The sequence below is a fragment of the Jiella sonneratiae genome, from assembly GCF_017353515.1.
GTDB classification, from domain to species: Bacteria; Pseudomonadota; Alphaproteobacteria; order Rhizobiales; family Rhizobiaceae; genus Jiella; species Jiella sonneratiae.
In genome coordinates, this window is sequence record NZ_JAFMPY010000026.1 from 1 (window position 1) to 57,671 (window position 57,671).

The 57,671-nt window shown below is 68.5% G+C and carries 46 protein-coding genes and 1 tRNA gene (1 of these 47 running past the window's edge); 21 read left to right on the forward strand and 26 right to left on the reverse strand.

Annotated features, from left to right (window positions below):
* On the reverse strand, positions 1-245 hold a 245-nt coding region (locus tag J1C47_RS19245), incomplete at its 3' end, for a hypothetical protein (RefSeq protein WP_207352420.1).
* 427 nt (positions 246-672) lie between these two features.
* Here J1C47_RS19245 and cysQ point away from each other — a divergent pair.
* The 5 genes from cysQ (at position 673) to J1C47_RS19270 (ending at position 7,763) form a co-directional block, all read left to right on the forward strand.
* Positions 673-1,482, forward strand: a complete 810-nt coding sequence (cysQ, locus tag J1C47_RS19250) for a 3'(2'),5'-bisphosphate nucleotidase CysQ (protein WP_207352421.1) — start codon at positions 673-675, stop codon at positions 1,480-1,482.
* Positions 1,483-1,560: 78 nt separating this feature from the next.
* The gene (gene cysD, locus J1C47_RS19255; protein ID WP_207352422.1) at positions 1,561-2,487 is read left to right on the forward strand and encodes a sulfate adenylyltransferase subunit CysD; all 927 of its coding nucleotides are present in this window, start codon (positions 1,561-1,563) and stop codon (positions 2,485-2,487) included.
* Positions 2,487-4,376 (forward strand): sulfate adenylyltransferase subunit CysN, encoded by a 1,890-nt coding sequence (cysN, locus tag J1C47_RS19260; protein WP_207352423.1) that lies wholly within the window; start codon positions 2,487-2,489, stop codon positions 4,374-4,376. Before cysD ends, cysN begins: the two co-directional genes overlap by 1 nt.
* Before the next feature lie 227 nt (positions 4,377-4,603).
* Positions 4,604-5,629, forward strand: a complete 1,026-nt coding sequence (locus J1C47_RS19265) for a TAXI family TRAP transporter solute-binding subunit (RefSeq protein ID WP_207352424.1) — start codon at positions 4,604-4,606, stop codon at positions 5,627-5,629.
* A gap of 97 nt (positions 5,630-5,726) precedes the next feature.
* Positions 5,727-7,763: a TRAP transporter permease gene (locus J1C47_RS19270; RefSeq protein ID WP_207352425.1), complete on the forward strand. Its 2,037-nt coding sequence runs from the start codon at positions 5,727-5,729 to the stop codon at positions 7,761-7,763.
* Between the two features lie 275 nt (positions 7,764-8,038).
* Here J1C47_RS19270 and J1C47_RS19275 read toward each other — a convergent pair whose 3' ends face one another.
* The 3 genes from J1C47_RS19275 to J1C47_RS19285 are packed head-to-tail and all read right to left on the reverse strand — an operon-like array spanning position 8,039 to position 11,199.
* Positions 8,039-9,037, reverse strand: a complete 999-nt coding sequence (locus tag J1C47_RS19275) for an Hsp33 family molecular chaperone (protein WP_245396679.1) — start codon at positions 9,035-9,037, stop codon at positions 8,039-8,041.
* Positions 9,030-9,971 carry an ornithine carbamoyltransferase gene (gene argF / locus J1C47_RS19280; RefSeq protein WP_207352466.1) on the reverse strand — a complete coding sequence of 314 codons (942 nt, stop codon included), beginning with the start codon at positions 9,969-9,971 and terminating at the stop codon, positions 9,030-9,032. Before argF ends, J1C47_RS19275 begins: the two co-directional genes overlap by 8 nt.
* 13 nt (positions 9,972-9,984) lie before the next feature.
* Positions 9,985-11,199, reverse strand: a complete 1,215-nt coding sequence (locus J1C47_RS19285; RefSeq protein WP_207352427.1) for an aspartate aminotransferase family protein — start codon at positions 11,197-11,199, stop codon at positions 9,985-9,987.
* A gap of 424 nt (positions 11,200-11,623) precedes the next feature.
* Here J1C47_RS19285 and J1C47_RS19290 point away from each other — a divergent pair, with 424 nt between their 5' ends.
* Together J1C47_RS19290 and J1C47_RS19295 are read left to right on the forward strand one after the other, a co-directional pair.
* The gene (locus tag J1C47_RS19290; RefSeq protein WP_207352428.1) at positions 11,624-12,175 is read left to right on the forward strand and encodes a GcrA family cell cycle regulator; all 552 of its coding nucleotides are present in this window, start codon (positions 11,624-11,626) and stop codon (positions 12,173-12,175) included.
* Between the two features lie 195 nt (positions 12,176-12,370).
* Entirely contained in the window at positions 12,371-13,510 is a 1,140-nt protein-coding gene (locus J1C47_RS19295; protein ID WP_207352429.1) for an alpha-D-ribose 1-methylphosphonate 5-triphosphate diphosphatase, read from the forward strand.
* A 566-nt stretch (positions 13,511-14,076) separates the two neighbouring features.
* Here the strand turns inward: J1C47_RS19295 and J1C47_RS19300 are convergent.
* The 16 genes from J1C47_RS19300 to J1C47_RS19375 form a co-directional block, all read right to left on the reverse strand.
* Positions 14,077-14,817: an SDR family NAD(P)-dependent oxidoreductase gene (locus J1C47_RS19300; protein WP_207352430.1), complete on the reverse strand. Its 741-nt coding sequence runs from the start codon at positions 14,815-14,817 to the stop codon at positions 14,077-14,079.
* A gap of 69 nt (positions 14,818-14,886) precedes the next feature.
* Positions 14,887-16,338, reverse strand: coding sequence for an amidophosphoribosyltransferase (gene purF / locus J1C47_RS19305; RefSeq protein WP_207352431.1), 1,452 nt, complete (start codon positions 16,336-16,338; stop codon positions 14,887-14,889).
* A gap of 107 nt (positions 16,339-16,445) precedes the next feature.
* Positions 16,446-17,102, reverse strand: coding sequence for a CvpA family protein (locus J1C47_RS19310; protein WP_207352432.1), 657 nt, complete (start codon positions 17,100-17,102; stop codon positions 16,446-16,448).
* Between the two features lie 101 nt (positions 17,103-17,203).
* Positions 17,204-18,604 carry a DNA repair protein RadA gene (gene radA / locus J1C47_RS19315; protein WP_207352433.1) on the reverse strand — a complete coding sequence of 467 codons (1,401 nt, stop codon included), beginning with the start codon at positions 18,602-18,604 and terminating at the stop codon, positions 17,204-17,206.
* 465 nt (positions 18,605-19,069) lie between these two features.
* Entirely contained in the window at positions 19,070-19,453 is a 384-nt protein-coding gene (locus J1C47_RS19320; RefSeq protein WP_207352434.1) for a hypothetical protein, read from the reverse strand.
* Positions 19,454-19,537: 84 nt separating this feature from the next.
* A complete protein-coding gene (alr, locus tag J1C47_RS19325; protein ID WP_207352435.1) occupies positions 19,538-20,701 on the reverse strand; it encodes an alanine racemase in 1,164 nt (387 codons plus the stop codon).
* Positions 20,702-21,239: 538 nt separating this feature from the next.
* Entirely contained in the window at positions 21,240-21,617 is a 378-nt protein-coding gene (locus J1C47_RS19330; RefSeq protein ID WP_207352436.1) for a type II toxin-antitoxin system HicB family antitoxin, read from the reverse strand.
* Positions 21,618-22,244: 627 nt separating this feature from the next.
* Positions 22,245-22,320, reverse strand: a tRNA-Lys gene (locus J1C47_RS19335).
* Positions 22,321-22,511: 191 nt separating this feature from the next.
* Positions 22,512-22,970, reverse strand: coding sequence for a PilZ domain-containing protein (locus tag J1C47_RS19340; protein ID WP_207352437.1), 459 nt, complete (start codon positions 22,968-22,970; stop codon positions 22,512-22,514).
* 589 nt (positions 22,971-23,559) lie between these two features.
* Positions 23,560-24,579 (reverse strand): ketol-acid reductoisomerase, encoded by a 1,020-nt coding sequence (gene ilvC, locus J1C47_RS19345; protein WP_207352467.1) that lies wholly within the window; start codon positions 24,577-24,579, stop codon positions 23,560-23,562.
* Positions 24,580-24,581: 2 nt separating this feature from the next.
* Positions 24,582-25,301: a TetR/AcrR family transcriptional regulator gene (locus tag J1C47_RS19350; RefSeq protein ID WP_207352438.1), complete on the reverse strand. Its 720-nt coding sequence runs from the start codon at positions 25,299-25,301 to the stop codon at positions 24,582-24,584.
* A gap of 624 nt (positions 25,302-25,925) precedes the next feature.
* Positions 25,926-26,549: a hypothetical protein gene (locus J1C47_RS19355; RefSeq protein ID WP_207352439.1), complete on the reverse strand. Its 624-nt coding sequence runs from the start codon at positions 26,547-26,549 to the stop codon at positions 25,926-25,928.
* Between the two features lie 39 nt (positions 26,550-26,588).
* A complete protein-coding gene (locus J1C47_RS19360) occupies positions 26,589-27,218 on the reverse strand; it encodes a hypothetical protein (protein ID WP_207352440.1) in 630 nt (209 codons plus the stop codon).
* A gap of 10 nt (positions 27,219-27,228) precedes the next feature.
* Positions 27,229-28,761 carry a caspase family protein gene (locus J1C47_RS19365; RefSeq protein WP_207352441.1) on the reverse strand — a complete coding sequence of 511 codons (1,533 nt, stop codon included), beginning with the start codon at positions 28,759-28,761 and terminating at the stop codon, positions 27,229-27,231.
* A gap of 380 nt (positions 28,762-29,141) precedes the next feature.
* A complete protein-coding gene (locus J1C47_RS19370; protein WP_207352442.1) occupies positions 29,142-30,407 on the reverse strand; it encodes an FAD-dependent oxidoreductase in 1,266 nt (421 codons plus the stop codon).
* A gap of 31 nt (positions 30,408-30,438) precedes the next feature.
* Positions 30,439-31,185, reverse strand: coding sequence for a pyridoxine 5'-phosphate synthase (locus J1C47_RS19375; protein ID WP_207352443.1), 747 nt, complete (start codon positions 31,183-31,185; stop codon positions 30,439-30,441).
* 125 nt (positions 31,186-31,310) lie between these two features.
* Here J1C47_RS19375 and J1C47_RS19380 point away from each other — a divergent pair, with 125 nt between their 5' ends.
* Complete coding sequence (locus J1C47_RS19380) at positions 31,311-31,451, forward strand: hypothetical protein (protein ID WP_207352444.1); 141 nt, start codon at positions 31,311-31,313, stop codon at positions 31,449-31,451.
* A 61-nt stretch (positions 31,452-31,512) separates the two neighbouring features.
* Positions 31,513-33,630: a hypothetical protein gene (locus J1C47_RS19385; RefSeq protein ID WP_207352445.1), complete on the forward strand. Its 2,118-nt coding sequence runs from the start codon at positions 31,513-31,515 to the stop codon at positions 33,628-33,630.
* A gap of 300 nt (positions 33,631-33,930) precedes the next feature.
* On the opposite strand, the gene J1C47_RS19390 is transcribed toward J1C47_RS19385, so the two are convergent.
* The 6 genes from J1C47_RS19390 to J1C47_RS19415 form a co-directional block, all read right to left on the reverse strand.
* Complete coding sequence (locus tag J1C47_RS19390) at positions 33,931-34,188, reverse strand: hypothetical protein (RefSeq protein WP_207352446.1); 258 nt, start codon at positions 34,186-34,188, stop codon at positions 33,931-33,933.
* A gap of 256 nt (positions 34,189-34,444) precedes the next feature.
* On the reverse strand, positions 34,445-35,035 hold the full coding sequence (locus tag J1C47_RS19395) for a potassium channel family protein (protein WP_207352447.1): 591 nt from the start codon (positions 35,033-35,035) through the stop codon (positions 34,445-34,447).
* Positions 35,036-35,141: 106 nt separating this feature from the next.
* Positions 35,142-38,249, reverse strand: coding sequence for an efflux RND transporter permease subunit (locus tag J1C47_RS19400; RefSeq protein WP_207352448.1), 3,108 nt, complete (start codon positions 38,247-38,249; stop codon positions 35,142-35,144).
* Positions 38,246-39,391, reverse strand: coding sequence for an efflux RND transporter periplasmic adaptor subunit (locus J1C47_RS19405; RefSeq protein WP_342592021.1), 1,146 nt, complete (start codon positions 39,389-39,391; stop codon positions 38,246-38,248). Before J1C47_RS19405 ends, J1C47_RS19400 begins: the two co-directional genes overlap by 4 nt.
* A 401-nt stretch (positions 39,392-39,792) precedes the next feature.
* Positions 39,793-42,072 (reverse strand): NADP-dependent malic enzyme, encoded by a 2,280-nt coding sequence (locus J1C47_RS19410; protein ID WP_207352449.1) that lies wholly within the window; start codon positions 42,070-42,072, stop codon positions 39,793-39,795.
* Entirely contained in the window at positions 42,072-43,088 is a 1,017-nt protein-coding gene (locus tag J1C47_RS19415) for a type I glyceraldehyde-3-phosphate dehydrogenase (RefSeq protein WP_207352450.1), read from the reverse strand. The genes J1C47_RS19410 and J1C47_RS19415 overlap by 1 nt, the downstream gene beginning before the upstream one ends.
* Before the next feature lie 500 nt (positions 43,089-43,588).
* Here J1C47_RS19415 and J1C47_RS19420 point away from each other — a divergent pair, with 500 nt between their 5' ends.
* The 12 genes from J1C47_RS19420 to J1C47_RS19475 all read left to right on the forward strand — a co-directional run.
* Positions 43,589-43,876, forward strand: coding sequence for a BrnT family toxin (locus J1C47_RS19420; RefSeq protein WP_342592022.1), 288 nt, complete (start codon positions 43,589-43,591; stop codon positions 43,874-43,876).
* Positions 43,839-44,102, forward strand: a complete 264-nt coding sequence (locus tag J1C47_RS19425; protein WP_207352452.1) for a BrnA antitoxin family protein — start codon at positions 43,839-43,841, stop codon at positions 44,100-44,102. The genes J1C47_RS19420 and J1C47_RS19425 overlap by 38 nt, the downstream gene beginning before the upstream one ends.
* Before the next feature lie 248 nt (positions 44,103-44,350).
* Positions 44,351-45,604: a sarcosine oxidase subunit beta family protein gene (locus J1C47_RS19430; protein ID WP_207352453.1), complete on the forward strand. Its 1,254-nt coding sequence runs from the start codon at positions 44,351-44,353 to the stop codon at positions 45,602-45,604.
* Positions 45,605-45,930: 326 nt separating this feature from the next.
* On the forward strand, positions 45,931-46,233 hold the full coding sequence (locus tag J1C47_RS19435) for a sarcosine oxidase subunit delta (RefSeq protein WP_207352454.1): 303 nt from the start codon (positions 45,931-45,933) through the stop codon (positions 46,231-46,233).
* Between the two features lie 11 nt (positions 46,234-46,244).
* Positions 46,245-49,229 (forward strand): sarcosine oxidase subunit alpha family protein, encoded by a 2,985-nt coding sequence (locus J1C47_RS19440; RefSeq protein WP_207352455.1) that lies wholly within the window; start codon positions 46,245-46,247, stop codon positions 49,227-49,229.
* A complete protein-coding gene (locus J1C47_RS19445; protein ID WP_207352456.1) occupies positions 49,222-49,800 on the forward strand; it encodes a sarcosine oxidase subunit gamma in 579 nt (192 codons plus the stop codon). Before J1C47_RS19440 ends, J1C47_RS19445 begins: the two co-directional genes overlap by 8 nt.
* Before the next feature lie 95 nt (positions 49,801-49,895).
* Positions 49,896-51,155: an aromatic ring-hydroxylating oxygenase subunit alpha gene (locus tag J1C47_RS19450; protein WP_425354582.1), complete on the forward strand. Its 1,260-nt coding sequence runs from the start codon at positions 49,896-49,898 to the stop codon at positions 51,153-51,155.
* A gap of 13 nt (positions 51,156-51,168) precedes the next feature.
* The gene (locus J1C47_RS19455) at positions 51,169-52,284 is read left to right on the forward strand and encodes an FAD-binding oxidoreductase (RefSeq protein ID WP_245396681.1); all 1,116 of its coding nucleotides are present in this window, start codon (positions 51,169-51,171) and stop codon (positions 52,282-52,284) included.
* 272 nt (positions 52,285-52,556) lie between these two features.
* Entirely contained in the window at positions 52,557-52,940 is a 384-nt protein-coding gene (locus J1C47_RS19460) for a GIY-YIG nuclease family protein (RefSeq protein WP_207352458.1), read from the forward strand.
* A 247-nt stretch (positions 52,941-53,187) separates the two neighbouring features.
* Positions 53,188-55,242, forward strand: a complete 2,055-nt coding sequence (locus J1C47_RS19465) for an NADH:flavin oxidoreductase (protein ID WP_207352459.1) — start codon at positions 53,188-53,190, stop codon at positions 55,240-55,242.
* Positions 55,243-55,495: 253 nt separating this feature from the next.
* Positions 55,496-57,427: a DUF3483 domain-containing protein gene (locus J1C47_RS19470; RefSeq protein WP_207352460.1), complete on the forward strand. Its 1,932-nt coding sequence runs from the start codon at positions 55,496-55,498 to the stop codon at positions 57,425-57,427.
* Positions 57,424-57,671 carry the start of an electron transfer flavoprotein subunit alpha/FixB family protein gene (locus tag J1C47_RS19475; RefSeq protein WP_207352461.1) on the forward strand. Its footprint extends 1,039 nt past the window's final position, so the window shows 248 of its 1,287 coding nt (coding positions 1-248); the start codon lies at positions 57,424-57,426; its stop codon lies beyond the right edge, outside the window. Before J1C47_RS19470 ends, J1C47_RS19475 begins: the two co-directional genes overlap by 4 nt.

A 57,671-nucleotide genomic window follows, 5' to 3' on the forward strand; every position in this document is an offset into this window, starting at 1 on the left:
TCGACGGGAACCAGCAGATAGCCGTCGCGCCACTGCACCGCGCTCTCGTCGACATTGCCGACGAAGGCGCCGGCCGTCGGCCCCGCCGAGGGCAGCGCCGCGCAGCCGGACAACAGCCCCGCCGCCAACCCCGCCAGAACCAGCCGCGCGCAGCCGCCCCGCGCCCTCACGGCCTTCCTGCGCACGACCTCGCCCCCGGGCATCGTCTTCGACGTGTGCCCCCGCAAAGCGCCATTGGCCGCCATCCAGTTTCCCCCTGCCGTCACTGTCTTCTGCGCGGCTGACGATGATGCGCACCGCCGCGCTTCGTCCCGTCGTTCCGGCCGGACCCGTACCCCCACGGGCCCTGCCGGGCACTTCGAGTCATTTCCTGGCGCCACTTCTATCACAGCCTCCTCAAGGAGAGGTTCATCCGGACGGCCGGCAAACTGCGCAGTGACGTTTTGGCCCGGCTGTGTGCGCAATTCGACACAGGGCGCATCCGCCTCGCGCCGTTCCCGCCGCCGCCCCCGCCTCTTGCATGGCACCGACCATCTGCTATGCGTGCTGCAAAGCAGCAAGAAAGTTTCGTCCGCGCGGCTTTTCCGGCTGAGCTTCCGGCGAAGATTGCCGTCGCGGCCGGTTTTCCGTAAGGGAACCGTCGATCGGCATCGAGACAGGAATGGGTTCGCTTTGACGCTTTCAGAACTGGCCGCGATCGCCCTTGCGGGCGGAGAGGAAATACTCGCGGTCTATGCGACCTCCTTCGACACCGCGACCAAGGCGGACGCCTCGCCGGTGACGCAGGCCGACATCAATTGCGAGGCGGTGATGCGGCCGCGGCTCGCCGGCCTCGCCCCCGACGTCGTCGTCGTCGCCGAGGAAGCGGTCTCCGCCGGCGAGATACCGGCCGAGGCCGATCGCCTGTTCCTCGTCGACCCGCTCGACGGGACCAAGGAATTCATCAACCGCAACGGCGACTTCACCGTCAACATCGCGCTGGTCGAAGCCGGCGTGCCGGTGGCCGGCGTCGTCTATGCACCGGCGATCGGGCTCTTGTGGGCGGGTTCGGCCGGCGAAGGCGCCTTCAAGGCGCGCGTCGAGGACGGCGCCATCGTCTCGACGGAGCCGATCGCCGCCCGGCCGGCGCCGCCGCGGATCGTCGCGGTCGGCAGCCGCTCGCACGGCTCGGCCGAGACCGAAAGATGGCTGGAGCGCTACGACGTCGCATCCTTCGTCTCGCGCGGCTCGTCCCTGAAGTTCTGCCTCCTCGCCGAGGGTGCGGCGGACGTCTATCCGCGGCTCGGACGGACGATGGAATGGGACACGGCCGCGGGCGACGCCGTCCTGCGGGCCGCCGGCGGCATCGTCACCACCCTCGACGGCCGTCCCCTCGCCTATGGCAAGCGGCGCCAGAGCGGCGACGTCGATTTTGCCAATCCGCATTTCGTCGGCTTCGCCGATCCGCGCCTCGCCACGAAATTGGCACAGGAAGCAGGCTGAAAGCCGGTCGAGCGTCGCGAAGCCGCGACGGATGCGAATGATCGGCGCATGGCGCCGGAACCAGGGACTGATCGTAAGATGTCGGCATCGACGGCCATCAACGCAACGCAACTCACCCATCTCCAGCGCCTCGAGGCGGAATCGATCCACGTGATGCGGGAGGTCGCCTCCGAGTTCCGCAATCCGGTCATGCTCTATTCGATCGGCAAGGACTCCTCGGTGATGCTGCATCTCGCCAAGAAGGCCTTCTATCCCTCGCCGCCGCCCTTCCCGCTGCTGCACGTCGACACGACCTGGAAGTTCCGCGAGATGATCGCCTTCCGCGACCAGGCCGCCAAGGACGCACGCATGGACCTCATCGTCCATACCAACCAGGAAGGCGTCAGGCAGGGGGTCACCCCCTTCACCCACGGCTCGTCGGCCTACACCAACATCATGAAGACCGACGCGCTCAAGGAAGCCCTGACCAAATACGGCTTCGACGCCGCCTTCGGCGGGGCGCGCCGCGACGAGGAGAAGAGCCGCGCCAAGGAGCGCATCTTCTCCTTCCGGACGCAGAACCACGGCTGGGACCCGAAGAACCAGCGGCCGGAACTCTGGAACATCTACAACGCCCGGGTCCGCAAGGGCGAGTCGATCCGCGCCTTCCCGCTGTCGAACTGGACAGAGCTCGACATCTGGCAGTACATCCTGAAGGAGGACATCCCGATCGTGCCGCTGTATTTCGCGGCGAAGCGCCCGGTGGTGCATCGCGACGGCCAGCTGATCATGGTCGACGACGCGCGGATGCCGCTCGCCGAGGGCGAGACGCCGGAGATGCGGCTGATCCGCTTCCGCACCCTCGGCTGCTACCCGCTGACCGCGGCGATGGAATCGCCCGCCGCGACGCTGCCGGAGATCGTCCACGAGATGCTGATCGCCCGCACCTCCGAGCGCTCGGGCCGGCTGATCGACCACGACGAGGCCGGGTCGATGGAGAAGAAGAAGCGCGAGGGCTATTTCTGATGGACAATTTCGATCCCGCGGCCTTCGCCGAATATCTCTCCCGCCAGGAGCGCAAGGACCTTCTGCGCTTCCTCACCTGCGGCTCGGTCGACGACGGCAAGTCGACGCTGATCGGCCGGCTGCTCTACGACACCAAGCTGCTCTTCGAGGATCAGCTGGCGACGCTGCAGAAGGATTCGGCCAAGCACGGCACGGTCGGCGAGGACATCGACTTCGCGCTGCTCGTCGACGGTCTCGAGGCCGAGCGCGAGCAGGGCATCACCATCGACGTCGCCTATCGCTTCTTCGCCACCGAGAAGCGCAAGTTCATCGTCGCCGACACGCCCGGCCACGAGCAGTACACCCGCAACATGGCGACCGGCGCCTCCAACGCCGACCTCGCGGTGATCCTGATCGACGCACGCAAGGGCGTCCTCACCCAGACCCGCCGGCACTCCTACATCGCCTCGCTGCTCGGCATCAGGAACGTCGTCCTGGCGATCAACAAGATCGACCTCGTCGGCTATTCCGAGGAAGTCTTCAACGAGATCCTCGACGACTACGGTTCCTTCGCCCACGAGCTCGCCTTCGAAACCATCCAGCCGATCCCGATGTCGGCGCGCTTCGGCGACAACGTCACCCAGCGCGGCGACAATCTCGGCTGGTACAAGGGCCCGACCCTGCTCGAGCACATCGAGACGGTGGAGGTGCGCGGCACCGAGGCCGAGCGGCCGATGCGCTTCCCGGTGCAGTGGGTCAACCGCCCCAATCTCGACTTCCGCGGCTATTCCGGCACCCTCGCCTCGGGCACGGTGTCGGTGGGCGAGGAACTCGTCGTCGCCGCCTCGGGTCGCAAGAGCACGGTCAAGTCGATCGTCACCTACGACGGCGAGCGCGACAGCGCCGTCGCCGGCGAAGCGGTGACGATCACCCTTGCCGACGAGATCGACATCTCCCGCGGCGATCTTCTGTGCGACGCCGACCAGCGGCCGGAAGTCGCCGACCAGTTCTCCGCGCATCTGATCTGGATGCATGACGAGCCGCTGGTGCCGGGGCGACCCTATCTCTTCAAGATCGCCACCAAGACCGTCGCCGGCTCGGTCACCGAGATCAAGTACAACGTCGACGTCAACTCGTTCCAGCATCTGGCCGCCAAGAAGGTCGGGCTGAACGAGGTGTCGGTGGTCAACCTCTCGTTCCGCGAGCCGATCGCCTTCGACGCCTACGCGGCGGACCCGGCGACCGGCGGCTTCATCGTCATCGACCGGCTGTCGAACCTGACGGTCGGCGCCGGGATGATCGACTTCGCGCTGCGGCGCGCTTCGAACATCCACTGGCAGGCGGTCGACCTCGACAAGCAGCGCCGCGGCGAGGCGATGGGCCAGCGGCCGGCGGCGATCTGGTTCACCGGCCTTTCCGGCGCCGGCAAGTCGACGGTCGCCAACCTCGTCGAGAAGCGGCTGTTCGCCCTTGGCAAGCACACCTATCTCCTCGACGGCGACAACGTCCGCCACGGGCTGAACCGCGACCTCGGCTTCACCGAGGAGGACCGCGTCGAGAACATCCGCCGCGTCGCCGAGACGGCCCGGCTGTTCGTCGACGCCGGCGTCATCGTGCTGTGCTCCTTCATCTCGCCCTTCCGTTCCGAACGGCAGATGGCGCGCGACCTGCTCGAGCCGGGCGAATTCGTCGAGGTCTTCGTCGACACGCCGCTGCACGTCGCCGAGAAGCGCGATCCGAAGGGCCTCTACCGCAAGGCGCGGGAGGGCCGGATCAAGAACTTCACCGGCATCGACAGCCCCTACGAGACGCCCGAGCGGGCCGAGATCACGCTGGCCGGCGGCATGGCGTCGCCGGAAGAGCTCGCCGACAAGGTCGTCGACTACCTGCGCGAGCAGGGCTACATCTGATCCCGGCGGACATCGCCGGACGCCATCCATCGGCCCGCCTCTTTCACGAAGAGGCGGGCCGATCGCGTTCCGCGAGGCCGCCTCCCGCCCGCCCCGCGCGGCACGCGGGGCGCCGCCATCCTGTGGGCGAACCTTACCGGACTGTCATGAAGGGTTCCGGCCGGGCCGATTGCTGGTTATGGTCCGACCTCTTCGCAGTCCAGACCCCACAGAGGAGGAACCAGCCCATGCGGTTTTCGATGAAGCAGACACTGATCGCGGCCGGTGCCGCCGTCACCATCGGCGCCCTCGCCGTCGGCGGCTCCTTCGCCCAGGACATGAAGTTCTTCCGCATCGCCACCGGCGGCACCGCCGGCACCTACTTCCCGATCGGCGGACTTCTCGCCAACGCCATCTCCAACCCGCCGGGGTCGCGCGCCTGCGACGAGGGCGGAAGCTGCGGCGTGCCGGGCCTCGTCGCCACCGCCATCGCCTCGAACGGCTCGGTCGCCAACGTCAACGCCATCGGCTCGGGCACGCTCGAATCCGGCTTTTCGCAATCCGATGTCGCCTACTGGGCGCAGACCGGCACCGGCGTCTTCGAGGGCAAGGGCAAGGTCGAGAAGCTCAGGGCGATCGCCAATCTCTATCCCGAGAGCATCCATCTCGTCGCCAAGAAGGATTCCGGCATCACCTCGGTCGCCGACCTCAAGGGCAAGCGCGTCTCGCTCGACGAGCCGGGCTCCGGCACGCTGGTCGACGCCCGCCTCATCCTCGAGGCCTACGGCATCACCGAGAAGGACATCGAGCCGGAATATCTGAAGCCCAACCAGGCGGCCGACCGGATGCGCGACGGGGCGATGGACGCCTTCTTCTTCGTCGGCGGATTCCCGGCGGGCGCGATCGTCGAGCTCGCCTCGAACACGCCGATCACCATCGTGCCGATCGCCGGCGACGAGGCGAAGAAGGTGACCACCGACTACGAGTTCTTCGCCAAGAACACGATCCCGGCCGGCACCTATGACGGCCAGGACGGCGACGTCGAGACCCTGTCCGTCGGCGCCCAGTGGGTGACCAGCGCCGATCAGCCGGAAGAGCTGATCTACGAGGTCACCAAGGCGCTGTGGAACGACAACACCCGCAAGCTGCTCGACGCCGGCCACGCCAAGGGCAAGGAGATCACCAAGGAGACGGCGCTGAACGGCGTCGCCATCCCGCTGCATCCGGGCGCCAAGAAGTTCTACGACGAAGCCGGCATCACCGCCTCGAAGTAAGCTTTTCCGCATCGCCGGCCGCCCTCGCGCCCCGCGCCGGGCGGCCGGTCCGCCTTCCACCTCCCCGGACGGCCGGACCCGGCCACGTCGAGAGCCGATGACCAAGACCGCCGAGTTCGATCCGGACAAGACCAAGGAGCTGGAGGAGCGCTTCGACCCGGAAGTGCGTTTTCGCCCGCTCGGCAAGGCGGCGAGCTTCGTCGCCGCGCTGCTGCTCTTCTCGCTGTCGCTCTTCCACTACTACACCGCCGGCTTCGGCCTGCTGCGCGAGGCGACCCATCGCGGCGTCCATCTCGCCTTCGTCCTGTCGCTGATCTTCATCGTCTTCGCAGCGACGCCGAAGGGCCAGGAAAGGCTCTATCCGTCGTCGCTCCTGCGGCCCTTCGGCCTGCCGATCCTCGACTGGCTCTTCGCCGTCGCGGCCGTGGTCTCGGCGCTCTACGTGCCGTACATCTTCGACGACCTCGCGTTCCGGGTCGGCAACCCGCTGCCGATCGACGTCGTCATGGGGACGATCCTGATCGTCGTCCTGCTCGAGGCGACGCGCCGCTCGATGGGCTGGCCGCTGGCGGCGATCGCCGTCCTCGTCATGGCCTACGGCATCTTCGGGCGCTATGCGCCGGGCGTCCTCGTGCATCCCGGCGCCGACTGGAAGACCCTCGTCAACCATCTCTACCTCACCAGCCAGGGCATCTACGGCCTGCCGGTCGGCGTCGTGGCGACCTACGTCTTCCATTTCGTGCTGTTCGGCGTGCTGGCGACGCGCATCGGCCTCGGCCGGCTGTTCATCGACCTCGCCTCGGCGCTGGCCGGCCGCTTCTCCGGCGGGCCGGCGAAGGTCTCGGTGTTCTCCTCGGCGCTGCTCGGCTCGATCTCCGGCTCGTCGATCGCCAACACCGTCACCACCGGCTCGCTGACCATCCCGGCGATGATCCGCATCGGCTATCCGCGCCACTTCGCGGCGGCCGTGGAGGCAGCGGCCTCGACGGGCGGGCAGATCACTCCGCCGGTGATGGGCGCCGCCGCCTTCCTGATGATCGAGTTCCTCGGCGTCTCCTACACGACGATCATCACCGCGGCGATCGTGCCGGCCTTCATGCATTTCTTCGGCGTCCTGGTGCAGGTGCATCTGGAGGCCAAGCGCCTCGGCCTGCGCGGCCTGACGAAGGAGGAACTGCCGAAGGTCGGGGCGGTGCTGAAGCGCGACTGGCCGACGGTCGTGCCGCTGATCCTCCTGATCGCCATCCTGATGCAGGGCTACACGCCCTATCTCGCGGCCTTCTGGGGGATCACCGCCTGCATCGTCGTCGGCCTCGTCAACCCGCTCAACCGGATCGGCCCGCGCGACGTCTTCGACGCCTTCGTGCTCGGCGCGAAATACGCGCTTGCCGTCGGCGCCGCGGCGGCGACCGTCGGCATCATCATCGGCGTCGTGACTCTGACCGGCGTCTCCTTCAAGATCGCCTACATGGTGACGTCGACCGCCGGCGGCTGGGCGGCGGCGATCGCCCCCTTCGTCCCCTTCGACGTGATGGGGGTTCCGACGCTGACGCTGCTGATCACCCTCATCCTGACGGCGATCGTCTGCATCGTCATGGGCTGCGGCATCCCGACGACCGCGACCTATCTGATCATGGTGTCGGTGGCCGCGCCGGTCCTCGGCCTCCTCGGCATCGCGCCGCTGGTCGCGCATTTCTTCGTCTTCTACTACGGCGTCCTCGCCGACGTGACGCCGCCGGTGGCGCTCGCCGCCTATGCCGGCGCCGGCATCGCCAACGCCAACCCGTTCAAGGCCGGCAACACCGCCTTCCGGCTGTCGATGGGCAAGGCGCTGGTGCCCTTCGTCTTCGTCTTCGCACCGTCGCTGCTCCTGGTGACCGACGGCTTCACCTGGCAGGCCTTCGCGCTCGCCTTTTCCGGCACGATCATCGGCATCGTCGCCCTGTCGGCAGCGTTCGCCGGCTGGCTCGCCGGGCCGCTCTACGCCGTGGAGCGCTGGGTGCTGGCGGCAGCGGCGATGCTGCTCGTCGCGCCGGAGCTCGTCTCGACGCTGATCGGGCTCGCGATCGTCGGGCTGATCGTCCTGCGGCAGACGCTGATGCCGAAGGACGGCGAGCCAGCCGCTGCCGTGTGAGGAAGTGGAGAGTCGGGTCGGTCTGTGGACCTGAGGGTTTTTGTCGGCCTGCGCGTGATCGCCCCCCTCTGCCCTGCCGGGCATCTCCCCCGCAAGGGGGGAGATCGACCCTGCGCCAATGTCCCTGCTGCCCGCAAAAGTCGGCAGGTTGCAGAACGAATGACGGAAGAGAGCCGAACTTCGACGCTTCCGATCTCCCCCCTTGCGGGGGAGATGTCCGGCAGGACAGAGGGGGGTGGTCCCGCGCAATCGCCGAAACAGCGACCCCCTCCAGATCAATCCTCGCGGAAATCGTCCGGGTCGAATTCGTAGTGCGTGCCGCAGAATTCGCAGGTGACCTTGATCACCCCGTCCTCGACGCTCTCCTCGATCTCCTCGGCGGTGAAGCTCGACAGCACGCTGCCGATCCGCTCGCGCGAGCAGGAACAGTCGTCGATCACCCTGTCGGTCGGGAACACCCGCACGCCGCGCTCGTGGAACAGGCGGAAGAGCAGGCGCTCGACGCCGACCTCGGGGTCGGTGAGTTCCGAGGCGTCGACCGTGTCGACGAGGGCCCGCACCTCCAGCCAGGCGTCGTCGAACTCGTCGCCGTCGTCGTATTCCTCGACGCCTTCCGGCAGATCGCCGCCCGGAAGGTCCGGCATGCGCATGCGTTCGGGCGACTCCGGCAGGAACTGGGCGATCAGGCCGCCGGCCCGCCAGCTCTCGACGAAGCCCTTCTCGCCGCGCCGGGCGATCTTGGCGACGGCGAGCTTCACCGTGGTCGGGATCTGCTCGGACTGGCGGAAATAGGTCTCGGCGACGGCCTCGATGTCCTCGCCGTTCAATTCGACGATACCCTGATAGCGCTGGGTGTAGACGCCCTGGTCGACGGTCAGCGCCAGAGTACCCTTGCCGAGGAGGTCCTCCGAGCTGGTGGCGCCGCTCGCGACCGCCTCGGCGAGGGCTTCCTCGTCGTAGCGGGCATAGGCGCGCACGCTCGCCGGCGTCGAGAAGTCGACGACGAGGAGATCCACCGGCCCGTCGGTCTGGGTCTGGACGATGAACTTGCCCTCGAACTTCAGCGAGGTGCCGAGCAGCACCGTCAGGACGATCATCTCGGCGAGGAGCCGCGACACCGGCTCGGGATAGGCGTGCCGGTCGAGGATCTGGTTCAACATCGGGCCGAGCTGCACGCCGCGGCCGCGCGCGTCCAGCGCCTCGACGGCGAAGGGCACGACGGCATCGTCGCCGGCAAGATCGCCCGCCGTCAGGAAGCGCTCGTTCTCAGCCATGGGCCGCCATGCCGGGGGTCTCGCCGAAACACCAGGCGAGGATCGCCTTCTGCGCATGCAGGCGGTTTTCGGCCTCGTCGAACACCACCGACTGCGGGCCGTCGATGACGCCGTCGGTCACCTCCTCACCGCGATGGGCGGGCAGGCAGTGCATGAACAGGGCGTCGGGCCGTGCGTGGCGCATCAGGGCCTCGTTGACCTGATAGGGCATGAACACGTTGTGGCCGCGCGCCCGGTCCTCGCGCCCCATCGACACCCAGGTGTCGGTGACGACGCAGTCGGCCCCGGCGACCGCCTCGAGCGGATCGGTGGTGGTGAGGATCTTCGCCCCCGCGCCGCGGGCCCAGTCGACGAAGCGGCCGTCGAGGTCGGAGCCCTCCGGCGTCGCGATCCTGAGCTCGAAATCGAAGCGCGCCGACGCCTCGGCGAAGGAGGCGAGGACGTTGTTGCCGTCGCCGGACCAGGCGAAGACCTTGCCCTTCACCGCCCCGCGCTTTTCCTCGAAGGTCATCAGGTCGGCCATGATCTGGCAGGGATGGGTGTCGTCTGTCAGGCCGTTGATGACCGGCACCGTCGCATGCTCGGCCATCTCCAGCAGCCGGTCGTGGCTGGTGGTCCGGATCATGATGGCGTCGACGTAGCGCGACAGCACGCGGGCGGTGTCGGCGATGGTCTCCGAACGGCCGAGCTGCATCTCGGCGCCGGAGAGGAACAGCGTCTCGCCGCCGAGCTGGCGCATCGCCACGTCGAAGGAGACGCGGGTGCGGGTCGAGGGCTTGTCGAAGATCATCGCCAGCATCTTGCCGGCGAGCGGCTTGTCGCCGGCCGGCAGCTTCGCCTTGCGGCTGACGGCGTCGTCGATGATGCGGCGCAGCTCTTCGCGCGAGACCTTCGAGATGTCGAGGAAATGGCGGGGGTCGGAACTCGTCGTCATGGTCATCGGCATCTCATGCACTGGCGCGCTGGAGCGGCGCCGAAAGATCGGCGGCCGCGCTCTCGATCCGCTCCATCGCCAGGCGGATCTCCTCCACGGTGATGGTGAGGGGCGGCAACAGCCGCACGACGTTGTCGCCGGCCGGCGCCGCGACGACGCCCGCATCGCGGAGCGCGGCGATCATCCGGGTGTTCGGCACATGCATCTTCAGGCCGATCAGGAGGCCCTCGCCGCGGATCGACTCGATCACGTCGGGGAAGCGGTCGGCGAGCGAGGCGAGCGACTGCTTGAAGAGGAGCGCCTTGCGGCGGACCTCTTCGAGGAAGCCCTCGGCGAGCACGACGTCGAGCACGGCGTTGCCGACGGCCATGGCCAGCGGATTGCCGCCATAGGTCGTGCCGTGGGTGCCGGCCGTCATGCCCTTCGCCGCCTCGTTCGTCGCGAGGCACACGCCCATCGGAAAGCCGCCGCCGATCCCCTTGGCCGAGGCCATGATGTCGGGGGCCGCGCCCGAATGTTCGTAGGCGTAGAACCTGCCGGTGCGCCCGACGCCGGTCTGCACCTCGTCGTAGATCAGGAGGATGCCGTGCTCGTCGCAGAGCTGGCGCAGGCCGACGAGGCACTGCGGCGGCACGCCGCGGATGCCGCCCTCGCCCTGGATCGGCTCGATGAGGATCGCCGCCACCTCCGATCCCGTCGCCGCCAGACGCAGCGCCTCGTGATCGCCGAAACGAAGCTGGTCGAAGCCTTCGACCTTGGGGCCGAAGCCTTCGAGATACTTCGCCTGGCCGCCGGCCGCGATCGTCGCCAGCGTGCGGCCGTGGAAGGCGCCCTCGAAGGTGATGATCCGGTAGCGCTCGGGATGGCCGGAGACGTAGTGGTAGCGCCGCGCGGTCTTGATCGCGCATTCCAGCGCCTCGGCGCCGGAATTGGTGAAGAACGCCTTGTCGGCGAAGGTGTTTTCGATCAGCCGCTCGGCGAGCCGCGTCTGCCCGGGGATCTCGAAGAGGTTCGAGGTGTGCCAGAGCTTCTCGGCCTGCGCCTTCAGCGCCTCGACGAGGTGGGGATGGGCATGGCCGAGGAGATTGACGGCGATGCCGCCGGACAGATCGAGGAAACGTCGCCCGTCGCGCGACTCCAGCCAGACGCCCTCGCCGCGCTCGAAGGCGAGCGGTGCGCGTGCGTAGGTCTGAAAGAGCGGCGAATTGTCCTGCGACGACTGATCCATCTTGTTCAACTCTTGCAAAAGCGCCTCGACGAAGCGCCCGAAAACGTCAAAGCCTGCCGCGGGGCAGGCTTTCCGTACGTCTCCGATGTCTCGGATGACTTCCTATAACATGCCGGTCCGGGCTGTGCGAGGCAAGGGACTGCGGATTTTTGCGGCATTTTCCGCATCTGCCGGCATGGCCGCCCCTGAATATTCGCAGACGGGTCCCCATATTGCTTGGGGAAAAAGCATCGACACGCGCTTTTGCCGGCGGCACGACTCTTGCCAGCGAGTCCAGCGATACGGTAAATTCCGTGCCTAGATACTAGACTTCGAGCGGCGGACCTAGTTTCACCATACATGTTGTATCTCCCTCTGCGCATGGGGCCTTGCGCAGACGGGTGGTGGATTCCGATCGCCGCTTGCTTGACGAAGGAGCAAGCCAATGGGTTGGACAGACGAACGCGTCGACATGCTGCGTCAACTCTGGTCCGAGGGTCACAGCGCCAGCCAGATCGCCGAAAAGCTCGGCGGCGTCAGCCGGAATGCGGTGATCGGCAAGGTGCATCGCCTGAAACTCGAATCCCGCGCCAAGGCGCCCGCCGCCGAGGCGAAGCCGGTCGTCGCCGTGGTGGCGGAGCCGGTGGTCGCGGCCGCCGCGTCGCGGATCCTGACGCCGCAGGTGGTCGCCGCGCAGGCGATCCAGCCGAGCCGCACCGTGGCCCGGACCGTCGGCGCCACGGCGCTGAAGGTTGAACTCGACCATGAAGCCGAAGAGGCTGCCGAACCGATCGCCCGCAAGGGCGAGGTGGTGCCGATGATGCGCAAGCTGACGCTGGTGCAACTGACCGAACGGACCTGCAAGTGGCCGATCGGCGATCCGCTGTCGCCGGACTTCCACTTCTGCGGCGATCATTCCGGCGAGGGAACGCCCTATTGCAGCTTCCACGCCAAGCTCGCCTTCCAGGCGGTCACGGAGCGGCGCCGGGTCCGCTGACGCCGGTCCGACATCGCCGGCATGCCCCCGAAAGCCCGCGGCTTCGTGCCTCGGGCTTTTCGTTTGGGGTTTGCAGGGACGGCGGGGACGGCCGCCGGTCGCCGCGCAATCGGGCGGCATCTCCCTATAAGGTGGTCATCTTTTGAGGTCGTCATCTTGCCCGGTCGCCATCCTCGCACGCCATCGGACGGACCCATGGACAACGAAACCATCCTCGCCAATGCCCGCATCGTCCTTGCGGATGCGGTCGTCGAGGGTGCGGTCGGGATCGTCGGCGGGCGCATCGCCGAGATCCTGCCCGGCCGGCTCACCGGCGGCACGGACCTTGCCGGCGACCTTCTCCTGCCCGGTCTCGTCGAACTCCACACCGACCAGATCGAAGGCCACCACCATCCGCGCTCGAGCGTCGTCTGGAACGACATGGCGGCGATCCAGGCCCATGACGGACAGATCGCGACGTCGGGCATCACCACCGTCTTCGACGCGATGCGGGTGGGGACGGACGAGAACACCCGCTCCGACGCCGAAACGGTCGCCCGGCTCGCCACAGCGCTCGATCGCGCGGCGGCGGAAGGGCGGCTGCGCGCCGATCACTTCCTGCATCTGCGCTGCGAGGTCTCGGCCGACGACGTGATCGACGGATTCGACCTGTTGAAGGACAATCCGCGTCTCAGGCTCGTCTCGCTCATGGACCATGCGCCCGGCCAGCGGCAGTTCCACGATCTCGGCAAGCTGAAGGCCTATCTCGCCGACAAGTTCGGCATGGACGACGCGGCGTTCGAGGCCTTCGCCGCGGCCCGCATCGCCCAGTCGCAGAAGAACGCCGCGCCGCATCGCCGGGCGATCGCGGCGGAATGCCGGCGGCGCTCCATCGCCCTCGCCTCGCATGACGACGCGACGCTCGCCCATGTCGAGGAGTCGATCGCCCTCGAGACGCTGATCGCGGAGTTTCCGACCTCGGTCGCCGCGGCAAGTGCCTCCCGGGAGGCGGGCATGAAGGTGCTGATGGGCGCGCCCAACGTCGTGCGCGGCGGATCGCATTCCGGCAACGTTTCGGCGATCGAACTCCTGCGCGCCGGGCTGCTCGACATCCTCTCCTCCGACTACGTGCCGTTCAGCCTGATCCAGGCGGTGTTCGCACTGGCGGAGACCGGCGCCGTCTCGCTGCCGGCCGCAACGCGGCTCGCCGCGACGAACCCGGCCGCGGCCGTCGGGCTGACGGATCGCGGGATCATCGATGCGGGGATGCGGGCGGATCTGATCCGGGTCGCCCACACGCCCGGCGAGCCGCCGGTGGTGCGGTCGGTGTGGCGCGAGGGGCGACGGGTGGCGTGAGGCCGGCAGTGGGGTGAAGGCGAAGCATGCTCATCCCGCCGTGGACGCTTCCTCGTCTGCACCGCCGGGACGGTTTCGGCGCTGAGGCATGGATCCCGGGTCAAGCCCGGGATGACGACGCTTCGAGGATCGATCCCTTTCCTGACAAGGCGATGCACGCCTGACGCAGGACCGAGGTGGGACAGCGTGACGAAGCCGGCAGCGCCACAGACGCTTCGTCATCCCGGGCTTGACCCGGGATCCATTCCAGACCGTCGACCCTGCCGATACGGAAGACCGCCGCATGCCGAACTGCCGGGAGGGTCACGGCGGCGGGGGCAAGCCCGGGATGACGAGGCTTCGAGGATCGATCCCTTTCCTGACAAGGCGGTGCACGCCTGACGCAGGACCGAGGTGGGACAGTGTGACGAAGCCGGCAGCGCCACAGACGCTTCGTCATCCCGGGCTTGACCCGGGATCCATTCCAGAGCGTCGACCCTGCCGCCACGGAAGACAGCCATCTTCCGCGCTGCCGGGAGGGTCACGGCGGCGGGGGCAAGCCCGGGGATGACGACGCTCGGATGCCCTCACGCCGGGTTCTGGTAGGTCAGGAACCGGTTCTCGCGCACGTCGAAGATCTTCCCCGTCTCGGTGACGTCGGGAAACGCCAGCGGCACGATCTTCGCGGCGACCTCGCGGGCGGTCGGCAGCGTCTTCGGGTCCTCGCCCGGCATCGCCTCGGCCCGCATGCGGGTGCGGGTCGCGCCGGGATTGACGGCGTTGACCCGCAGCTGCGTGTTCATCGTCTCGTTCGCCCAGGAGCGCACCATCGCCTCGCAGGCCGCCTTGGTCGCGGCATAGAGCGACCAGTAGGCCTTGGCGGAATGGGCAGCGCCCGAGGACATGACGATGGCCCGGCCGGCATCGGACGCCCGCAGCAGCGGATCGAGCGAGCGGATGAGGCGCCAGGTGGCGGTGACGTTCACCGTCATCGTCTTCTCGAAGACCTTCGCCTCGATGTGGCCGATCGGCGAGAGAATGCCGAGGAGGCCGGCATTGGCGACCATCACGTCGAGCCTGCCCCAGCGCTCCTTGATGGCGCCGCCGAGCCGGTCGATGCCGCCCATGTCGGAAAGGTCGAGGGGCACGAGGGTGGCGCTGCCGCCGGCCGAGCGGATCTCGTCGTCGAGTTCTTCGAGGCCGCCGACGGTGCGGGCGAGCGCGACGACGTGAGCGCCCTCTCCCGCCAGCTGCCTGGCGATCTGGTAGCCGATGCCGCGCGATGCGCCGGTCACCAGCGCGATCCTGCCTTCGAGCCTCCCGCCCATGGTCAGACCCTTCCGTCCTTCGTTCCCGTCATCCGGCGCGCAAGCGGCCGGCCGCCGCTCAGCCGCCGCTCAGCCGGCGCCGCCGAGCAGCGACAGCTGCCGGACGTTGTCCGCTCCGTCCTGGTCGGTGAGCGACGTCGGGTAGTCGCCGGTGAAGCAGGCGTCGCAGAACTGCGGCGAGATCTTCGAGCGGCCGGCCTCGCCGCAGGCGCGGTAGAGCCCGTCGATCGAAAGAAACGCCAGCGAATCCACCTGGATGAAGTCGGCCATCTCCGCGATGCTCATGCGCGAGGCGAGGAGCTTGGCCTTTTCCGGCGTGTCGACGCCGTAGAAGCACGAGGCGGAGGTCGGCGGCGAGGCGATCCGCATGTGCACCTCGCTTGCGCCCGCCTCGCGGACCATCTGGACGATCTTCTGGCTGGTGGTGCCGCGGACGATCGAATCGTCGACGAGCACGACGCGCTTGCCCTCGATCATCGAGCGGTTGGCGTTGTGCTTCAGCTTGACGCCCATGTGGCGGATGGAATCCGTCGGCTGGATGAAGGTGCGGCCGACATAATGGTTGCGGATGATGCCGAGCTCGAAGGGAAGCGCCGCCTCCTGGCCGTAGCCGATGGCCGCCGGCACGCCGGAATCGGGCACCGGCACGACGACGTCGGCGTCGACATGGCTCTCGCGGGCGAGCTCGATGCCGATCTTCTTGCGGATGTCGTAGACGTTGCGGCCTTCGACGTTGGAATCCGGCCGGGCGAAATAGACGTATTCGAAGATGCAGAAGCGTCGCCGGCGGGCCTGGAACGGGAAGATGCTCTCGACGCCGCTCTCGGTGATGACGACCATCTCGCCCGGCTCGATGTCGCGGACGAACTCGGCGCCGATGATGTCGAGGGCGCAGGTCTCCGAGGCGAGGATCGGCGCGCCCTCGAACTCGCCGAGGACCAGCGGCCGGATGCCGAGCGGATCGCGCACGCCGATCATCGAGCTCGACGAGAGCCCGACCAGCGAGAAGGCGCCCTCGAGCCTGGACAGGGCGTCGATCAGCTTGTCGACGAACATCCGCGCGCCGCTGGTCGCGACGAGATGCAGGATCGTCTCGGTGTCGGAGGTCGAGGAGAAGATCGAGCCGCGCCGCTGCAGCTCGCGCTGCACCGTCAGGGCGTTGGTGATGTTGCCGTTGTGGGCGACGGCGAAGCCGCCGGCCGAGAGCTCGGCGAAGAACGGCTGGACGTTTCGAAGGCCGCCGCCTCCGGTGGTGGCGTAGCGGGTGTGGCCGATCGCCGCCGTGCCCGGCAGACGCTCCAGCACCGCGGCCTTGGTGAAGGTGTCGCCGATCAGGCCGGCATGGCGCTCGACGTGGAACTGCGCCCCGTCATGGGACACGATCCCCGCCGCCTCCTGGCCGCGATGCTGGAGCGCATGCAGCCCGAGCGTCACGACGGCGGCGGCGTCCGCCCTCTGGAAAATGCCGAACACGCCGCATTCCTCATGCAGCGTGTCGTCGCCGAATGGCGTTTCGTCCATGGCCTATCTGCGTTCCGCTCGCTGGGATTCGAATGGCTCTGATATAGTCCGTGCGGCGGGCAAGCGCGAGTCGCGCGCCGGAAAACGCCCGTCCGCCCTTTCGCCGGTCAATTGGCCGGGGCTCCGTCGGTGTCGGGCGCCGGGTTGGCGGCATCCGGCTGGGCGGGCTCGGCGCCCTGGATCGCGCCTTCGACGGAGGTCGGCTCGTCGCCGGCCGGCGCCTGACCCTCCCCGGTTCCCGGCTCGCCTTCCTTCAGCTTGTCGATCTGGTCCATGATCAGCCCTTCCGGATTGTCCGGCAGGGCGGCGACGAGCTGCTTGCCGAGATCGTCGAGATAGGGCTTCGAGGCGGCGTTGGTGATCCAGGACGGCTGGTTCTCCGGCGCCAGCCAGTTGAAGAACAGCATGGCGACGACGACGAGGAGCAGGCCCCGCACCGCGCCGAAGATGAAGCCGAGCACCCGGTCGAGGGCGCCGATGCGGCTGTCGATGATGAAATCGGCGATTCTCAGCGTGATGAAGGAGACGATGATCAGCGTGACGATGAAGATCACCGCCGCCGAGCCGGCCATCGCGACGGTCCGCGATGAGACGTATTGCTGGGCATAGGGGGTGAGCTCGCCGTAGAACAGGAAGGCGACGATCGCCGCGACCGCCCAGGCGACGATCGACAGCACCTCGCGGGAGAAGCCGCGCACCATGGCGAGCAGTGCCGAGACCAGCATGATCGCAACGAGGATCGCGTCGAGGAGGGTGACGGGCATCAGGAACCTTCGAGACCAGTGACGTCGGGCCCGGCTGCATCCGGGCACGACACCCATTAGCGTCTTGCGGCCGGATTTTCACTAAGAGATTCGCACAAAGCTCAAGCGCCCTCCTCCGGGCGGGGGATCGAGCCGCCCGCCACCTGCGCCACGAGATCGGGCAGCGCCTCGACCTCGCCGACCCGCATGGCGTGGGATTTCGGCAGGTCGGCGCTCGCCGCCGGCAGGACCGAGCGGGAAAAGCCGAGCTTTTCCGCCTCCTTCAGCCGCTGCGCCGCATGGGCGACGGGGCGCACCGCGCCTGACAGGCTGATCTCGCCGAAATAGACGCAGTCGGGCGGCAGCGGCGCCCCGGAGAGCGACGAGACGAGGGCGGCGGCGACCGCGAGATCGGCCGCCGGCTCGGATATGCGGAAGCCGCCGGCGACGTTCAGATAGACGTCGTGCTGGGAAAGCCGCACCCCGCAATGGGCGTCGAGCACGGCGAGCACCATGGCGAGCCGCGGCTGATCCCAGCCGACGACCGCCCGCCGCGGCGTCCCGAGCGCCGAGGGCGCGACGAGCGCCTGGATCTCGACCAGCACCGGCCGCGTGCCCTCCATACCGGCGAAGACGGCGGCGCCCGGCGCCTTGGCGTTGCGCTCGCCGAGAAAGAGCTCGGACGGGTTGGCGACTTCCCTCAGCCCCTCCCCGCCCATCTCGAAGACGCCGATCTCGTCGGTCGGGCCGAAGCGGTTCTTCACCGTCCTCAGGATGCGGAAATGGTGGCCGCCCTCGCCCTCGAAATAGAGGACGGCATCGACCATGTGCTCGACGACGCGCGGGCCGGCGATCTGGCCGTCCTTGGTGACGTGGCCGACGAGGATCACCGCCGCGCCGGAGGCCTTGGCGAAGCGGATCATCAGCTGGGCGGCGGTGCGCACCTGGGTGACCGTACCCGGGGCGGCCTCGGCGGCGTCGCTCCACAGCGTCTGGATCGAATCGACGATGACGAGATCCGGCCGCCTCGCCTCGGCGAGGGTCGCGAGGATGTCCTCCACATTGGTCTCGGCGAGGAGCTCGACGGCGGTGTCGGCGGCGGCAAGCCGCTGGGCCCTCAGCCGCACCTGTGCCACCGCCTCCTCGCCCGACACGTAGACGACCCGGTGGCCGCGCCGCGACAGGGCGGCGGCCGCCTGCATCAGGAGCGTCGACTTGCCGATGCCGGGATCGCCGCCGATGAGGATCGCCGAGCCGCGGACGATGCCGCCGCCGGTCGCCCGGTCGAACTCGGCGATGCCGGTGACGACCCGCGGCGCCTCCTCGATCTCGCCGGAAAGCGGCAGCAGCGCCGAGGGCCGGCCCTTGCGCCGGGCGCCGCGCTGCGGCCCGCCGCCGATGCCGCCCGAAGCGTTCTCCTCGACGATGGTGTTCCACTCGCCGCAGGCGTCGCACTTGCCTTGCCAGCGCGTATAGACCGCGCCGCAGGCCTGGCAGATGAAGGTGAGCTTGGGTTTCGCCATCAGCGGGGATTAGCGGATGGCGGGCGCGGGCGGAAGGGCGCCGACGCGGCCACTCCACGATCGCTGTCATTCCCATTCCCCTGTGCCGGAACGCGATCGGTATGGAACGTCGCCCGATCCTCGGGGCAAGCGAGCGTCACATCCAGAGCGTCACAACGGGAGTGCTGCACGGCCGACTCAGCGCTCGAGGGTTCCCGCCGTCGGTTCGATGACGCCGTCTCTTGGATATTCCGCCCATACAGACCGCTCGTCGGGCCATTCACGGGCATGGTCGAGATCGACCCGTTCAGATTTCCCAAACCGACAAAATCGTCAGGATGTTCGGCGGCGCATCAATTCAACGACTTGAGGAGCAACTCGGTCGCATACATCAGGCCCACCACGCCGACACCCACAATGACGGCTTCGAGCCCATGCCGGCGCATATAGACGAATACCCCGTGAAATGCCTCGCCCCAGGTCTCTTCACTTCGAGGATTTTCCAACCCACCCTCCTGAAAAAGCCAGGCTCACGGCCGTGATTATTCCGGGAATATAAACCTGGACCAAACGACTATCAATTTTCGCCTTTTCGCTGCCTGCAACCAATATGACGCAGACGATGAAGCAGGCCAAAGGAACGATGGCGTAGACGGTGATGTCCTTTTTGTCGACGACTGGCTGGGACAGCAGCGCGGTTGCGCCGAGAATGAAGGCCGTGACGATGAATTCGATCCACGCCGGACGGAGATAGACTTCCTGGATGTGATCGAGAAGATCACCCGCCGGCTGGTCGATGAGTGCAAACTTCAGCCCGACGCCCAGCACCAACGGGAGAAATGGCAGCACCCCGCGGCCGATGATTCCCAAACTTGCATTCACCTGTCGACCCGATCGTGGTGGAAGTGCGTCTTTCGATTGGTGCACGGGGCGTGCGTGACTGCAAACTGCAATTCAGACGAATACCCGTTCCACCCGCCTCCCCAGACCCGTCAGCAATTCATACGCGATCGTCCCCGCCGCATCGGCGACGTCGTCGATCGCAACGTTCGGCCCGAAGAATTCCGCCCGTGTCCCCGGCTCCAACAGGTCTGCCGGCACGTCGGTGACGTCGAGCAGCGTCAGGTCCATCGACACGCGGCCGAGCACCGGCACGCGATGCCCGGCGACGAAGGCCGTCGCGCCCGGGCGGGTCTCGCGCAAAGGCACGCCCGCGCCGGAGGCAGCGCGAAGATAGCCGTCGGCATAGCCGAGGCCGACGGTGGCGATGCGCGTGTCGCGGGCAAGCTTCGCCGCCGCGCCGTAGCCGGCGGCTTCGCCGGCCCTGGCGGTGCGGATCTGCAGGATCGCGGCGGTGAGCGTCGCGACGGGCTGCAGCCGGCCGAGCGAGGCAGGTCCCGCTCGGCCGCCATAGAGCGCGATGCCCGGCCGGGTGAGGTCAAAGGCGTAGTCGGGCCCGAGGAAGGCGCCGCAGGAATTGGCAAGCGAGCGCTCGACGCCGGGAAAATGCGCGCAGACCGCCGAGAACTCCCGAAGCTGCGCCGCGGTCTGCCGGCGGTCCTCGTCGGCGCTGGCGAGGTGGCTCATGATCAGGCGAAGGTCGAGCGCGCCGCCCGCGACGGCAGCCTCGACGATCGGGATCTCGGCCAATTCCAGGCCGAGGCGGTTCATCCCGGTCTCGAACTGCAGGGCGGCGGGGGCCTGCGCGCCGGCCCGCTCCAGCCCCTCGCACCAGGCCGCGACGTCGGCGAGGTTCGAGAGCACCGGGATCAGCCGGGCCGCGACGAAGGCCGGAACCTCCGCAAGCTCCAGCCCCTGCAGCACATGGATGCGGGCGTTCGTCGCCCCCGCCGCGTCGAGCCCTGCGCGCAGTTCGACGCCCTCTTCCAGCCAGGCGACGAAGAAGTCCCGGCAGCCGGCCTCGTGGAGCGCCTCGGCGACGCGCACGGCGCCGAGGCCGTAGCCGTCGGCCTTCACCGCCGCGCCGGTGCGACCGGCAGCGTTGAGGGAAGCGACGAGGCGCCAGTTCGCCTTCAGCGCCGCAAGATCGATCGCGACCCGGGGCATACGCGAGGGGGCGTGGTGAGAGGCGGGGACGGCGGGGGTGGATGCGGCCATTCAAGTGTCTTTCGGATCGCTTCGCCGGATCCGGCGCCTCCCCGCCCGATCGACCGACCGCCAGCCTAGCAGAAAACCCCCGCCGGACGGCAATCGCCGAAACCTGCCTGAAAGGCGGATTCTGCCGCGATCGCCCGGCCGCGCGCGACGCCATGCCGCCGGGGTCCGCCGAAGGGATCGCTCGACGCAGCAGCGACTGCCCGCGCAGAGCGCTGCTTTTTGCCGATTCGGGGACAGCGGCCCGGGCGGCGATGTGCAGCAAAAGCGGAAGCCGGGCGGGCGACCAAGCCGGGCCAACGCTGACCGGACGCACGGCCGAAGCCAGACGGAACAGCCCCGACGGCGGGAGCTTCGCGTGGCATCCGTTCCGAGCCCTTCGACGGCCGCATCTTCAGCCGAACGACGAAAAGCATCGGGTGAAAGAATAGAAAGGCCGTATGTCTCTGGAACGGTTGGAAACGGTCACCCGACATGACCTTAAAGGCATCGCTCAGCTCCGAGGAGCACTGCCCATGTCAAAGGGGAACGGTCATCAACGCTAGCAGAGCTTGGGAGCAAAGGACGGTGATGGCCCGTCGGGCTCGACACCTGTCAGCTCACTGAATCGGAGCCATGCAGAAAACTGCTCGGCCCGCTCCCGCAGATCCTTCACGTCAGCATCGAGCTTCTCAATTCGCTCGTCGAATTCATGATGTTTCGCTTTCATCGCGCGGCCATACGTACCGGGTTCGGGGATCTCCCGGCCGAGCTTATTATATGTATCGATCCATTCGGCGTAGGCATCTCGGAGATTGGCAAGAGCCTCTTCCGGCGTTTCTCCATCCGACATGCAGCCCTGCAAATCAGGAATGTACGCAACATACCCGCCACCGTCTGCGTCGGGCAGAGGAGCGATCAAGATCCGGTACTCGTTCACTCCACGCCTCCTTGTCCGCGTCGGGCCCGATCGTGCGCCTTTACCAAGCTTACGAACTGACGAATGTATGTCGGTTTAATGGGTCGTTTGCTCGGGATGGGCAAAACGCCATGCAGCAACAGACTGTATGCCTTGAAATGGCTTCCGCTCGTGGGTGGGTCAAGCTCTAATCCGTGTTGGGAGCAGACGGCACGGATGTCGCTGATAGTCCAATCGGCCCGAGGATTCGCCTCCATTCGCTGGAGGATCTTGTCTTTTCTCGCCAAGCCGAATCCTCGGAATGCCCAGTCCGTTTGCAGATCCCCATTGCCGACCCCCTCTGCCACGAAGTTGCAGCCCCCTCGAAAAGGCTGGCAAGTCGAACCAAAGCGCTCGGGCTCTCGATGATGGGGAATGTACAACCTGAACGCAAGCGTTCGCGCATTGGCAGGGTCGCGCTTGCCGGGGGCGGGCCGGCCCGCCAAGCGGCGCGTTTCCCGCCCGACCCGGAAACGGCGCGGAAACGGCGGTGGAAACGGCTCGAAAGCCTCTCGAAACGCGACGACGACCCGCAACGCGCCGACAAGCGACGCTTTTTGCACATGTTCGACGTCTTCTGGAGGAAACGGCGCAAACCGTTGAATGGATTGGTGGGTGATGTAGGGTTCGAACCTACGACCCGCTGATTAAGAGTCAGCTGCTCTACCAACTGAGCTAATCACCCGCCGGCCGCCTTCGCGGTTGGCGGCTATATAAAGAGGGGTTTTCCGGCTGTCCACCCTCGAATCGATGCCTTGCCGAACAATTCTCCCCGGCTCGGCGCGGGTGCCGCCTCGGCTCGGTTCGGGCCGCAAGCAGCGGCCGGCATGGCGGCGGACACTCGGCGAACGAAGTCGGCGACGCGTGAGGTGGCGCTCAGGCCCCGGCCCGGGGGCTCCTGCGCCAGGCGAAGCGGCTGGTGAGCGCGTCCGGCAGGCGTTCGGGAACGATCCGGCGGATCGTCGCGCGGCGCTCGCCCTCGGGCTCCTGCGCCGCGGCTGCGGCCGGCGGCTGCTCGGGCGCGGTGCGGACCGCGGGCGCCGACAGGCCATGCTCGCCGATGTCGAGGAACCGGATGCCGGCGAACATCGACCGGCGATAGATCAGCTCGGCCGGCCGCGTCGCCGGCTCCTCGCCGATGCGGATGCGGAAGTCCTTGGGCAGGTGGACGCTGTCGTCGATGGTCAGGAGCGCGCCGGTCGCCGAAATGTTCCTGACGATGCAGTCGAAGGTGGAAAAGCCGTTGTTGAAGATCAGCTTGGCGCGCTTGAGGACGCGCATGCGCGGCGCCGCGCGGCGCTCGGCTCCCTCGTATTCAGGTGCTGTCGCGTTCATGCTGTGCCTCCGGACCCGTCCTGCAAGCCAGATTGTCGCAGTTCAGGGTTTCGAATCCATGAAGGCGGGACTCGCAACTCGAGACGATCGGTCGGAATGAAAGCGGATCGGCGCGTTTCGCCCTTCGATCAGTCGCGCGCCTTGTCGACCATGGCGTTGGCATTGGTCCGAGAACATTCGCTCGATGCAGCAGCCAGACAGGGTGATTTGGCTTCCTTCGGGGGAGATGCCGCCCTTCTGGAGGCACAGCGGGGAGTATCTTGGCACCGGACTTTTGAACGATGGCGCGGCACCCCCCTCTGGGTTGCCACCCATCTCCCCCGCAAGAGTAGAGATCGAAGCGTCGCCGATGGCGCTAGCCTTCAAACGATTGCCGTGGCCTTGATCCCCCGCCCGCCCGCAGCGGCGAAGCCGCGACGACGGGCAGAGAAAGCGGCCGTGGATCGGACCGCGGGCGCAGCGCCGAGATCAGTTGCGCGCCTTGTCGACCAGGGCATTGGCTTTGATCCCCCGCCCGCCCGCAGCGGTGAAGCCGCGAGGACGGGCACAGAAAGCGGCCGTGGATTGGACCGCGGGCGCGAGGCCTCGATCAGTTGCGCGCCTTGTCGACCAGGGCGTTGGCTTTGATCCACGGCATCATGCCGCGCAGCTTCTCGCCGACTTCCTCAATCTGGTGCCGGTCGTTGCGGCGGCGGATGCCCTTGAAGCGCGCGGCGCCCGAGCGGTACTCCTGCATCCATTCCGAGGTGAAGCGGCCGGTCTGGATGTCGGTGAGGATGCGCTTCATCTCCGCCTTGGTTTCGGGCGTGATGATGCGCGGGCCGGAGACGTATTCGCCCCATTCGGCGGTGTTGGAGATCGAGTAGTTCATGTTGGCGATGCCGCCCTCATAGATGAGGTCGACGATCAGCTTCACCTCGTGCAGGCACTCGAAATAGGCCATCTCCGGGGCGTAGCCGGCCTCGACCAGCGTCTCGAAACCAGCCCGGATCAGCTCGACGAGGCCGCCGCAGAGCACCACCTGCTCGCCGAAGAGATCGGTCTCGCACTCTTCCTGGAAGGTCGTCTCGATGATGCCCGAGCGCCCACCGCCGACGCCGGAAGCATAGGAGAGGCCGAGGTCGAGGGCGTTGCCGGAAGCGTCCTGATGGACGGCGACAAGGCAGGGCACGCCGCCGCCGCGCTGGTATTCGGAGCGCACCGTGTGGCCGGGGCCCTTCGGCGCGACCATCAGGACGTCGACCGTCGCCTTCGGCTCGATCAGGCCGAAATGGACGTTGAGGCCGTGGGCGAAGGCGATCGCCGCGCCGTCCCTGATGTTGGGGGCGATCTCGTTCCTGTAGATGTCGGCCTGGAGCTCGTCGGGCGTCGCCATCATCATCAGGTCGGCCCATTTGGCCACCTCGGCGACCGACATGACCTTGAAGCCGTCGGCCTCGGCCTTCTTGGCCGTCGCCGAACCCTCGCGCAGCGCGATGGCGATCTCCGGCACGCCGGAATCCTTCAGGTTCAGCGCATGGGCGCGGCCCTGCGAGCCGTAGCCGATGACGGCGACCTTCTTGCCCTTGATGAGATTGAGATCGGCGTCGCGATCGTAATAGACGCGCATGGTCATTCCTTCCCTTTGTTTGCCGTGTCGGGGTTTTCTGATCCCGGCCCTGCGGGCCGCTCTTCGGCCCCGTAGAGGGCCAGAAAATGTCGCGCCGCGCGCTCTGCCGCGGCGCGAATGTCGTTTGATGTCAGATCCAGCCGGTCACCGAGCAGCAGGCGGATCTGCACGTCGCGGACGACCAGGCCGAAGAAGTCGCGGAACGCCTCGCCCGCGTCGTCGAAGGCGAGAAGGCCGGCCTCACGGCCGAGTTCGAGCAGCGGGACGAGCCGCCGGCCCATGGCGACGGGGCCGTTCTCGACGACGATCCGCCCGAGATTGCGGCCGCTGCCGCCTCCCGCGGCCTCGCCGATGGCGAGGCGGTTGAGCGCCACCGAGGTGTTTCCGGAAATCACCGTCAGCCAGTCGCCGGCGAAGCGTTCGAGACTTTCCCTCAGGGCTTCGCGGTCGAGCTCGTCGCGCGACAGCGGCCGGCCGCGCACCTTGGCGGCCTGCCACCGCACGGTCGCGGTGAGCAGCCCGTCGCGATCGCCGAACCACTTGTAGAGCGATTCCTTCGAACAGGAGGCGGCGCGGGCGAGGCTCGACATGGTCAGCGCCGCCTTCGGATCGACGATGAGGGCGAGCGCAGCGTCGAGCACAGCCTTCTGGCGCGGCGTCGGATCTTCACAGACGTCGCTCGCCCTGCTCTCGCCGTCATTGATCGCCGCTGCCAGGTTCATCAGTACCGTACCGTACGTTACGGTCGGTGCTTTAGTGGCTTCTCAGCGCAGGTGCAAGCGCTTCTCGAAAATCTGCATCGCCACCAGGTTGCAGCCACGTGCATTCGGGCCACCGCGTCTATTCCTGGAGGACAAGGCAGGGGGGAAATGTCGGTGTCGCTGAGGCTCGACTGCTCGAAGGTTGAGATTGATTGGTGGAGCAGCGAGGGGCCGATCGTCCGCGATGCCCAGTCGACGCCCACGAACCAGTCCGACTTCCGGTCGTCAATGACGACCTCCTCCGTCACGTCCGGGCCACCGCAGTGCCTGTCGATCCCTGGACTGGCGCTCGAAGGCGCAAACTCCCCACGAGGCATCCACCGTGGCCTTCCGCCGAGGCACGGGTCCCCCCAGGTGTCCACGACACTGGGCGCGATGGGCTGCTCCCGGCAGGCTGGCCCGATCCGAGCAGCTTATGACAAAATCGATCGGATCATGATGAGGGGTACAGGGGGCGGCCGACACACGGTCCTGACGCGGTCGCCGCCGGCAAATCGCCGTCTGCCCACCGAAAGCGCTGGGTGACGGTGCGCTCCAGCGTCGCTTGGCGGGCCCCCGCGGCGAAACCCCGCCGCTTCGCTGCCCTCAGGCCGATCGCAGAAGCAGCTTGGAAGAGGCCACCGCCTGGGCGATGCGCTGGTAGTGCGGCGCGAGCGCTGCCGACTTGGCCCTCTGGAGAGCATTGACGGCCTTGTCGATCGCCTGCTGCGCCTGTTGGTTGGCCTTCGCAAGATCCGACCGCCTGACGGCGCGATATTCCAGGTCCGTCCGGCGGATGGTCGGGCGCGGCGACCGCGCGCGGGGTGCCTGGCGATCGAGATTCTGGTCGACCACGCGCCCGAGGTCACGCGACAAGCCGTTCAGGATCGTCGCAGCTTCCCGATAGTCGGGGCCGAGCCTCTCGGCCTGGGCCGCCACCCATTCGTAGGAGGCGCGCAGGCAGTCGATGCGATACACGGGCTCCAGGCTGGAACAATGGCTGTTGCCGTCGTTGATCCGCGCGATGATGGAGCGCGTATAGCCGTCGCTCACGACGAGGGTGAAGACGGGATCCGTCGCACCGCCGAGATGACTGCCTCGACCGGAATAGAATGGGCCGCCCCGGGCCTCCGTGCCGATGACGCTGGATGAGACGGCCAGACCCGACGTCAGAATGAAGACGCACAGACGTCGAGCGAGGCGGTGGTGGCGATTGCCGAAGGCAGCCATGGAGATCCTTTCCGGCCGAGATCGAGCCCGTTGTCTGCGTCAGGCCGATCGCAGCAGCACCTTCGAGGAATCCACGGCCTCGGCGATCCGCTGATAGGCGGCTGCCCGCCTTCCCGTGGCGGAGCGCTGCAGAGCCTTGACCGCCTTGTCGATCGCCTGCACCGCCTCGGCATTGGCCTTGGCGAGGTTCTCGCGCTTGACCGCCCGGTATTGGGTGTCCTTCTTGCGGATCGCCGGACGCGGCGAGCGCGCCCTCGGCGCCTCCGTGTCGAGGTTCTCCGTGACCACCCGGTCGAGGTCGCTGGAGAGTTCGCCGAGGATGACCGCGGCTTCGGCATATTCGGGGCCGAGCTTGGCGGCTTCTTCGGCGACCCAGGCATAGCTCGCCCGCAGGCAGTCGATCCGGTAGACCGGATCGAGCTCGGAACAGTGCCGGTTTCCGTCCTCGATGCGGCGGACGATCGCCTGGGTGGCGCCGGAGTCCGGGCCGGGCAGGATCTTGACGATGTCGGAGCCGTCATAATGCCCGTAGTCGTCGCTGCGGGAACTGCTGGACGACGTCTGGGCAGCGGCGTGCTTCACGCCGGCCGATGCCGCGACGACGAACGCGAGGAGAAGCAGGACGAAGCCGCGGGACATCACCGATCGGACGGTCTTGAACAGGGACAATGTCAACCTCTCACTGTTGCGGAACGGGATCGTCGGGTGATTTGCCCGCGGCCAGCTGGAGGCCGCGGTTCGAGCGGGGGCCGAGGGCGCCGTCGATGGAGCCGTCGTAGAAGTCGAACTCCCGCAGGCGGCGCTGCAGCGCCTGGATGGCCTCGGCGCTGAACATCTTCGGGTTCTTCGTCAGGATCCTGACGGCGTCTTCGTTGCCCGCCCGGATCGAATCATAGAGATAGGCGCCGGCCTCGCTCCGCCCGCGGCCCGGCACCTTGCCGTCGTCGATCATCGCCGCGTAGTTGAAGAGCGCCTCGGGATGCCGCTTTTCGGCAGCCTTGGCGAAATAGTCGATGCTCTTGCGTTCGTCCCGCAGGAGGCCGTCGGCGCCCTGGGCGTAGAGCCAGCCGAGATCGTTGAGGGCGTCGGCGAAGCCCTGGTCGGCGGAGGCCCGGTACCAGCGCAGCGCCTCGGCCATGTCCGGGTCGATGCCGATTCCCCGCTCGTATGCCCGGGCGAGCTCGAACTGGCCGGTCGGATCGCCGGCTGCCGCCGCCTTTCTCAGATGCTCGAAGGCCTGTCTCGGATCGTAGCGCGGATCGTTGGGATTCTGCTCGATATAGGCGAGCGCGACCAGCGACCGCGTGTCGCCGTCGCGCGCCATGGCGGCGAGCTGGTCGGTGAGGTCGGCGCGGACCGAGGCCCATTGCCGCCGCCAGTCGCCGGTCTCGGCCTGGCCCTGCCGCGCCAGGAACAGCGGCACGCCGGAGAGCGACCCGTAGATGTGCGGTTCCTGCCGGTTGTCCGTCTCCTGCAGGACGTCGTCGCGGACCATGCGGAACATCATCCCGACCTCGAGCTCGGGATCCTTCATCCGCTTCAAAAGCGCTTCGGCGAAGGGGCTGTGATTTCCAGAGCCGTCCAGCGCCACCGTGCCGTGCTTCGCCGCATAGGCGACGAGGGTTCCCTGCGCCGGGGACGGCGCCGCGAGGCCGCCCGTGACGGCAGCGGCGTCCGCCGTGGAGACGTCGCCGCCGGAGCGCGTCGCCGGGCCGAACTGGCGCGTCGAGGCGACGTCGATCCGCAGATCGTCGTCATTCGCCGCGGCGGTGCCCTGAAACGGGTCGGCCCGGCAGGAATCGAGGATGATGATGCGCAGCTTGCGCGCCCGCGAAACGCTTTCCAGGACGTCGCCGAGCGAGGGTGCCGCGCGCTCGATGTCGGATGGTTTCGCCGCCTTGATGTCGCGGCCGAGCAGAAAGTTCTTGCCGCGGATTTCGACGCCGTGGCCGGCATAGTAGATGATCGCCGTGTCGGCGGCCTCCGCCCGAAACGCGAAGGCCTGCAGGGCCGAGAAGATGTCGCGGTCGGTGGGGTTCGTCAGGATTTCGGTCTTGAAGCCGAGATCGGTGAGGCTCGCGCCGATCGCCTTGGCGTCCGCCTCGGTGTTGACGAGGGGGGTGACGGAGTCATAGGCCGCAACCCCCACGACGAGGGCGACCCGCTCCTCGGCCAGGCAAGGCGTGACTGCCGCCAGAAATCCGACAATCACAATCAGAATTCGAGCCGGCGCGGTTCGCGGTCTACGAGCAGTGCCTGCTTTCGAGCAGAGATCGGTTGAATTCGACGCCGCCATCAACACCCCCCGTGCGACAGATCAGATCACCCTGCGTCAGAAGATCGCAGTCCGACGCAAGCCGTCTTTCCGGCATGTTGCGTCGAATACGCGACGTTACAGTGAAAATCCATATACGACCTTACGTCATGTCGCAACGATGGATCACCAATACATCGGCATCGGACCGGCTTGCCGATTGATCCCGTTACGATATCGGCGTTTGGCGGTGCGCCGCGCCGCCGCTCGGGGAGGCCGGGGAGACGAGAACCACGACGCCGCCGTCAAAGCACCTTGGATGGCCGAAAAGCGACACGCTATCCGGCAGCGAGCTTGCGCCAATCGGGCTCGACGGCGCCGGCGCCCGGCAATGGATCGACGAGCGTGCCGCAGACGATCTGCCCGAGGAGACGGCGAAGCGGCGGCGTGCTTGCGAGGCCCGGCACGAGACGGTCCCGCAGCCACGGCAGGAGCGCCGAATCGGACTGGTAGACCGGCGTGAACAGCCGCGACAGAAGCTGGTAGAGCCTGAGGTGTGTCCTGCGGCGGCGGACATAGCCCGCCAGCGCCGCTTCGAGCGTCGGTGCGGCCTCGAACGCCGCCGCCAGCGCCGCCGCGTCGAGCAGCGCCATGTTGGCACCCTGGCCGAGCTGCGGGCTTGCCGAATGGGCGGCGTCGCCGACCAGCACCAGCCGCTCGCCGATGGGTCTGGCGACGGTGTGATGGCCGTAGCGGGCAAGGGTGAAGGCCTCGAAGCCGGGCGCCCGGCGAAACAGCGGCGCCGCTTCCGGAAAAAGCGCGTCGACGCGATCGCAGAAGGCCGGATAGCCAGCCTCCCGAAGCGCGTCGTAATCCTCCGGCCTGAGGCTCCAGAAGAGTGCGGCCTTCTCCCCTTCCCCGCTCCCGCCGCCGCCTTTCCCACCGCCGGCGCCGGACGGATCGCCGACCGGCAGGACGCCGATCATCACGCTCGCCCGGCGGTAGCGTTGGACGAGCCGGTCGGGCGCGGTCTCGCCGGCAAAGGCAACGCTCGTCCAGATCGCGCCATAGGGGAGCGGCCGCGGCTCATGCGCGCCGGGCAGGAGGGCACGAAGCCGCGACTTTGCCCCGCTGGCGTCGACGACGCAGTCAAAGCGGGCGCTGCGGGCACCGGCGCGCGAGACGAGGACGATGCCGCCGTCGCAGAGGTCGGTTTCGGCACAGTCGAAGCCGGTCTCGAAGGCGACGTTCCGCCCGGCCGCCGCCGCGAAGAGGATCTCGAACAGAGCGTGGCGATGGATCCCGAGGCCGAAGCGGCCGGCACCGCCGTCGCCATAGCCGATGTCGAGGACGCGCCGGAAGGCCGCCGCGTCGCGTCCCTCCAGCCGGCGGATCACCCGGCCGCGCCGCATCGTCCCGTCGAGCAGCCCGAGCGCCGCGATCACCGCCAGCCCGGTCGGCTGCAGCATCAGGCCGGAGCCGACCGGCTGCGGCTCGACGAAGCGCTCGAAGAGGGTGATGCGGTGGCCCTTTTCCGCCAGAAGCGCGGCGGCGGCAAGCCCTGCCGGCCCGGCGCCGGCGACGGCGATCGCGAGCTTCTTCATCGGCAGGAGACCGCCGGCCGGGCCCGCCGGATCACACCGCCTGCCCGCAGGCCCGGCGGAACCGCCGCACGGTTTCGGCCATGCCGTGTTCCAGCGCGTCGGCGGTCAGCCCGTGGCCGATCGAGACCTCGGCGAGATGCGGGATACGGGCGACGAGCGGCGGCAGGTTGGCGACGGTGAGGTCGTGGCCGGCATTGACGCCGAGGCCGAGCGACAGCGCCGCGTCGGCGGTCGCCCCCAGCCGCCCGATCCATTCCCGCGCCGCCGCCGGATCGTCGAAGGTGCCGCCATAGGGGCCGGTATAGAGTTCGACCCGGTCGCAGGAGGTGGCGGCGGCGGCCTCCATCTGGGATGGATCGGCGTCGGCAAACAGCGAGACTCGGGCGCCCGCGCCCTTCAGCCTCTCGACGACGGGGACCAGGAAGCTCCCCTGCGCGGCGAAATCCCAGCCGTGATCGGAGGTCGGCTGCGAGGGATCGTCGGGAACGAGCGTCACCTGCTCGGGCCGCACCGACAGAGCGAGCTCGACGAACTCCGGCGTCGGATAGCCCTCGATGTTGAACTCGGCGCCGGGAAATTCCTCGTCGATCAGCGCCCGGATCTCCGGCAGGTCGGAAAAGCGGATGTGCCGCTGGTCGGGCCGCGGATGGACGGTGAGGCCGTGAGCGCCGGCGACAAGCGCGATGCGGCCGAGGCCGGTGACCGAGGGCCAGGGCAGGTCGCGGCGGTTGCGCAGCATCGCCACCGCATTGAGATTAACCGAAAGCTCGACCGTCATGCGATCCTCCTGTCTGCGGCGTCGCCGAGCCGCCGCGCCGCTCCGCCGCATCCTGCCGGAGCGGGGGTTCTTGCCCCGCGAACCGACACGAAGCGGCCGCTTGCTGCAGGCGCCCGGCGGGGCTCATGGCCACCGGCGAAGCCCCCGAAGCGACCGCGTCGATCGTGGCCATCGGACGCGCCGGCCATCCGCGCGAAGATCTGATCCGGCCGCCCGACGACAAGGGCGGGTGCAAAAAAACTTGCTTTGACGCTTCCCGCGGTTGACTTCCGCCGGCTTCCTGAGTCCTTTCAAGGCCTCCACAAAATCCCCCGGGAGGTAGATTGCATGGGCGGCTCGAAATTCATTCCGATCGTCGTCGCGCTCGTCGTCGGCCTGTTCATCGGTTGGTTGCTCGGTCCGGACGTCGACGACGTGCGCGAGGACGTCGACAGCCAGATCGCGTCGCTGAAGGGCCCGATCGACGAGACGCGCAGCGGCGTCCAGTCGGTCTCCGACGAGATCGGCGCCAAGCTGGACGCGACGGGCAAGAGCGTCACCGACGCGCTCGCCGGGCTGAAGACCCAGATGGATCAGCTCGGCCAGAGCGTCGACACCAAGACCAGCCAGATCGCCGAGGCGGTGCAGCCGAAGCCGGGCGAGGAAGACGCGACCGGCCAGGGCATCGCGGATCTGAAGTCCGAGATCGCCAAGCTGCAGGACAGCGTTTCCAGGCTCTCCGAAAGCCAGAAGGCACAGGCCGAGCAGGCGCAGCAGCAGGGCGGCGGTTCGGCCGGCGGCGGCGACGTCGCCGGGCTGGTGAAGTCGGTGGGTGCGACGGGCGCGATCCTCGTTCCCGGCCAGTCGGCGATCTTCGGTTCGGGCCAGGTATCGGTGGCCGAGGTCGGCGACGGCTCGGCCAAGATCGCGGCCGGCGGCGGCGAGGCGAAGGACGTGAAGGCCGGCTCCTCGATCGACGTCGGCAATGGCTGCTCGGTGACGCTTTCCGGCGTTTTGTCCGGCGTGGCCTTCCTGTCGTCCAAGGGCTGCGAGGGCGGCGCGGGCGAAAGTGCCGCGGGCGCTTCGTCGCAGGGCGGCGAGCAGCAGGCGGCCGCCGGCGGAGAGTCGAAGGCGGCCGAAAAGCCCGCGGGCGGCGAGCAGAAGGCGGCTGCGGCCGGCGCTGCTTCCGACAGCGGCCAGGGCGGCAGCGGCGAGAGCGGCGGCCAGGGCGGCGCGGCCGGCGGCAGCGGCGGCCCGGTGTCCGTCGGCGGCACGGCGACCTTCGGCAAGACGCGGGTCTTCGTTTCCGGCATCGACGACAACGGCGCGACGCTGATGGTCGTCGGCGGCAAGCGCCAGCAGGTGGCGACCGGTTCCAGCCTCGACGCCGGCAACGGCTGCAGCGTCACCCTCGACAGCGTCGAGAACGGTGCCGCGTCGCTCTCGGCCAAGGGCTGCGAGGGCGGCGGCGACGCCGGACAGGCTGCGCAGCAGGGCGGCGAGGCGGAGAAGTCGGGTCAGGCCGGCCAGTCCGAGACGTCCGACCAGTCGAGCGAACAGCAGGGCGGCGGCGACAAGGCGGCAGCGGCGCCCTCGGGCTCCGGCGACGCGTCGAAGGCCGGCGGCAGCGGGCAGCAGGCGAGCGCCGCTCCGGCCGAGGGCGCGGCCCCGCCTTCCGGCGAACAGTCGAAGTCCGGCGACAGCTTCAATGCCGGCCAGACCGCGATCTTCGGCAAGAACCGGATCTTCGTCTCCGGCGTCGGTGAAAACGACGCGACGCTGTTCCTCGTCGGCGGCGGCGGTCGCAAGACCGTCGAGGTCGGCAAGAGCGTCGACGTCGGCAATGGCTGCTCGGTGACGCTGGATTCGATCGAGGACCAGAAGGCGAAGCTTTCCGCCAAGGGCTGCGACGGCGAGGCCGCCGCGACGGGCCAGTCACAGGAGGCATCGTCGTCCGATCAGGCCTCCGCCGCCAGCGGCGCGGCGGAAGGCTCCGCGGCGACGGCCGACGGTTCTTCGCAGGAGGCCGCAATGTCCGGCGATGCGGCAGCTGCGTCCTCCGGCGAGCAGAAACAGCCGGCCGGCGCCTCGGGCGATCAGGCCGCAGCCGGCGCCTCGGGCGATCAGGCCGCCGCCGGCGGCCAGGACAAGGCTGCGTCCGACCAGCCGGCGGCCGCCGATCAGTCGGCAGCCTCCGGCAGCGACGCAGCCGCCGCCTCGAATGCCGACACCCAGACCGCGGCCGCCGGCTCGGGCGAAGGCGTCGAGCCCGGCGAGACCAAGAGCTTCGGCGATCACAAGGTGTTCGTCTCGGCGGTCTCGGACCAGGGCGCGACGCTCTACGTTCTCGGCGCCGGCCGCAAGGAAGTCGCCAGCGGCAAGTCGCTCGATCTCGGCGGCGGCTGTTCGGTGAAGGTCGACGGCGTCTCGGACGGCAGCGCGATGCTGTCGAGCGCGGGCTGCTGAGGCACTCCCGATCATTCGCCCCGGCCGGCTGACGGCCGGGCGAGTCGTCGGCCGACGGCACGACCGGCCGAGGTGCCCGCGACATGCGATCATCTGAAGAACGTAAAGAGCGGCGGCTCCGATCGGAGCCGCCGCTCTTTTTCGTTTTCGTTCGGCCGGTGCGGGAGCGCCGTGGCTGCGCTCCCGCCGGACGGTCGGTCATACGGTTTCCGGCAGATCACTTCGTGATGCCGGAAACAACGACGCTCATTCGCCGCGCGGGCTTGATCCGAGCCCGGCTCTGATCGAGCGGACCTCGCATCAGAAGTCCGATTCGTCGCCGGGAACGAGCGTCGGACCGTAGGCGTAGCCGAGGATCGCGTCCGGTTCGCTCGACTGGTTGATCGCCTTCTGCTGCGGCGAGGCGGTGGTCGGGTAGCTCACCCGGGTCCCGTGGGCGAAGACCGTCTGCTGCCTGACGGCCACGTGATGATGGCGGTGCAGCGTCGCGGCCGAGGCAGGAAGCGCCGCGGCCGACAGGGCCAGGACGGCGAGGCTGGTTGCAGTGAGGATACGCATCAAAAATACTCCTTGCGCCGGGCGGCGGACGTCCCGTCGCGGGTCCGTCGGCCCGGCCGGCGCTCGAATGGATCGCTGTTTGCGATCGGGCGGAGCCGTCTGACCGGGTCGCGTCGCGGGCACTGCCCGCCGGCCCCGTCCGGCTTCGTCCTCAAAACGCCGAGCCGCGCTCGCGGTGGCATGAACGATCGGAAATGTTGTTACGATACCTTGCAGCCCCTGCCCCGGCTCTCCGGCGGAGGGCGCCGGTTCTTCCTCAATTGACGAGGGAGGCGCGCCGCCGCGGCCGGGCAGGCTCCAACACGTCGGCAGGAAACGGCAGATCGGGCGCCGCCTGGCGCGCTTCCTGAGCGGCCGGCAGCGGAGCGTCGGCGGGCGCTGCCCTCGGCTGCTCCCCGGCATCCTCGGCCTCCGCGGCGCCCCTCGCCAGCGGCCGCGTGGCGTGCACCGCCTCGTAGAGCAGCGCACCCGACCAGGCGAGGAGCAGCAGGCCGTCGACCGGCTCGATGCTCGCCAGGAGCCGGATGTCGCCGACCGGGATGATGTCGCCATAGCCGAGCGAGGTGTAGGTCTCGGCGGCGAAGTAGAAGATCTCGGCGAAACCGATCGGCCCGCTGCCGTTGAGGAGACCGATCCGCAGCACGTCGCGGGCCAGCCAGAAGGCGCCGGCATAGGCGCCGATCTCGAGAAGATGCGTCGCGACGAGGACGGAGAGCGCCACCGGCAGGATTCGGCGCATGCGGTGGCCGTTGCGGCCGAAGCGGTCGGAGATGCCGACGATCACTTCGTAATGGATCATCGTCGTCACCGCGAGCGCGGCGACGGTCAGGCCGATCATCCAGAGCATCGCACGCCTTTCACGACACGGGCCGATGCGACGAGGGGTGATCCGCGATGGTGGCCAAATTCGGTCGCGGGCGGCAACCGCCGGCGGCGGCCCCCATCCGCTGCGCTCACTCGGCGGGGGCCGGGGCCGCAGCCGCTGCCGCGCGGCGCCCGCGCCGGCGCACGAAATCCGACATCCGCTCGATCTCGACGAAGATCACCGGGGTGATGAACAGCGTCAGCACCTGGCTGACGACGAGGCCGCCGACGATGGCGACGCCGAGCGGCTGGCGAAGCTCCGAACTCGCGCCTGCCCCGATCGCCACCGGCAGCGCCCCGAGCAGCGCACAGAAGGTCGTCATCATGATCGGGCGGAAGCGCCGCACGGCCGCCTCATGGATGGCGGCGAGCGGCGTCTGCCGTTCCTCGCGCTGCAGCGCCAGGGCGACGTCGATCATCATGATGGCGTTCTTCTTGACGATGCCGATCAGCATCAGCAGGCCGATGAGCGCGATGATCGACAGGTCGAAGCCGCAGAGCTGCAGGGTGGCGAGCGCGCCGAAGGCGGCGGCGGGAAGGCCGGAGAGGATCGTCAGCGGATGCGCGAAGCTCTCGTAGAGGACGCCGAGGACGACGTAGATCGTCAGGATCGCCGCGCCGATCAGCAGCGGCGTGTTCGAGGTCGATTCCTGGAAGATCTGGGCGGTGCCGCCATAGCTGGTCTGGACCGTCGCCGGCAGGCCGAGGCTGAGCTTCAGCGCGTCGATCGCCGCGGTGGCGGTGCCGAGGGAGGTTCCGGCCGGCAGGTTGAAGGAGACCGTGACGGAGGTGAGCTGGCCGGTCTGGTTGACCGTCACCGGCCCTGAGGTCCGGGCGACCGTCGCAAAGCTCGCGAGCGGCACCAGCGTGCCCGCCGAGGTCGGCACGCGGATCGCCGCGAGGCTGTTCTCGTCCCAGTGGAAGGCGGGATCGTATTCGACGATGACGTCGTAGCTGTCGCCGGTCGACTGGATCTGGGTCGCGACATAGGTTCCGAAGCCCGCCTCCATCGCCGTGCGCACCGCCTGTGAGGAGATGCCCAGCGCGTCGGCCTTCTGCCGGTCGACGTCGACCGTCGCCTGCAGGCCGTTCTGCTGCAGGTCGGAGGCGACGTCGACGAAATGCCCGGGATCGGCCCGCATGGCGTCGGCGAGTTTCACCGACCAGTCGCGTGCCGCGCCGGCGTCGAGCGACTGGACGACGAGCTGGTACTGGCTCTGGGTCGAACGGCCGCCGAATCTGAGGCTCTGCGACGGCGTGATGAAGCTCTGCAGCCCCGGCAGGTCGCCGAGCCCGCGCCGCATCGCGGCGATCGTCGCGTCGACCGGCGGCCGCTCCGCCCTCGGCTTCAGCTCGACGAACATCCGGCCGGTGTTGAAGGTCGAACCGCCGGGGCCTGAACCGAGCGAGGACGTCACGTGCTCGACCGCCGGATCCTTCGAGACGATGGCGGCCGCCCTGCCCTGCAGCTCCTGCATGGCATCGTAGGAAATGTCCTGCCGCGCCTGGGTGGAGACCATCAGCATGCCGATGTCCTCCTGCGGGAAGAAGCTGCGCGGCATCGAGGCCATCAGCCACACCGAACCGGCGACGGAGGCGAAGAACAACAGGATTACGACGAAGCGGTGGCGCAGGCACCAGCCGACGCTCCGGTCGTAGCGGCGCGTCACCCGGTCGAAGGCGCGGGTGAACGCCCCGGCAATGCCGCGGCTCGACGGATGGCCGCCCGGAAGCCGCGCCGCCATCATCGGCGTCACCGTCAGGGAGACGACGGCGGAGGCGAGGATCGCCAGCGTCACGACGACGCCGAACTCGTTGAAGATCCGCCCGACGACGCCGCCCATCAGGAGGATCGGCAGAAAGACCGCGACGAGCGACAGCGACATGGAGACGATCGTCCCCGCCACCTCGGAGCTGCCGAGGATCGCCGCCTCGAAGGGCGACATCCCGGCCTCGACGTGGCGGACGATGTTCTCCAGCATGACGATCGCGTCGTCGACCACCAGCCCGACCGACAGCGTCAAGGCGAGCAGCGAGATGTTGTCGATCGAAAAGCCGAGGAGATACATCGCCCCGAAGGTCGCGATGAGCGACAGCGGCACCGCGACGGCCGGGATCGCCGTCGCGCTCAGCCGGGCGAGGAACAGGTAGATGACGAAGATCACCAGTGCGATGGTGATCGCCAGCGTCACCTCGACGTCGGACACGGCGGCGCGGATCGGCCGCGAGGCGTCGTTCATCACCGTGATGCCGGCGCCGCCGGGAAGGTTCGCCTCGATCTCGGGGAGCTTCGCCTTGACCGCGTCGACGACGTCGACGGTGTTGGCGCCGGGCTGGCGCTGGACGGCGAGGACGATGGCCGGCTTGCCGTCGAGCCAGGCCCCCTGGTTGACGTTGTCGACGCTGTCGCGGACGCTCGCGACGTCCTCGAGCCGCACGACGTTGCCGTCCGGCCGGGCGATGACGAGCGTCTTGAATGCCGCGGCATTCGTCCGCTGGGTCGGCACGGCGATGGTCAGCGCCTGAGCGGCGTTCTGCAGCGTGCCGACCGGCGTCTGGTCGTTGGCCGAGGCGAGCGCCGAGGAGACGTCGGTCAGCGACAGGCCGCGGCCGGCGAGCAGCGCCGGATCGACGTCCACCCTGACGGCATAGGTGCGCGATCCGAAGACCTGCGCCTGGGCGACGCCGGAGATCGTCGACAGCGCCGGCGCGACGACGTTCTCTGCGATGTCGTCGACCTTGGTCAGCGGCACGCCCTCGGCGGTCAGCGCCAAGAGCGCCACCGGCGCGTCGGCCGGGTTGGTCTTGCGATAGCTCGGGGGCGTCGTCAGATTGTCGGGAAGCTGGCGCTGGGCCCGCGCGATCGCCGCCTGGACGTCGGCGGCCGCGGCGTCGATGTCGCGCGTCAGCACGAACTGGATGGTGATCGAGGTGTTGCCGAGGGACGAACTCGCGGTGATCGTGTCGACGCCGTCGATCGTCTCGAACTGCTTGATCAGCGGCGTCGCCACCGAGGTCGCCATGGTGTCGGGCGAGGCGCCGGCGAGCTGGGCGGAGACGTTGACCGTCGGAAAGTCCGCCTCAGGCAGGGCGGCCACCGGCAGCAGGCGATAGGCGAAGACGCCGGCGAGGATCACCCCGAGGGCGAGCAGGATCGTCGCGACCGGCCGGCGGATGAACAGCGCCGAGACGTTCACGAGGCCGCTCCCCCGCCGGCATGGCCGGCATGGCCGGCGCCCTTCTGTCTCGGCGTGTCGCCGCCGCCTTTCGCCTTGTCGCCGGCGACGACGACGCGCATGCCGCGAGCGAGGTTGAGCTGGCCTTCGGTGACGACCTTCTCCCCCGGCTTCAGCCCGTCGGAGATGCCCGCGACGTCGCCCGCCCGCAGCGCCACGGTGACCTTGCGGACGTCGACGGTGCCATCCTCGCCGACGACGTAGACGATCGAGCCTTCGTCGCGCGGCTCGACCGCCACCCCGGGTACGAGAACCAGGCCGTCGCGAGAGCCGAAATGCACCCGCACCGTCAGGAACTGGCCGGGCAGCAGCGCCTCGTCGTCGTTGGGAAAGGTCGCGCGGAGCTTGAAGCTCGCCGAGACCTGGTCGACGGCATTGTCGAGGAAGGTCACCTTGCCCGTCGGGTCGGCATCGGCGCTGGCGACGAGGGCGCCCTCGCCCGCCGGGCGCGCGGCGACGTTGGCGGCGACCCGGGCCCCGGCGGAATCGGCGACGCCCGCGGTCGGCGTGACGTCGGCGAAGAGATCGCCCCTGGCGAAGGTCTGCCGCGCCGCGGCAAGCGTCGCTTCCGGCAGCGTGAACTGGGCGTAGACCGGCCGGAGCTGATTGAGCGTCACGATCGCCGTTCCCGGCTGCACGAGGGCGCCGACCGAGACCTGCAGGGCACCGAGCCGGCCGTCGAAGGGCGCCGTGATGCGGGTGTTGGAGAGGGTGACCTCGTCGGCGGCGATGGCCGCCTCGTCGACGCCGATCGTCGCCTCGGCCTGGCGCACGGCGGCGAGCGCGTCGTCGCCCTGCTGCTTGGTGTCGGCGCCGGACTTGACCAGCCGCTGGATCCGGTCGGACGAGGCCCGGGCGTTCTGAAGCGTCGCCTGGTCGCGCTCCCAGGCGGCACGATCCTTGGCGACGACCGCCTGCGCGGCGCGATCGTCGAGCCGGACGAGGAGGTCGCCCTTCTTCACCCGGGCGCCGTCCGCCACGGCGATCTCCGCGACGATGCCGATGACCTGGCTGTTCAGCGTCGCCGAGGCGACCGGCACGATGCTGCCGATGGTGTCGAAGGTGATCGGCAGGCTGCCGGCGGTCGCCGCCGCGACGCTCACCGCGGGGGGCGGGCGATCGTGGCGGCCGTGCGAGCCCGCAGACGCGCGGGCGCCTGCTGCGTCGCCGCGGCCGGCGTCGCCGCCGCCCTTTGACGCTGTGCTTTGCGGCTCGCCCAAAAGGCTCGCGACGAATGGAAGAGACGCCAGGTCGAGGCGGTCCCGCTCAACGAACAGGACTGCCGCCACGACACAGACGAGCAAGACGAACAACCGCATCATCGCCGCCCTCGATCCGCGAAGACGCAGGAGACCTGCCTCGCGGGACGCAAGCTAGTTCATTCTCAGGCGGTTGTGCGCGCTGTTACGATTTTTAATATTCCGGCCAACGGCGGCAGCGGCGCTCCCTGCCGCCGCCGCCGCCGGCCGGCATTCGCCAGCCGGTGTTCGTCAGGTTTCGCTCGTCAGCCGTAGCTCGACACGGCCGATCCGGCGAGCGCCGCGGTATTGAGGAGGCCGCGGACGGTGACGCCGGGCGTCACGATGTGGGCGCGGTTGCCCATGCCCATCAGGATCGGCCCGACCTCGAGGCCGCCGGCGACCGACTTCAGGATGTTGCGCACGGCGCCCGCCGCGTCGGAATTGGCATAGACGAGAACGTTGGCCCGCCCCTCCAGCCGTCCGCCGGGATACAGCCGGTCGCGCAGATCGGCGTCGAGGGCGGTGTCCGTGGTCATCTCGCCCTCATAGGGAAAGTCGAGCGCCTTGGCGTCGAGGATCTTCAAGGCGCCGCGCATCACCCGGCCGGACTCGTTGTCGAGATTGCCGAACTGCGAACTGGAGCAGAGAGCGATCTTCGGCTCGACGCCGAAGCGCCGGACGTGGCGGGCCGCGGCGATCACCGTCTCGGCGACCTGGGTGGAATCCGGCGTCATGTGCACATGGGTGTCGGCGATGAACAGCGGTCCCTTGTCGAGGATGATCAGCGACAGCGCCGCGACGGGATGCAGGTCGCCGGCCGCGAGGATCTGGCTGACATAGTTCAGATGCCAGCGATATTCGCCGAAGGTGCCGCAGATCATGCTGTCTGCCTCGCCGCGTTGCACCATGACGGCGGCGATCGCGGTGGTGTTGGTGCGCATCACCGCGCGGGCGAGATCGGGGGAGACGCCGCGCCGGCGCATCAGCTCGTAATACGTCCCCCAATAGTCGCGATAGCGCGGGTCGTCCTCGGGATTGACGATCTCGAAATCCGTGCCGGCCTTGATCTTCAGTCCTTCCCGCTCGAGCCGGGCGTTGACGACGTCCGGCCGCCCGATGAGGATCGGCCGGTCCTGGGTCTCCTCGACCATCGCCTGGGCGGTCCGCAGCACGCGGTCGTCCTCGCCCTCGGCGAAGACGATCCGCCGGGTGGAGGCCCGCGCCGCGTCGAACACCCGGCGCATCACCGAATAGGACCGGTAGACCTGGCCGTTCAGCCGCGCCGTATAGGCGTCGAGGTCGATCGGCCGGGTGGCGACGCCGGACTGCATCGCCGCCTTGGCGACGGCATGGGCGATCGTCGGCAAGAGCCGCGGATCGAACGGCTTCGGGATCAGATAGTCCGGCCCGAACGTCAGCCGCTCGCCGCGATAGGCGTGCCCGACCTCCGCCGAGGCGGTCTCGCGGGCGAGCCCGGCGATCGCCTCGACGCAGGCGAGCTTCATCTCGTCGTTGATCTCCGTCGCCCCGACGTCGAGCGCGCCGCGGAAGATGAAGGGGAAGCAGAGGACGTTGTTGACCTGGTTGGGATAGTCGGAGCGGCCGGTGGCGATCAGCGCGCCGGGCGAGGCCGCGCGCGCCTCCTCCGGCATGATCTCGGGGGTCGGATTGGCGAGCGCGAAGATGATCGGCCGCTCGGCCATTCTCGCCACCATCTCCCTGGTCAAGAGCCCGGGGCCGGAAACGCCGAGGAAAAGGTCGGCCCCCTCCATCGCGTCGAGGGTCGTCCGCATCTCGGTGTCGCGGGCAAATTCGGCCTTTTCCGCCGACAGGTCGTTGCGCCGCTTGTGCACCACGCCCTTGGAATCGAGCATGGTGATGTTGTCCTTCCGCGCGCCCATGACGAGCAGCATCTTCAGGCAGGCGATGCCCGCAGCGCCCGCCCCGAGCGCGACGATCCGGATGTCCTCGATGTTCTTGCCGGCGACCTTCAGCGCGTTGAGCGCCGCGGCCGAGGCGACGATGGCGGTGCCATGCTGGTCGTCGTGGAAGACCGGGATGTTCATCCTCTCGCGGCAGAGCCGCTCGACCAGGAAGCAGTCCGGCGCCTTGATGTCTTCGAGGTTCACCGCGCCGAAGGTCGGCTCGAGGCTCGCGACGATCTCGGCGAGGCGTTCGGGATCGGTCTCGTTCACCTCGATGTCGAAGCAGTCGACGCCGGCGAACTTCTTGAAGAGCACCGCCTTGCCCTCCATCACCGGCTTGGAGGCCTGGGCGCCGATGTTGCCGAGGCCGAGGACGGCGGTGCCGTTGGAGACGACGGCGACGAGATTGCCCTTGGCGGTGTAGCGCGCCGCGTCGGCGGGGTTCCTCTCGATCTCCAGGCACGCCTCGGCGACGCCCGGCGAATAGGCGTTGGAAAGGTCCCGCCCCGTCGTCATCGGCTTGGTGGCGTGGATCTCGAGCTTACCGGGCCGCGGAAACTCGTGATAGTCGAGCGCCTCCTGGCGCTTCGACACGGGCGTCGTCTCGTCCTTGGACATCAGGCGTCTCTCTTCCCCATATCTCGCTGGCCGATCATGCGTGCCATTTCCAGCATTCTGCATGAGAAGCCCCATTCGTTGTCGTACCAACCGAACACTCTGAGAAGCCCCCCGGCAAGCGATGTTTCGGCTCCGGCGACGACGATCGACTCCGGCCGGGCCCGAAGGTCCGACGAAACCAGCGGTCTGTCGGTCCAGCCGAAGACCGGCGAGGCGGCCGCTTTCGCCTTCAGCATCCGATTGACGGCGTCGACGCTCGCCGGCCGCCGCGTCGCGACGGTGAGGTCGATCGCCGAGACGGAGGCCGTCGGCACGCGGATCGCCCGCGCCTCGACGCGGCCCGCGAGCGCCGGCAGGACCTCGCCGATCAGCCGGCCGGCGCTGGTCGTCGTCGGCACCATGGAGAGCGCCGCCGCGCGGCTGCGCGCCGCGTCGCCGCGCGGCTTGTCGACGGTCGGCTGGCTGCCGGTGTAGCAGTGGACGGTGGTCATCTGGCCGGAAACGACGCCGAACGCCTCGTCGAGCGCCTTCAGGAGCGGCGCCAGCGCGTTGGTGGTGCAGGAGGCGTTGGAGACGATCCGCGCCTCGCCCAGACAATCCTCGTTGGCGCCGATCACGACGGTGACGTCGGCCGCCCGGGACGGACCGGAGACCAGCACCGATCCGGCCCCGGCCCGCAATCCGCGCTCCAGCGTGTCGCGATCGTCGTTGTGGCCGGTGCATTCGAGGACGACGTCGACGCCGGAAAGGTCGAGGGCCGAGAGGTCGCGGGCATTGGCGAAGGCGATCTCTCGCCCGTCGACGGAGAGGACGCCCGGCCGCGCCTCGACCGTGCCGGGAAAGGGGCCGAAGACCGAATCATATTCGAACAGATAGGCGCAGGCGTCGAGCGGCTCGATGTCGTTGACCAGCAGGAGTTCGAGATCGTCCGGGGCGGTTGTGGCGAGAATGCGGGTGATGGTCCGGCCGATGCGGCCGAAACCGTTGATCGCCAGTCTGAGGGGTCGGGAGGTCATGATCGTCCGGAGGAAAAGGGGCGGCGATGCGCCGCGGCGCAGAAGGACCTAGTGGATGGAATTCGACATTTGAGTCCCGATCGGGTGAGGCGTCGTATCAAATGTCAAATTCGAAAAATCCACTAGGATCATATACTTGGGAAGTGGTCTTTCGATTCCGACATTTGCGTCGCGGTCCTTACAGGACGGTACCAAATGTCGGAATCGGACCACTAGACCGTTTCGCCGGGCGATGGAAAGGCCGGAAAACGTCCCGGAGACAGGTTAGTCCCGGCGGCCCGGAGGCCTGCGACGCGGCCTCGCTCCGTGGGGCCGCGACCGCGATCGCGACGGCCTGCATCGACGGCCGAAGACGCAGGCAGCATTTTCGGTCTGGCCTTCGGCCTGCTCGTTGCGTCAAGCTCCATTCAGCAATTCAGGGCGATCCGGGCGCCGGCATGCCCGCGAGCAAGCGGATTGCACCGTGGACACATTTTGGGTACACTTGCCGAGGTTACCGCGTGGCGACGGACGTGACGTTCGAGTGGGACGACGACAAGGCGCGGTCCAGCCTCGACAAGCATGGCGTGGACTTCATCGATGCGGCGCAGATTTTCTTCGGTCCTATCATGCAGGCCATCGACGACCGCGAAGATTACGGCGAGACACGGATCCGCGCTGTCGGCGCGCATGACGGGCAGGTCTACGTCGTCGTCTACACCATGAGGCGAAACGCCGTCCGCTTGATTTCAGCATGGAAGGCAGGACGACATGACCGCAAAAGCTATTACGAGAGCGTCACTGCGTGACCTTGCGGGTCGCAGGGGTGAAACCCGGGCCGACGCCCCCGAGGGGCCCGAGCTCGGGCCGGAATTCTGGGCGAAGGCCGAACGCGTCGAGCCGCGCGGAAAAAAGTCGGTGCATCTGCGCGTCGATCAGGCGGTCTACGACTACTTCAAGGCCGAAGGGCCTGGTCACCTCACCCGCATGAACGCCGTCTTGCGGGCTTATGTCGACGCCAAAGGCCAGGGGTGAGCGACCGGCGGAAGCGACGGCCGAAGCCGCCGATTTGCGCCCTTTTCCCTGCGCAGACGGCCCGTCGGCGATTTCCGAAAATGCATAAAGCACTGTATAATTTGATGATTTACCGCAACCTGCCTCGTTTCGGCGCAGCGCGGAAAATTGTTCACCGATGTCGCTTTTGAAACGTTCCAGTTCGCTTTTGCGTTAGTCAAAAATGCCTTACTCTGCGCATTGTCCGCCATGGTCAGCGGGGGCAAGAGATGCGCCGGTTTTCACTCCAGACCCTTCTGAAGGAAGCGGCTTCCGGCCATCAGGGCTGGCAGCGCCAGTGGCGCGCGCCCGAGCCGAAGAAGGAGTACGACGTCGTCATCGTCGGCGGCGGCGGCCATGGCCTCGCGACGGCCTACTATCTCGCGACCGTGCACGGCGTCACCAACGTCGCGGTCATCGAAAAGGGCTGGATCGGCGGCGGCAACACCGGCCGCAACACGACGATCGTCCGCTCGAACTATCTCTTCGACGAATCCGCCGGGCTCTACGAGCATGCGATGAAGCTCTGGGAGGGCCTCTCCCAGGAGCTGAACTACAACGTCATGTTCTCCCAGCGCGGCGTCCTGATGCTCGCGCACAACCATCACGACGTCATCTCCTTCAAGCGCCACGTCTATGCCAACCGGCTGAACGGCATCGACAACGAGTGGCTGACGCCGGAAGAGTGCAAGGCCTTCTGCCCGCCGCTGTCGATCTCGCCGGATCTTCGCTACCCGGTGCTCGGCGGCGCGCTGCAGCGGCGCGGCGGCACCGCCCGCCACGACGCGGTCGCCTGGGGCTATGCGCGCGGCGCAGATTCCCGCGGCGTCGACATCATCCAGAACTGCGAGGTGCTCGGCCTGAAGCGCCATCCCGACGGCTCGGTCGCCGGAGTCGAGACCAGCCGCGGCACGATCGGGGCGAAGCGCGTCGGCGTCGTCGCGGCGGGACATACCGGCGTCGTCATGGGCCGCTTCGGCCTCAGGATGCCGGTCGAGAGCGTGCCGTTGCAGGCGCTCGTGTCGGAGCCGGTGAAGCCGGTCTTTCCCTGCGTCGTCATGTCGAACGCCGTCCATGCCTACATCTCGCAGTCGGACAAGGGCGAGCTCGTCATCGGCGCCGGCACCGACCAGTACGTCTCCTATTCGCAGCAGGGCGGCATCCAGATCATCAACCACACGCTCGACGCGATCTGCGAGCTCTTCCCGCAGTTCGGCCGGATGCGCATGCTGCGCTCCTGGGGCGGCATCGTCGACGTGACGCCCGACCGCTCGCCGATCATCGGCAAGACGCCGATCAAGGGCCTCTACGTCAATTGCGGCTGGGGCACCGGCGGCTTCAAGGCGACGCCGGGCTCCGGCCACGTCTTCGCCCATACGCTGGCGACCGGCGAGCCGCACAAGATCAATGCGCCCTTCAGCCTCGACCGGTTCCGCACCGGCCGGCTGATCGACGAGGCCGCCGCCGCGGCCGTGGCGCATTGAGGGAGTGGGATGATGACTGCGCGCGCGGTTACCCTCCTCTGCCCTGCCGGGCTTTCGACGCCGCGTCCCGGCATCGTACCCCCCTCTGTCCTACCGGACATCTCCCCCACAAGGGGGGAGATCGACCTCGCTCTGATACCGCGACCATCCGTCATCGCCAAGTTTGGCACAAACGTCGGCGTTGAGGCGCCATGCGCCAAAGCCTCCGTTCTCCCCCCTTGTGGGGGAGATGCCGGCAGGCAGAGGGGGGTGCCTCGGCTCAACCTTCTCCGAGTGAACCGAAACCACCCCCACCCGACCGCACTCCCCATCGCGAGGGCACCGTCATGCTCCTGATCGACTGCCCCTATTGCGGCAAGCGCCCCGAGGTGGAGTTCCATTGCGGCGGCGAGGCCCACATCGCCCGGCCCGAGACGCCGGCGGCGGTGGAAGACGCCGACTGGGGCTCGTTCCTCTACTACCGCACGAACCCCAAAGGCCTCCACGCCGAGCGCTGGCTGCACGGCCATGGCTGCGGGCGCTGGTTCAACGCGCTGCGCGACACGGTCAGCGACGCCTTCGTCGCGACCTACGAAATGGGCAGGCCGCGGCCAGACCGCGACGCCGCCTCGCAACCCTCGAACGCCTGACCGGGGCCCCCATGAGCCAGCCCTTTCGCCTCTCTTCCGGCGGCCGGATCGACCGCACCCGCCCGCTCTCGGTCAGCTTCGACGGCAGGAAGCTCGAAGGCTTCGCCGGCGACACGATCGCCTCGATGCTGATCGCCTCCGGCGAGCATCTCGCCGGCCGCTCGTTCAAATATCACCGGCCGCGCGGCATCCTCTCGCACGGCTCCGACGAGCCGAGCGCCCTCCTCTCGGTCGACTGGCGCGCCGATCGCGGCCCCGGCTACCGCGACCCGAACAACCGGGCGAGCGTCGTCGAGGCCCGCGACGGGCTGGTGGTGAAGAGCCAGAACCGCTGGCCGTCGCTCGAAACCGACATCGGCGCGGTCAACGATCTCCTGTCGCCGGTCTTCGTCGCCGGCTTCTACTACAAGACCTTCATGTGGCCGCGGAAGTTCTGGGACCGCGTCTACGAGCCGGTGATCCGCCGCGCCGCCGGCCTCGGCGAGGCACCGGAGACACGTGATCCGGACCGCTATTCCAACCGCCATGCCCACTGCGACGTGCTCGTCGTCGGCGCCGGCCCGGCTGGCCTCGCGGCCGCGCTCGCAGCCTCGGCCGACGGGGAGAAGCGCGTCATCCTCGCCGACGAGGGCGCAGAGCCGGGTGGCGCGCTGCTCAACGACGTGACGTCGACGATCGACGGCAGGCCGGCGATGGAATGGGTGGCCGAGACCATCGCCACGCTCGATGCGCGGGAGAACGTCGTCCTCCTGCCGCGCACCACCGCTTTTGGATACTACAACCACAACCACGTCTGCCTGGTGGAGCGGGTCTCCGACCATATCGCCGACGCTCCGGAAGGGATCGCCCGCGAGCGGCTCTGGCAGGTGCGGGCCGGCGACGTGGTTCTCGCCACCGGCAGCCACGAGCGGCCGCTGGTCTTCGAGAACAACGACCGGCCGGGCATCATGCTGGCCGAGAGCGTCAGGGCCTACATCAATCGCTGGGCCGTCCTGCCGGGCCGGGAACTCGTCGTCGCCACCGCCTCGGCTTCCGCCTATCGCACCGCCCTCGACGCCAAGGCGGCGGGCATGCGCGTCGCGATCGTCGACCTCCGGCTCGACGCCGATTGCGGCCCGGAACTCGCCGCCGCGCGCGAGGCCGGCATCGTCGTGCGCACCGGCCACACCGTCATCCGCGCCCTCGGCAGGAAGCGGGTCGACGGTCTGGTGGTGGCGCGGATCGGGACCGACGGCTCCGTCGGCGAAAAGGCGACGCTCGCTTGCGACTGCGTCGCCATGTCCGGCGGCTGGACGCCCTCGGTCCACCTCTTCTCCCAGTCGCGCGGCAAGCTCGTCTTCGACGTCGAACGCGACGCCTTCCTGCCCGGCACCGCGGCGCAGGCGACGCGTTCGGCCGGCGCCTGCCGCGGCGTCTACGATCTTGCCGCCGTCATCGCCGACGGCGCGCAAGCAGGCGGCGGATCGGCGGCGCCGCAGGCCTCGGCCACCTTCACCGGCTTCCAGCCGGTGCGGGTGCTGCCGACCGACGCCGATCCTTCCCGCGTCAAGGCCTTCGTCGACTTCCAGAACGACGTCACCGCCAAGGACATCAAGCTGGCGGTACGCGAGGGCTTCGAATCGATCGAGCACGTCAAGCGCTACACCACGACAGGCATGGCGACCGACCAGGGCAAGACGTCGAACATGAACGCGCTCGGCCTCGTCGCCGGCATTCTCGACCGGCCGCTGCCGGCCGTCGGCACCACGACCTTCCGCCCGCCCTATACGCCGGTCTCGTTCGGCGCCCTCATCGGCCCGGCGCGGGACGAGCTGTTCGATCCCGTCCGCAAGACGCCGATCGACGGCTGGGCGGAGAAGCACGGCGCGGTGTTCGAGCCGGTCGCCCTGTGGCGCCGCGCGAAATACTTTCCCCGCGCCGGCGAGGACATGGCAGCCGCCGTCGCCCGCGAGACGAAGGCAGTGCGGACGAATGTCGGCATCTTCGACGCCTCGACCCTCGGCAAGATCGAGGTCGTCGGGCCGGACGCGGCCGAATTCATGAACCGCATCTACACCAATGCCTGGCTGAAGCTGAAGGTCGGCGGCTGCCGCTACGGGCTGATGCTGCGCGAGGACGGCTTCGTCTATGACGACGGCGTCGTCGCCCGCCTCGCCGAGGACCGCTTCCACGTGACGACGACGACCGGCGGCGCGCCGCGGGTGCTCCGCCACATGGAGGATTATCTCCAGACCGAGTGGCCGGATCTCGACGTCTTCCTGACCTCGATCACCGAGCAATGGGCGGTCATCGCCCTGCAGGGGCCGAAGGCGCGCCAGGTCCTCGAGCCCTTCGTCAGCGACATCGACCTTTCCGAGGCCGCCTTCCCGCACATGACGGTGAAGACCGGCTATGTCTGCGGCGTTCCCTGCCGGCTGTTCCGCGTCTCCTTCACCGGCGAGCTCGGCTTCGAGGTGAACGTTCCCGCCGATTACGGCGAGGCGGTCTGGAAGACGCTGTTCGAGGCCGGCGGCCGGCACGGCATCACGCCCTACGGCACCGAGGCGATGCACGTGCTTCGGGCCGAGGTCGGCTACGTCGTCGTCGGCCAGGAGACCGACGGCACGGTGACGGCCGACGATCTCGGCCTTTCCGGTCTCGTCTCGAAGGCCAAGGCCGACTTCGTCGGCAAGCGCTCGCTCGCCCGGCCGGACATGGTGGCGGCCGGCCGCCGCCAGCTCGTCGGCCTCTTGACGAAGGACCCGAGCGAGGTGCTCGACGAAGGCGCACAGGTGGTCGACGATCCGGGCCAGCCGATCCCGATGAAGATGGTCGGCCACGTCACCTCCAGCTACCGTTCGGAAAATTGCGGCCGGTCGATCGCCATGGCGCTGATCGAGGCCGGGCGGGAAAGGCTCGGCGAAACGGTCTTCGTCACGACGCCGGGCGGCTTCACCGAGGCGGTGATCTCGAAGGCCGTCTTCTACGAGGTGAAGGGAGAGACCGCCGATGCTTGAGGTCAACGTCGCAAGGCGGGCGCCGGCGCTGTCGCCCGTCGTTTCGCAGGCGAGTGTCGCCATCGCCCAGTCGGCGCCGCAGGGCCGCCTCGCCTTCCGCATCAGGCCGGCGGCGCTTGCCGGACGCAGCGACATCGACGGCTTCGACCTGACCGGCCCGATCAATTCGCGGATCTCGGCGGGCGAAGGCGACGGCGCCGGCCGGCGCACCGCGCTGCGTCTCGGCCCGGACGAGTGGCTGCTGCTCGTCGGAGCCGACGAGGTGGACGAACGCTCGGAGGCCATCGGAGCCGCGCTTTCCGGCGCCGCCTTCTCGCTGGTCGACGTCTCGCATCGCGACGTGACCTTCGAGGTCACGGGCGAAGGCGCCGACGTCGTGATCAATGCCGGCTGCCCGATCGACCTGTCGGCGAAGGCGTTCCCCGTCGGCTCGGCGACGCGCACTCTCCTCGGCAAGGCCGAGATCGTGCTGCAGCGGCTCGGGCCGGACAGCTTCACCGTGACCAGCTGGCGCTCCTTCGCGCCCTACGTCCGCGGCTTCCTGATCGAGGCCGCGCGACACCCGCACTGACGGATGCCGGCCGCCTGCGGCCGGTGCGAGACATTCCGATCAACAGGGGCGCGGCCGGCGCCCGGTAACCGGCTCCGATAGGGTGCAGCATGATGATGAACGACCTCGTCGCCCGCCTGACCCACCGCAGGAAGGGCTATACGCTCGAAGCCCCCTTCTACACGGATCCGGAGATCTTCGACGCCGACATGGAGGTGATCTTCGGCCGGCACTGGCTGTTCGTCGGCGTCGAGCCGGACGTGCCGGAGCCGGGCGACGTCATGGTCGTCGACATCGGCAAGAACTCCGTCGCCATCGTCAGGGACGACGACGGCGAAATCCGCGCCTTCCACAATGTCTGCCGGCATCGCGGCGCGCGCCTCGTCCACGAGGAGAAGTCCACCGTCGGCAACCTCGTCTGCCGCTACCACTCCTGGGTCTACGACACGACGGGCAAGCTGATCCATGCCGAGCACATGGGCGAGACCTTCGACAAGTCGTGCCATGGGCTGAAGCCGGTGCACGTCCGCTCGCTCGAGGGGCTGCTCTTCATCTGCCTCGCCGACAACCCGCCGCAGGACTTCGACGAGCTCGAGCGGGTGATGGCTCCCTACCTTAAGCCCCACAATCTGCGCGAGACCAAGGTCGCCTACCAGCACGACCTGATCGAGCCGGGCAACTGGAAGCTGACGATGGAGAACAACCGCGAGTGCTATCACTGCGGCGCGAACCATCCCGAGCTCACCGTGCCGCTGTTCGCCTACGGCTTCGGCTTCGCGCCGGAAGAGCTCGACGACAGCGAGCGCGAGCATGCCGCGCAATATGCCTGCATGCTGAACGACAACCACCGCGACTGGGAGGCCGCCGGCCTGCCCTCGCGCGAGGTCGACCGGCTCGACGACATGGTGACCGGGTTCCGCACCGAGCGCCTGCCGCTCGCCGGCGCCGGCGAGAGCCACACCATCGACACCAAGCGCGCCTGCAACAAGCTGATGGGCAACCTCTCCAACGCCAAGGCGGGCGGTCTGCACTTCTGGACACAGCCGAATTCCTGGCACCATTTCATGGGCGACCACGCGGTGGTGTTCTCCGTCCTGCCGCTCGACGCCGAGCGCTCGCTGCTGAGGACCAAATGGCTGGTCCACAAGGACGCGGTCGAGGGCGTCGACTACGACCTGCAGAATCTCATCGGCGTCTGGATGGCGACCAACCAGCAGGATTCCGACCTCGTCGGCTACTGCCAGGACGGCGCGCGGATGACGGGCTACGCGCAGGGCCCCTATTCGCCGCATACCGAGATGCTCGTCGAGAAGTTCATCAACTGGTATGTCGGCCGGATGCTGTCGCATCTCGCCGAGACCCGCGCCGTCGCCTGAAGGGTGCCAAGCGATGGATGCTCCGGTTCCCAAGAACGTCACCGTCGGCCCCGTGCCCACCGGCTATTACCGCTGGGAGCCGGAGGAGGACGACGTCCTGATCTGCCGTGCCGTCCGTGAGGAGACGCACGACGTCAAGACCTTCGTCTTCGCCCCGCGGCACAAGCGCCAGTTCGAATTCGTCTCCGGCCAGTTCCTGACCTTCGAGTTCGAGATCGCCGGCGAGACGATCCATCGCTGCTACACGATCTCGTCGCCGCCGACCCGGCCCGACACGGTGTCGATCACCGTCAAGCGCGTGCCGGGCGGGCCGGTGTCGAACTTCCTGCACGCCGAGTTCCAGCCGGGCATGATGCTGAAGGCGACGGTGCCGATGGGCGTCTTCTCCTGGTCGGGCATGCAGGCGACGAAGTATCTCTTCATCTCCGGCGGCTCGGGCATCACGCCGATGATGTCGATGACCCGGGCCTCCTTCGACCTCGCGCTGATCTCCGACATCGCCTTCGTCCACGCCGCGCGCTCGCCCGCCGACATCATCTTCCGCGACGAGCTCGACTATATGAGCCGGCGCAACCGCTCGATCCGCCCGACCTTCATCGTCGAGGACGACGCGCCGCGCGAGAGCTGGGGCGGCTATCGCGGTCGTCTCGACGGAAACAAGCTGGCGATGATCTGCCCGGATTTCCGCGAGCGGACCGTCTTCGTCTGCGGCCCCGCGCCGTTCATGAAGGCGGTGAAGACGACGCTGAAGGAAGCCGGCTTCGACATGGGCCGCTACTTCCAGGAAAGCTTCAACTTCGACGACTTCACCGAAGAGGCGCAGGAGAAGATCACCGAGGCGGCCGAGGAGATCGATTCCGGCGTCAGGATCTTCCAGCTCGAATTCACCAAGACCGGCAGGACGATCGAATGCCCGGAGGGCATGACGGTGCTGGAAGCGGCGCGGCGCGCCGGCATGCGCCTGCCCTCCTCCTGCTCGAAGGGGCTTTGCGGCACCTGCAAGTCGAAGCTGACCGCCGGCTCCGTCGAAATGAAGCACGGCGGCGGCATCCGCCAGCGCGAGATCGACGCCGGCATGGCGCTCCTGTGCTGCTCGAAGCCGAAGACGGACCTGGTGATCGAGCGGTGAGTGGATGGGCGCTCATGGCCGGCTTGGCTGACGCAGGACGCGGGCGTCGTCGCTCTACGATCCCCTGGATTCTCGGGACGGGGCCCGAGAATGACGGCCGGGGGGGAAGGATCGGCGCCTCTTCCTGCAGCGCCGAGACTGCCACAGACGTCTCAGGACAGGCGACACCACCCACGCTTCGTCATTCTCGGGCCCCGTCCCGAGAATCCAGGGCGGCCTCACCGACCGATGACCACAAGCGCCAGAACCGTCAGCCGGAGGCGTAGGCGACCATGGGAGGCTGGGTGTACATCATGGCGTCGGGTCGGAACGGCACGCTCTATGTCGGTGTCACCTCCGACCTGCACCGCCGCGTCCAAGAGCATCGCGAAGGCGACCTCGGCGGCTTCACGGCCCGGCACGGCTGCAAGACCCTCGTCTGGCACGAACGCCACGACGACATCGAGAGCGCCATCCAGCGCGAGACGTCGATCAAGCGCTACCGCCGCGCCTGGAAGCTCAGGCTGATCGAGAATCTGAACCCGCGATGGCTGGACTTGTTCGAACGGTTTTCGGACGAGGACAATCCCTACAGGCCGTCTTTCGTGCGGTCATTCGAGGAGCTGCCGTCGGCACCCGACGCTCCCCTGGATTCTCGGGACGGGGCCCGAGAATGACGACCGGGAGGGAACGTGCAGCGCCTTCTCCTGCGACGCCGAGGCTTCCGCCGACGGTGCAGGACGAGTGTCGCCGCCAACGCTTCGTCATTCTCGGGCCCCGTCCCGAGAATCCAGGGGCGGCCGGGCGCGATCGGTCCAACCGCGTCCCTTCGTGCACGAAGCCTGACCCGACCAGGCCGGCGCCGAGCGCCGAAGCAGCGCGCCGCCACACCGCCACCGCCATCACCCACGAGAGCCCCCGCCCATGATCGCCAATGCCGAAGCTCTCCTGAAGCCGCTGACCATCAAGGGCGTCACCTTCCGCAACCGGGTGATGTCGACGAGCCATGCCCCATCCTACGGTAAGGACGGCAAGCCGCAGCAGCGCTATCAGCTCTATCACGAGGAAAAGGCCAAGGGCGGCATCGGCCTGACGATGTTCGGCGGCTCGTCCTCGGTGTCGGTCGACAGCCCGGCGGCGCCGTGGAACCAGATTTCGGTCGCCGACGACAGCGTCGTGCCGTTCTTCCGGGAGTTCTCCGAGCGCATCCACAGACACGGCGCCAGGCTGATGGTCCAGCTGACCCATATGGGCCGGCGCACCAAGTGGGACACCGAGCACTGGCTGCCGGTGAAGTCGGCCTCCGTCACGCGCGAACCGGCGTCGCGGGCGATCGCGAAAGCGCTGGAGCAGGAGGAGATCGACCGCATCGTCGCCGACTTCTCCGCCGCGGCGAAGCGCTGCAGGGAGGGCGGGCTCGACGGCTGCGAGATCTCCGCCGCCCACGGCCATCTGGTCGACCAGTTCTGGTCGCCGAACTCCAACCACCGCACCGACAAATACGGCGGCAGCCTCGAAAACCGCATGCGCTTCGGCATCGAGGTCCTCACCGCCATGCGCGAGGCGGTGGGCGACGACTATCTGATCGGCATGCGCATGTCCGGCGACGAGATGCTGAAGGGCGGCCTTTCCCACGAGGACTGCGTCGCCATCGCGGTGGAATACACCTCGCGCGGCCTCGTCGACTTCCTCAACGTCGTCGGCGGCCAGGCGCGCGACCACATCGCCCACGCGATCTGCCTGCCCAACATGTCCTTTCCGGTGGCGCCGTTCCTGCCGCTGCCCTCGGCGATCAAGCGCGAGGTCGACGTGCCGATCTTCCACGCCCAGCGCGTGACGGATCTCGCCACCGGCGCCCGCGCCGTCGCGGAAGGCCATGTCGACATGATCGCCATGACGCGGGCTCACATCGCCGATCCGCATCTCGTCAAGAAACTGTCCGAAGGCCGCGCCGACGACATCCGGCAATGCGTCGGCGCCGGCTACTGCATCGACCGGATCTATGTCGGCGGCGACGCGCTCTGCATCCAGAACGCCGCGACCGGCCGCGAGGCGACCATGCCGCACGTCATCGCAAAGGCCTCTGCGGCAAAGACCGCGGTGGTCGTCGGCGGCGGCGTCGGCGGTCTCGAGGCGGCGCGGGTTCTCGCCGAGCGCGGCCACAAGGTGACGCTGTTCGAGAAGTCTGGCCGCCTCGGCGGCCAGGTCAACGTCGCGGCGAAGGCGACCTGGCGCGAGGCGCTGTCGGGAATTCCGCGCTGGCTGGCCGGCCAGGTCCAGAAGCTCGGCGTCGACGTCCGCCTGAACACCGAGGCGGGGGAGGCCGAGATCGCGGCGCTCTCGCCCGACATCGTCGTCGTCGCCACCGGCGGCCTGCCGCAGCGGGGCGAGGCGAAGGGCTTCGAACACGCCGTCACCACCTGGGACGTTCTGGAAGGACGCTCCGACCCGTCGGGCACGGTGCTTCTCTACGACGAGATCGGCGGCCACAACGCCGCCTCCACCGCCGAGGTGCTGGCGAAGAAGGGCTGCCTCGTCGAACTCGTCACCCACGACCGGATGATCGGCGAGGAGATCGGCCCGACCAACCAGCCGGTGCATCTGCGCGAGCTCTACAAGCTCGGCGTCCTGATGACGCCGAATTCCGAGCTGATCGAGATCTATCCGGAAGGCAACCGGCTGATCGCCGCGATCCGCAATACCATGACCGACGCCGAGGAGGAGCGGGTGGTCGACGCCGTGGTCGTCGACTACGGCACCGTGCCGGTGGACGACCTCCACTTCGCGCTGAAGGAGCGGTCGAAGAACAAGGGGCTGACCGACCTTCAGGCGATGATCGCCGGCCGGCCGCAGCCTTTCGAGGCGAACGGGGCGGGCGCGGCCGCGGGCTACACGCTCTACCGCATCGGCGACGCCGTCGCCGGCCGCAACATCCACGCCGCCATCTACGACGCCCTGCGCCTCTGCAAGGATCTGTGAGGATGGGCGGGGCTACGCGATCTGGATCACCTCCCTCTGCCCTGCCGGGCATCTCCCCCACAAGGGGGGAGATCAACATTGCGCCAGTGCCACCCCGACTCGCTAACGCTTCGACTCTGCATCGACGTCGAAGACCTGGCAGCGTTGGCGAAGCTGCTGATCTCCCCCCTTGTGGGGGAGATGGGCGGCAGCCCAGAGGGGGGTACCGCTCGCAGAACCTCTCCCGATCTCCTTCCGCAACCGGCGACCGGCGATGACCGCCGCGGCCTTCCTCCCCTGGCTCACCGTCGCGATGGTTCTCGTCGCCGCCGTGCAGATCGGCCGGCGCGTCATTTTGTGGCGAGGCGGCGGGCCGGCGGCGGTCGACTGGCGCGCCGGGCTGACGGCGCTGCCGCGCCGCTATCTCGTCGACGTCCACCACGTCGTCGATCGCGACAGATCCGCCTCGCGCATGCACGTTCCGACGGCGGGCGGGCTGGTTCTTGCATGCGGCCTCCTCGTCCTCGGTCTCGTTCCGGCGATCGCCGCTTCGCGCCTCTACTTCGCCCTCGTCGCCCTCGCCTTCCTGACGATGGCGGCCGGCGTCTTCCTCGAGGCACGGCGGCGCTATCCCCGCGCCCTGCCGCGGCTGTCGCTCGGCCGCTGGCAGCGGCTGCCGGTCTATCTCGGCGTCTTCGCCCTCGGCGGCTTCGCCACCGCCTTGCTCGCAGCCCTCGGCAATCCGCTGCCGGCGCTGTCGTTCCTCACCTTCTTTGCCGCCGCGGCCGCCGGCCTCGCCCTGGCGGGCACGGCCGCCACCGGACCGATGCGCCATGCGCTGGCCGGCGCGGCGCATCTCGTGGCGCATCCCCGCCCCGCCCGCTTCGAAGGCGGACGATCGACCGATCTCGCGCCGCTCGACCTCGACGCCGCGAAGCTCGGCGCCGAAACGCCCGCCGACTTTGGGTGGAACCGGCTTCTCGGCTTCGACGCCTGCGTCCAGTGCGGGCGCTGCGAGGCCGCCTGCCCGGCCTTTGCCGCCGGCCAGCCGCTCAGCCCCAAGCATCTCGTCGCCGATCTCGCGGCGGCGGCTGGCGGCGGGCATGCGCGGCCCTATGCCGGCATGCCCTATCCGAACCAGCGGCCGACCGGCGGCGCCGCCGGCCTGCATGCCGCCGTCATCTCGCCGGAAGGCCTCGTCCACCCCGATACGCTGTGGTCCTGCACCACCTGCCGGGCCTGCGTCGAGGAATGCCCGATGATGATCGAGCATGTCGACGCGATCGTCGATCTCCGCCGCTTCCAGACGCTGGAACTCGGCGCCGTGCCCTCGAAGGCCGAGGAGCCGCTCGAAAATCTCCGCGGCTGCGACGAGCCGAACGGGCGCAGGCTCTCAGAGCGGACGGACTTCGCCGCCGGTCTCTCCCTGCCCCGCATCGCCGAGACGGGAGAGGCGGACGTCGTTCTCTGGCTGGGCCAGGCGGCCTTCGACCTGCGCGGCCAGCGCACGCTGAAAGCCCTGATCCGGACGCTGCACGCCGCCGGCGTCGACTTCGCCGTGCTCGGCGAAGAGGAGCGCGACTGCGGCGATCTCGCCCGCCGGCTCGGCGACGAGGCGACCTTCCAGCGGCTCGCGGCGGCGAACATCGAGGCGCTGTCGCGCCACCGCTTCCGCCGCATCCTCACCGCCGACCCGCACGCGCTGCACGTCATCCGCAACGAATATCCGGCACTCGGCGGCAGCTACGACGTCGTCCATCATACCGCCTTCCTGGCGGAACTGGTCGCGGCCGGGCGCCTCGCCCCTGCGGCGCTCGCCGGCCGCGCCGTGACCTATCACGACCCCTGCTATCTCGGCCGCTACAACGGCGAGGTCGAAGCGCCCCGCGCGCTTCTCGACGCGCTCGGCCTCGAACGCCGCGAGATGGCGCGTTCGGGCAAGCGGTCGATGTGCTGCGGCGGCGGCGGCGGCGCCCCTTCCGCCGACATTCCCGGCGACACGCGTATCCCCGACATCCGCATGGACCAGGCAAAGACCACCGGCGCGCGGATCGTCGCCGTCGCCTGCCCGCAATGCACGGCGATGCTCGAAGGCGTCACCGGCGAGCGGCCGGAGGTCAGGGACGTCGCCGAGCTCGTCTGGGAAGCGCTGGAGGCCGGCGGCGCGGCGGCCACGGCCCGGGCAAAGGAGCTCGAACCCGCATGAGCCGGCCCCGCCGAGACCCGCGCGGCGAGCGCGCGACAAAGACGATCACGGCTGCCGGGCGGATCCGCCTCGACGTCGCCCTGCGCGCCGCCCGCGCCGCCGCCTCCGGCCGGCCGCGCCGCGATCCTTGGCGCGAATGGGCGGCGAGCCTCGTCGACGAGACCCATCGCAAGCGCTACGACCGCTCGCAGCGGCAGATGAGCCGCGAGGAAGCGGCACGTTTTTCGACGGTGCGCGACACCAT

Coding starts and splice junctions, on each gene's coding strand:
- cysD (WP_207352422.1), top strand. CDS start 1,561: ATGTCGGCATCGACGGCCATCAACGCAACGCAACTCACCCATCTCCAG.
- cysN (WP_207352423.1), top strand. CDS start 2,487: ATGGACAATTTCGATCCCGCGGCCTTCGCCGAATATCTCTCCCGCCAG.
- J1C47_RS19265 (WP_207352424.1), top strand. CDS start 4,604: ATGCGGTTTTCGATGAAGCAGACACTGATCGCGGCCGGTGCCGCCGTC.
- J1C47_RS19270 (WP_207352425.1), top strand. CDS start 5,727: ATGACCAAGACCGCCGAGTTCGATCCGGACAAGACCAAGGAGCTGGAG.
- J1C47_RS19275 (WP_245396679.1), bottom strand. CDS start 9,037: ATGGCTGAGAACGAGCGCTTCCTGACGGCGGGCGATCTTGCCGGCGAC.
- argF (WP_207352466.1), bottom strand. CDS start 9,971: ATGACGACGAGTTCCGACCCCCGCCATTTCCTCGACATCTCGAAGGTC.
- J1C47_RS19285 (WP_207352427.1), bottom strand. CDS start 11,199: ATGGATCAGTCGTCGCAGGACAATTCGCCGCTCTTTCAGACCTACGCA.
- J1C47_RS19290 (WP_207352428.1), top strand. CDS start 11,624: ATGGGTTGGACAGACGAACGCGTCGACATGCTGCGTCAACTCTGGTCC.
- J1C47_RS19295 (WP_207352429.1), top strand. CDS start 12,371: ATGGACAACGAAACCATCCTCGCCAATGCCCGCATCGTCCTTGCGGAT.
- J1C47_RS19300 (WP_207352430.1), bottom strand. CDS start 14,817: ATGGGCGGGAGGCTCGAAGGCAGGATCGCGCTGGTGACCGGCGCATCG.
- purF (WP_207352431.1), bottom strand. CDS start 16,338: ATGGACGAAACGCCATTCGGCGACGACACGCTGCATGAGGAATGCGGC.
- J1C47_RS19310 (WP_207352432.1), bottom strand. CDS start 17,102: ATGCCCGTCACCCTCCTCGACGCGATCCTCGTTGCGATCATGCTGGTC.
- radA (WP_207352433.1), bottom strand. CDS start 18,604: ATGGCGAAACCCAAGCTCACCTTCATCTGCCAGGCCTGCGGCGCGGTC.
- alr (WP_207352435.1), bottom strand. CDS start 20,701: ATGGCCGCATCCACCCCCGCCGTCCCCGCCTCTCACCACGCCCCCTCG.
- J1C47_RS19340 (WP_207352437.1), bottom strand. CDS start 22,970: ATGAACGCGACAGCACCTGAATACGAGGGAGCCGAGCGCCGCGCGGCG.
- ilvC (WP_207352467.1), bottom strand. CDS start 24,579: ATGCGCGTCTATTACGATCGCGACGCCGATCTCAATCTCATCAAGGGC.
- J1C47_RS19350 (WP_207352438.1), bottom strand. CDS start 25,301: ATGAACCTGGCAGCGGCGATCAATGACGGCGAGAGCAGGGCGAGCGAC.
- J1C47_RS19355 (WP_207352439.1), bottom strand. CDS start 26,549: ATGGCTGCCTTCGGCAATCGCCACCACCGCCTCGCTCGACGTCTGTGC.
- J1C47_RS19370 (WP_207352442.1), bottom strand. CDS start 30,407: ATGAAGAAGCTCGCGATCGCCGTCGCCGGCGCCGGGCCGGCAGGGCTT.
- J1C47_RS19375 (WP_207352443.1), bottom strand. CDS start 31,185: ATGACGGTCGAGCTTTCGGTTAATCTCAATGCGGTGGCGATGCTGCGC.
- J1C47_RS19380 (WP_207352444.1), top strand. CDS start 31,311: ATGGCCACCGGCGAAGCCCCCGAAGCGACCGCGTCGATCGTGGCCATC.
- J1C47_RS19385 (WP_207352445.1), top strand. CDS start 31,513: ATGGGCGGCTCGAAATTCATTCCGATCGTCGTCGCGCTCGTCGTCGGC.
- J1C47_RS19390 (WP_207352446.1), bottom strand. CDS start 34,188: ATGCGTATCCTCACTGCAACCAGCCTCGCCGTCCTGGCCCTGTCGGCC.
- J1C47_RS19395 (WP_207352447.1), bottom strand. CDS start 35,035: ATGCTCTGGATGATCGGCCTGACCGTCGCCGCGCTCGCGGTGACGACG.
- J1C47_RS19410 (WP_207352449.1), bottom strand. CDS start 42,072: ATGTCCAAGGACGAGACGACGCCCGTGTCGAAGCGCCAGGAGGCGCTC.
- J1C47_RS19415 (WP_207352450.1), bottom strand. CDS start 43,088: ATGACCTCCCGACCCCTCAGACTGGCGATCAACGGTTTCGGCCGCATC.
- J1C47_RS19425 (WP_207352452.1), top strand. CDS start 43,839: ATGACCGCAAAAGCTATTACGAGAGCGTCACTGCGTGACCTTGCGGGT.
- J1C47_RS19430 (WP_207352453.1), top strand. CDS start 44,351: ATGCGCCGGTTTTCACTCCAGACCCTTCTGAAGGAAGCGGCTTCCGGC.
- J1C47_RS19435 (WP_207352454.1), top strand. CDS start 45,931: ATGCTCCTGATCGACTGCCCCTATTGCGGCAAGCGCCCCGAGGTGGAG.
- J1C47_RS19440 (WP_207352455.1), top strand. CDS start 46,245: ATGAGCCAGCCCTTTCGCCTCTCTTCCGGCGGCCGGATCGACCGCACC.
- J1C47_RS19445 (WP_207352456.1), top strand. CDS start 49,222: ATGCTTGAGGTCAACGTCGCAAGGCGGGCGCCGGCGCTGTCGCCCGTC.
- J1C47_RS19450 (WP_425354582.1), top strand. CDS start 49,896: ATGAACGACCTCGTCGCCCGCCTGACCCACCGCAGGAAGGGCTATACG.
- J1C47_RS19455 (WP_245396681.1), top strand. CDS start 51,169: ATGGATGCTCCGGTTCCCAAGAACGTCACCGTCGGCCCCGTGCCCACC.
- J1C47_RS19460 (WP_207352458.1), top strand. CDS start 52,557: ATGGGAGGCTGGGTGTACATCATGGCGTCGGGTCGGAACGGCACGCTC.
- J1C47_RS19465 (WP_207352459.1), top strand. CDS start 53,188: ATGATCGCCAATGCCGAAGCTCTCCTGAAGCCGCTGACCATCAAGGGC.
- J1C47_RS19470 (WP_207352460.1), top strand. CDS start 55,496: ATGACCGCCGCGGCCTTCCTCCCCTGGCTCACCGTCGCGATGGTTCTC.